Origin of the sequence: Prochlorococcus marinus (assembly GCF_001180245.1) — a bacterium.
Classification (GTDB): Bacteria; Cyanobacteriota; Cyanobacteriia; order PCC-6307; family Cyanobiaceae; genus Prochlorococcus_A; species Prochlorococcus_A marinus_F.
Genome location: NZ_CVSV01000116.1, coordinates 1 through 57671 on the forward strand (window position 1 = coordinate 1; position 57671 = coordinate 57671).

The window sequence follows — 57671 nt, forward strand, 5'->3', positions numbered from 1 at the left end:
TCAGGATTAATTTCTGTAACCATAAATCCCTCTTTTTTTAGTTGGTTTAAGGGCTCCAAAACAACTTTAACTTCAGCTCCTAGAAGTTTCATTCTGAAAACGTTAAGGGATTGCCTTTTTATGTCTTCCGCACCCATGTAGATAATACATTTCAAGCCAAATCTCGCACAAACAGTCGCAGTAGCAACTCCGTGTTGCCCTGCTCCAGTTTCTGCAATTATTCTTTTTTTGCCCATTCTTATTGCTAATAAAGCTTGTCCAAGAGCATTATTAATTTTGTGAGCACCAGTATGATTTAAATCTTCTCTTTTAAGCCATATTCTAGGAGTTGCTTGTTTAGTTTTGTAATGTTCAGTAAGTCTTTTGGCTTCATAAAGTGGTGTTTCTCTCCCTACATAAGTCTTAAGTAGATGATTTAATTCTTCTACAAAAAGTTTATCTTTCCATGCATTAGATGCAGCTGTCTCAAGCTCAAAAAGAGCAGGCATTAGCGTTTCAGGAACATATTGACCACCAAATTTCCCAAATCTTCCCTCTTTGGAGGGTTGAGTTAAATCGTCATTTTTATAGTTTTGATCTTTGCGAGAAAATGTACTTACCACTTTTTCTATAGAATAAGTATTAACTAACTATAGATTATATTCAAAATAATGGGAAAAAAGAATTGGATCGAATTTAATAATCAAGAAAAAAAATCTGAAGAAGCATTTAAGGTAGATACTGTTAATAAAAGATCAAAAATAAATATTTCAAAACAAAAAAAAGGTAAAAAGGGAAAGACTGTAACTTTAATTAGGGGTTTAGATACTGAGGATGAAATCTTATTAAAAGAATTACTAAAAAAAATTAAAGTTTTTTGTGGGACTGGAGGAACATTGATTGATAGAAATATCCAGTTACAGGGTGATATGGTATCGAAATCAGTTGAGTTTCTTCGTAAAGAGGGATTTCATAATTTATGAAGCAAGGGTTAGGATAGGTTTTAATTTTGATGATGCAAAAAATGAAAGAACAAGATCAAACAAAGTCAACCAATATAAAGTGGCACAACTTAACTATTGACAGAGAAAAGTTAGAGAAAATGAGAGGTCATAAAGGTATGGTTATCTGGTTTACAGGTTTATCTGGTTCTGGTAAGAGTACTTTGGCCAACGCTTTAAATGAAGTTTTACACTTAGATGGTTTTTCGACTTATGTGTTGGATGGAGATAATATTAGACACGGTTTATGTAAAGATCTTGGTTTTTCGGATGAAGATAGAGAAGAAAATATAAGAAGAATAGGTGAAGTTGCGAATTTATTTATGAATGCTGGGATAATAACTATTACAGCATTCGTTTCGCCATTTGTTAGTGATAGAGATAAGGTGAGAAAAATTATTGGATCTAAGGATTTTATTGAAGTTTATTGTTCTGCTGATATCAAAGTTTGCGAAAATAGGGATACTAAAGGTCTTTATAAGAAAGCTCGTTTGGGTGAAATTAAAGAATTTACTGGCATTTCTAGTCCATATGAAGCTCCTCATAATCCCGAAATTAATGTTGATACAGGTTCGTTAGATTTAAATGATTCCGTTGAAAAAGTTATTAACTACCTTAAAAAAGAAAACTTTCTTAACAAGGCCTAATAGGAAAATATTAGTTCATTTATTTTGAAGATAATTATCAGCTCCAATAGTTGATAACTTATTATTTTTATTTCTCACCTGTGTATGTAGGTTTTCTCTGAATTCTTTTAAATTTTTCTTTATGGATTCATCAAATAAACTGATCATCTCTATTGCCAATAATCCAGCATTCTGTCCTCCATTAATTGCAACTGTTGCAACTGGAACTCCAGCAGGCATTTGAACGATTGACAAAAGAGAGTCAATCCCCTTCAGTGTCTTACTCTCTACTGGTACTCCAATTACAGGAATGCAAGTTATGGATGCCAGCATTCCTGGAAGATGAGCAGCACCCCCAGCACCGGCAATTATTACTTTTATGTTTTCTGATTCTGCATTTTTTGCATATTCCATCATTTCAATAGGTGTTCGATGAGCAGAAAGTATACAAACTTCAGTTTTTATTCCAAATTCTCTTAAAATATCAACGGCTGGTTTTAATGTATTTAGATCTGAATCACTACCCATTACGACAGCAATTTTATAAATATCTTTAGAATTCAGTTCTGACAAAATAACAAATCAATTCTTTCCTATAATGGCGCGCAATTAATTTGGCGCCAGTTAGTTAGTATGAAAAGAATAAATTTTCATAAATATTATGACGTCAAATAAGATTATTGAAAAAAGTGAAGTCAGAGAGTATTTTAATGGTACTGGCTTTGAAAGATGGAATAAAATTTATAGCAAATCTGATGAAATTAATACAGTTCAGAAAAATATTAGGAAAGGACATCAAAAAACTGTGGATGATGTAGTCACATACATCAAAAATTATCCTGAACTAACAAAAAAAAGTTATTGTGATGCAGGCTGTGGTGTAGGAAGTCTTTCCATACCTTTACTAAGACTCGGTATAAAAGATCTGCAGGTGAGCGATATTTCTTCTGAAATGATTAAAGAAACAAAAAAACGTATTCATGAATTAGGTTTGAATCAAGGTAAAATAAAATATGAGGTTTGTGATCTGGAAAAATTAAAAGGATTATTTGATGTTGTAGTTTGTTTGGATGTATTTATTCATTATCCGCAACCGGTCGCAGAAGAAATGGTTCAACATCTTTGCGATTTAAGCAAAGAAAAACTAATCGTTAGCTTTGCTCCCTATACTCCAGTTCTTGCTGTTCTAAAAAATATTGGAAAATTATTTCCTGGGCCAAGTAAAACTACAAGAGCCTATACATTGAAAGAAAAGGGTATTATTAATGCTGCTAAAGAAAGAGGATTTAAAGTTGTTAAAAAGAAATTAAATCAAGCTCCTTTTTATTTTTCAAAACTTATTGAATTCGAAAAAATTAAATAATTTATTTTACTAAATGATTTTCAAGCGCATAACGAACTAATTCTGTTCTGCTAGATGTACCTGTCTTTATAAAAAGTCTACTTACATATTTCTCAACATTTCTAATAGATGTTTCTAGCTGTCTTGCAATTTCTTTATTCATAAGTCCCTCTGCTACTAGTTGAAGCACACTTGCTTCTCTAGGAGTAAAAGTAGGTAGATTTATTTTATTTTCTGGATTAGCATGGTTTTGGTCTGTGAGCATAGATTTTATTTCAGTAATTTGTTTTGCCATTTTGCTTACGTCAATATCTGCGAATCGTGCCGCTTCTTTTAATAATCGTTCTTGTCTGTTGATTACATTTTTAACTCTTGCAGTTAATTCATCAGGATCGAAAGGTTTGGAAATATAATCATCAACTCCTGCAAGATAACCTTCTGTTCTGTCTAGAGTCATTCCTTTTGCAGTTAGAAAAATAACTGGAGTTCCTCCTAATTTTTCATCCTCTCTAATTTTTTCTAATAACGCATAACCGTTTGCTCGTGGCATCATAATATCGCTAATTATCAAATCGGGAAAAATTGTTTGAGCTTTTTCCCAACCATCCTCTCCATCAACTGCAATAAATATTTCAAAGCCTTCATCTTCTAGAAATGTTTTAACAGCTGTTCTTAAACCAGGCTCATCATCAACTAACAAAATTCTTGATTTTCTTACCTGTTCTTTATCTATTTGATTAATTTCATTCATTTTTTAATTCTTTAATTTGATTTTCTAGTAATAAACAGAATTTTATATACTAAACATAATGCTATCAACTCCCATACTACTAGACTATCAATCTTCGACTCCTTGCTCTAAAGATGTCGTTGATTCTATGAAACCTTTTTGGAGTGAGATATTTTCTAACCCTACAAGCAAATCTAATTTGGCGGGGATTAACGCAAGCGCTATATTGGAAGCCTCAAGAGAAAAAATAGAACAAAGTTTATTTCTTAAGAATAAAAAAGTTATTTTTACAAGTGGAGCAACTGAATCTAATAACTTAGCCTTATTAGGTTTTGCTAGAAATTTCTATAAAAAAACAGGAAATTATGGACATATTATTACCTTAAAAACGGAGCATAAAGCTGTTTTGGAGCCCTTAAACCAACTAAAAAAAGAGGGATTTATGGTTACAGAAATTAATCCTGAGAAAGATGGCTTAATTACAGAAGAACAATTCAAAAAAAATATAAGAGAAGATACATTTCTGGCTAGTGTCATGTTGGCAAATAACGAAATAGGAGTTATTCAGCCCATTGAAAATATTTCAAAAATATGTAAAACGAGAGGAATAATATTTCACTCTGATTTTGCACAATGTTTAGGTTATATGGCTTTAGACAATCTTTTATCAGATGTAAACATGATAACGATGAGTTCTCACAAAATATATGGTCCTAAAGGGATAGGACTACTTTTGATTGATGAAGAAATTAATCTTGAGCCTTTAATTGTTGGAGGAGGTCAGGAATATGGTCTTAGGTCTGGCACATTACCTCTTCCTTTAGTAGTTGGCTTTGCTAAAGCAATAGAGATAGCAGTTTTTAATCAAAAAAATAATTCTGAGAAATTACTTTTTTTTAGAAATAACCTTTTAGAAGGGTTGTTAAAAAATAATTCTGGTTTATTAATTAATGGCTCCATGGAAAAAAGATTACCTCACAATTTAAATTTGACTGTATTGGATTTAAACGGAGCAAAGTTTCATAAACTTTTAAAATCTAAAATAATTTGTTCTACTGGATCTGCATGCAGTAATGGTGAACCATCTCATGTTTTACTAGCCTTAGGTAGATCTATTAAAGAAGCAGAATCTTCAATAAGGTTAAGTATTGGATTAAGTACTAATTCAAAAGATATAAAACAAGCAATTCATATTCTTACAGATACGATCAGATCATTACGATAGAAATTATTGGGTTTAATTTAATTGAGCAATTCTTAATTTTCCACTTCTAGCTCTTTTATTTAGTTCGACTTCTTGTTCGGAAGGAGTTATTGGCTTTTTTGTCAGGTTTTTTAGTCTTTGATCATTCTTAAAACAACTTTTAACTAACCTATCCTCAAGGGAATGAAAACTAATAATAGAAATAATACCGCCTGGCAAAAGCCATTCTGGTACAACTTGCAAAAATTTTTCTAATACTTCAATTTCTTTATTAACAGCAATTCTTAGTGCTTGAAATGTTCTTGTTGCTGGATGTATTTTTTTATATCTTAGTTTTGGTGGGAAGCAGCCTGCAATAGAATAAGCTAACTCTTTTGTCCCAGAATATTTCCCATTTTCCTTCAAATCCAATTTTATTTTTCTAGCAATCTTTCTTGATAATCTCTCATCTCCATATCTATAGATTAGGTTAGCTAGATCTTTTTCATTTAAAGCTTCAATTAATTTCTCTGCATCAACATCAAGAAAAGGATTCATGCGCATATCAAGGGGACCATCTTTTTGGAAACTAAATCCTCTTTTAGGGTTATCAAGTTGGTTACTATTAACTCCAAGATCTGCAATCACAAAAGAAACTTTTTCTTTTGGTACAAAATCCGCAAAATTTGTAGCCCTTATATCAATCCTACTTTTAAACTCATCAAGTTTTTTTGATGCTGATTTTCTTGCGAATGGATCTTGATCAAGTCCAATTATATTTAAATCCGAATATTTTCTCAATAAATGATAAGAGTGCCCTCCTCCGCCTAAAGTTGCGTCTATTCCCTTAAGTTGATTGTTATGTATAAGTGGGTAATGCTCTAGTGAGGCCATAATCTCATCTGTCATAACTGATTGATGATTGAAAAAAGATGAATCAGATAGGTCAGTTTGCATAACTTTCGACTAAGATTTATTTAGAAGTTAAATTTCGAATGGCTCAGCTAGAGACTAGAACAGAACCAATGGTGGTCAATTTTGGCCCTCACCATCCCTCAATGCATGGGGTTTTAAGGTTAGTTGTAACTCTTGATGGTGAGAATGTCATTGATTGTGAGCCAGTAATTGGATATTTACATAGAGGAATGGAAAAGATAGCTGAAAATAGGACAAATGTAATGTATGTCCCTTATGTAAGCAGAATGGATTATGCAGCAGGAATGTTTTATGAAGCTATTGTAGTAAATGCTCCTGAAAGATTAGCTAATATTCCAGTTCCTAAAAGAGCTAGTTACATCAGAGTTTTAATGCTGGAACTTAATCGTATTGCTAATCATCTTTTGTGGCTTGGTCCCTTTTTAGCAGATGTAGGAGCGCAAACTCCATTTTTCTATATTTTTAGAGAAAGAGAAATGATTTATGATCTTTGGGAAGCTGCTACTGGACAAAGACTAATAAATAATAATTTTTTTAGGATAGGTGGTGTCGCATGTGATCTTCCATACGGATGGTTAGAAAAATGTATAGACTTCTGCGATTGGTTCGGTCCTAAAATAGATGAATATGAAAAATTAATCACTAATAATCCAATTTTTAGAAAAAGAATTGAAGGTCTCGGAACAATACAAAGAGATCAGGCAATTAATTGGTCTTTGTCTGGACCAATGCTTAGAGCTTCTGGAGTTTCCTGGGATTTAAGGAAAGATGATAGTTATGAATGTTACGACGATTTTGAATGGCAAATTGCTTCAGAAAAAGAAGGAGATTGTTATGCGAGATATCGAGTAAGAGTTGAAGAGATGAGACAATCACTAAGCATCATTCGGCAAGCCTGCAAAATGATTCCAGGAGGTCCAACAGAAAATTTAGAAGCTCAAAGAATGGCGACTGAAGATAAGAAAAGTGAAATATTTGGTATCGACTATCAATATGTAGCTAAGAAGGTTGCTCCAACTTTTAAAATTCCTAACGGAGAATTATATACAAGATTAGAGTCCGGCAAAGGAGAAATAGGTGTATTTATTCAAGGAAATAATGAAGTTACCCCATGGAGATTTAAAATCAGAGCAGCTGATTTAAATAATCTTCAAATATTACCTCATATTCTTAAAGGTGCCAAAATCGCGGATATCATGGCAATCCTTGGTTCAATAGATGTCATTATGGGATCTGTTGATAGATAATTTCTTTAAATGAAACCCTCTGACTGGTTAATTTTGCAGAAGAAGGTAAGGTTTGGTGATTGTGATTCTGCAGGTGTAATTCATTTTCATAACTTATTAAAATGGTCGCATGAAGCTTGGGAAGAAAGTATTGAAATCTATGGGATCCCTTGTCATGATATTTTTCCAGATTTTTCTATACGTAAAAGTCAAATTATTTTTCCAATAGTAAATTGTGAAGCAAACTTTCATGCGCCTATAAAAATTGGAGATTTATTAAAAGTAAAAATTGCCCCTCATAAAATTAATACTCATTTGTTCCAAGTAAATAGCTTTTTTATAAAAAATGGAAATAAAGTAGCCGAAGGAAAAATTGTACACTGTTCTTTAAATGTTGATTCAAGAAATAAAATAGAAATTCCCGATCAGCTAGAAAGATGGATAGAGGCTTCTAATGTGAGTACAAATTTAAAAGAATGCTGATTATTATTTTTTAAATTTGTAGTTTATTTTTTCTGTAATGCTATTTTTGTTTTTAACAATCCACTTTTCAGGCTTTTCATGTTTAGGCCAACTTTGAGAAAAATTTTTTAATAAATTTAAAGAAATTTCAATATTTTTATCATTTGTAAGTTCTCTAAATTCAACTATTACTTTAATTTTATTTCCCCATAATTTGTTTGATACTTTCGAAATATTGAATTTATTAATTGGGATATTTTCTTTCATAATGAAATCATTTAATCTAGATTCAATTACTTCAGGGAAAACAACTTCTCCACCTGAATTAAAGGCATTATCACTTCTTCCAACAAATTTTAAATAGTAAGAATTATTGATTTGCTTAATTTCACCTAAATCCCCGGTTTGCCACCACCCATTTTTATTTTTGAAATTTTCAGTTTTTAAAGAATCTATTATTTCGATTCCAATTCTGGCTGATTTTATTTCGATTAATCCTTGTGCGTTAATTCTTATTTTTGTATCTGGTAGTATTTCTCCAACATTTTTAAAACCCATTAAGAATTCTTTTGGTTTTAAACTCGTAACCATTGCTGCTGTTTCAGTTGAGCCGTAACAAGGTGCTAATTTTATTTTTTCTTTTATACATTGTTCTGCAGTTTCGTCTGAAATTGAAGCTCCACCTACCCAAATTAGATCAAAAATTTTTAGCCAATTAATTCCATCTTTTTGAGCTAAAAGTCTTTGTAATTGGGTAGGTACTAATGACGTAATCAAGTGTTTTTTGTTTTTTTTAAATTTAATTGTGAAAAGTAAAAGTTCTCGAGTTTTTTTTATCAAATTCGGAGAAATATTAATACAATCACATCCCCAAGTTTGACTTCTAAAAATTGGCATTAATCCACTTATATGGTTCAGGGGTAAAGTATTTAAAATTAAGCAGTTTTGTAATTCAAATCCTTGCTCTATTAGCCATTGACCTGATGTAGTTGCAGATAATTTAAGATTATTTAAATGGTGAAAACATTGTCTCGGTTTTCCAGAACTCCCACTACTGTTTAAGATAATTGCTGGCCCATTTTCAGTAATTGAATCTAATACATCTTTGTCTTCATAAAATTTGTTTTTTACATAAATAATTTTATTCTCTCTAATTTTTTCAATAATTTTTTCTACAGATTGAGTTTCATTATTTTCAACTTCGATAGTATAAATTTTATTTTTCATAGTTGATCCCATATCTTTTTTGCTTCATTTAAAAATAGAAACGAATTAGGGAATTTATTCATTGCTAAACCTGGAACTTTTGGCGTTGGTCCTTGTAATTGTAGAGAAGATAAATGATGGAGCCATCTCTTTCCTATTCCAGTTTCAAATGAGGTACTTATAGATATTAAAGCTTTTTTATTTTCTAATTCTCTTAAAAGCTTAACTGGATTATTTTCTTGAGAAGGCCTTCTAATTTGCCAACCCTTCCACTCATCAATCAAAGTTGGAAATTTTAAAAGTGATTCGTCTAAAGCTATTGGAATTTTTTTGTTTAGTTCTGTCAGTCCATCAATATCATCAACACAGAGAGGTTGTTCTAACCAATCTATATTTTTATTATCTTTCAAAATATCAGCCCATCTATTAGCTATCTCTCTTCCCCAAGAACCATTAGCATCTATTCTTAACTTAATATTATTACCTATTTTGCTTAAAATTTCTTCTAATTTTGCTTCTTCCTCATGGTTATTTTTTAGTGCTACTTTCCATTTTAAGGTTAATGATTTTTCAATGTCACAATGTCTTTTTTTAATATCATTTAGATCTGAAACTACATTTTCATGATTTAACAATATGGCTGTTTTACCAATTTCATCAAAGTAGTAGTTTTCTTTAAAAATTATTTTTCCATTTATCTCAGCTAATGCAGAATTTATTGCAGATTGAATGCACGGGTGAAAAATATTTATTTGCTCAGATAAATTAAATTCCTCTATATACTCAGGGATCATATCTAGTTGTTTCGCACACTTTTTTAAGTCTTTTTTATGTAGCGGTGAAACTTCTCCAAACCCTATTTTTTTATCATTACTTATTAATTTAATTATCCAACCCGATTTTGTATGGTAATTGGTTTTAGAATTTTCTACTTTGGCCGATAACTTAAAGCTATAAGATTTTTTTTGAAATATTAAGTTCATTTTTTTAGATAATAATTAAATATTAATCCTGTGATTAAACCAATTCCATTAAGAGTTTGAAATTTTATTGCGACGAATTTGCAATTTTTTATTGCAGAAGGTTTTGCATACGAAGACTTTAATAAATTTATAAGTCTTATTGCTTGAGGGAAACTAAGCAAATAAAGGATGCAAAACACTGGAATAAATCCATAAACTATTGTGAAAAGTTGAAAAATATATATTGTAAAAATTATCCAAGGCACAAATTGAGAACCTTTTTTTGCCCCTAAGCGAACTAAAGGTGAATTTTTCCCATGCTTTTTATCTTCAGAAATTTGATGAAAATGAGAACAAAATAATACAAGAGTTGTTGCCAAGGAAGGTCCTGAACCAAGTAATAAAGAAACTTTCCATGGAATATCTTCGAAGTAAATATTAGACGGATTTAACGCAATTAAGACTGCAGAGTACGCAAAAGGTCCAAATGCAAGCCAGCATAATGGTTCTCCTAAACCTTGATAGCCCAATCTAAAAGGAGGACCTTGATATAAATATCCTAAGAAGCAGCAAGCTGCCACCAAAATAAAAATGTTTATACTTGTTGATACTGAAATAATTAAAATTATTAATAAACCAATAACTAAAGATGTATATGCAATAAATGAAATTATTTTTTTATTTTTTACAAGATTTAGTATTGAATGGAATTTAAATTCATCGATTCCTGTTTCTGCGTCGTATAAATCATTAGTTAGATTTTCCCAAAGTAATATCAAAATTGCAGCCAAAGTAAATGAAATCAAATTATAAATTTTTACCTCTTCATATTGATTGAGTAAGTAAGCCCCTGTTATTAAAACTGGAAGTATGGCAACAGAATAAAGAGGCCATTTTATTGCTTTTTTCCATAATTTTTTTTTATCTTCGTCCATTTTTAATTAACACGCAAAATTAGATAATTATTGAATGTAGTTTATAAATTGAGTTACATTTTTTACTTTATTGCATCATTTTTAGTTATTTTCAATAAGTAATGAAAAATGATTTAAACTTAACAGATTTTTTAAAAGATGTATTTTCCTCTTTCGATAAGAAAGTTGAAAATTCTGGTTTAGTAAGTATTTGTTTTGAGATTCCTTGTATTGATTTATTTCAAGTTTATGAATTGTTAATAAATCAATATCCGTTTTCTTCTTTTTGGGAGGAATCTGATGGCATTTCATATATAGCTTTCGAGAAGTGTAAATATGTTACTCTGGATGGCCCAAAAAGATTTGAGGTAGCAAAAGAGTTTAATTCTGAGAATTTTAAAAATTTAATTAACTTAACTAATGAATCGCATAATTCTGCACTTTCAAAAATTATTTATTTATTTTCTTTCTCTGAAAATTTGAATAATAAGAATTTACCTTCAGATATCCCTAGTTTGGAAGCCATTTTGCCAAAAATATTAATTACTAAAAGTGGCAAGAATTGCTGGTTAAGAATCAATGGTCATGTTGAAGGTAAATCATCATTAAGAACATTAATTGAAGAAATATGGACAATTAGAAATCAAGTTATTAATTCTGGCTCAGAATTAATAAAATCATCTGGCTTAAAAACTAGTTTTGATTCCCCTTTTATTGATGATTTCTCACGCTCCTTAGAAACTTCTAAAACAAACATGAAAAAAGTAGTAAATAGAGGAATTCAATTAGTAGAGAAAGATATCCTCGAAAAGATAGTTTTAGCTAATAGGATTAAAATAAAACTTAAAAATAAATTAAATTTAGTAGAAATTTTAAAAAGATTTAAAAAGAAGCAACCAAATACATGTAGATACGTTTGGAAAAGGAATAGTAAGGATATTTTGTTTGGAGCATCTCCAGAAAAATTATTTTCTTTCTCTAAACCTAATTTAACTTTAGAGGCTCTTGCTGGAACTATCTCTACTAATTCAAATTTTAAGAAACTCTTAAAAAGTACTAAAGACTTAAAGGAACATAATTATGTAATACAACATTTGATTAAATCTTTAGAAGTTTCAAAAATAACAAACTTTAAAAAAAGTGATATCAAGGTAAATTCATTTGGAGATATTTCTCATTTGCAAACACTCATTTTCTCTAAAGTTGAAAATATTTGTCCTTTTGAATTGCTTAAAAACTTACATCCATCTCCAGCTGTTTGTGGATACCCAAAAAATGAAGCATTGGATTGGATAAACACTCTTGAGTCTTTCCCTAGAGGAAATTATGCTTCTCCAATGGGTTGGGTGGATTCATCAGGCAATGCTTCATTTCTTTTGGCAATAAGAGGCGCAAGATGTATTGAAGAAAATATTGAATTTACTGCAGGTTCAGGTATAGTTTCTGGCTCCGTTTTAGAGAAAGAAATAGATGAGATTAAATTAAAATTTGAATCTATAGTAAAACAGATATTTTGCGCTAAAAATCCTAGATAATTTCTACTAATTTTTCAATAACTTCCTCTGAAACATTTTTATTGGATAAATTTTCTATTTCTCTTAAACCTGTTGGACTGGTTACATTAATTTCGCTAAGCATTCCATTTATTACATCAATACCTACAAAAAATAAACCCTCATCTTTGAAGTGTTGAGATAATTCTGAGCAGATACTTTTTTCTTTTTCTGTTAATAATGTGGGTTCAGCCTTGCCTCCCATCGCTAAATTACTCCTAAAATCGCCTCCTTGAGGAATCCTATTTATTGATCCAATTGCTTCTCCGTTTACGATAATTATTCTTTTATCACCCTCTATGACTTCAGGAATAAATTTTTGCATCATAACGGGTAATTCTTCTTGAGAAGTGATTAATTCAATGATTGATTTGATTCCTGGAGAATTTTTATTTATCCTTATAACACCTTGACCACCTTTTCCTCCAAGAGGTTTTATGACTACTTCATTATTTATTTTTGCAAAATTAATAAGATCTTTTACCTTACTCGCAACTATTGTAGGTGCCATTAAGTGGCTGTATCTTAAAGCACCTAGCTTTTCATTCCACGCTCTTAATGATGAGGGTTTGTTAATTACTTTTACTCCTTTTCTTTCGGCAACTTCTAAAAGATGGGTTGCATATAAATAAGCCTCATTTACAGGAGGATCTTTTCTCATCCAAATGCAATTAAATTCGGCGAGAGGTATGCAATCATTCTCTTTGAAAGAAATCCACGGAATTACTTCAACTTTTACGGAAGATGCCCATACTTCATCACCTCTAGCTTCCAGGTCTTGAGGAGTACAACTCCAGATTTCAATATTTTTTTTTGATGATGCTTGCATTAAAGCAGCAGTTGAATCTTTTAAGGGATTTATATTTTTAATTGGATCTATTACGAATAGAAATTTCATAAGATCTAGTTTAATAATGCTTCTAATTTATTTTCATTTTCTAATGCGTAGAGATCATCGCAGCCTCCGATACCCTCATTATCTATAAATATTTGTGGTAATGTTCTTCTACCATCAGCTCTTTCAATCATCAATGCTCTGGCATCTTCGTCGCCATCTATTTTATATTCTGTAAAATTTACATTTTTTTTCTTGAGTAGTGATTTTGCTCGAATACAGAATGGGCAATATTGCCAAGTATAAATTTCAACTTTGGACATTTTTTTAAAATAATACTTAGTTTATACTATTAAACAAAAGTGCTTGTTAGATTATAAATAACGATTAAATTCTATTTTGATAGATATTACAGACTTCAAAAAAGATCTTTCGGAACTAACAGAGCGCCTGGGTAATGCTCAGGATTGTCTTTGACGTTCCAAGATTAAAAGCGAAAAGGAAAGAGTTAGAGCAAATTTCTGCTCAGCCTGAATTTTGGGAAAATCAAGAAGAAGCTAAAAAGCAAATGTTAATTCTTGATGATGTCAAAGCACAACTCGAATTGTTAGATAAATGGAAAACTTTTATTTCTGATGCTAATGCCTCTCTTGAGCTTTATTCTCTAGAACCCGAAGAGGAAATGATTTTAGAATCGCAGCTGGGATTAAAGAAATTAAGAGAGAATTTGGATAAATGGGAATTTGAAAGATTGTTATGTGGTGAATACGATAAGGAAGGAGCAGTAGTTTCTATTAACGCAGGTGCGGGTGGAACAGATGCGCAGGATTGGGTAGAGATATTATTAAGAATGTACTCAAGATGGGCCGATAATAATCAAATGAGCCTTGTCATTAATGAATTATCTCAAGGAGAAGAAGCAGGTATTAAAAGTGTAACGTTCGAAATTGATGGAAAATATGCATATGGCTATCTGCAACATGAAAAAGGAACTCATAGATTAGTAAGAATTTCTCCTTTCAATGCCAATGGCAAAAGACAAACCAGCTTTGCTGGGGTAGAGGTTATGCCAAAATTAGATGATAATATTTCACTTGATATACCTGAAAAAGATTTAGAAATCACAACAAGTAGATCCGGTGGAGCTGGAGGACAAAATGTTAATAAAGTAGAAACAGCAGTGAGAATTGTTCATTTGCCTTCAGGGATTTCAGTAAGATGTACTCAAGAAAGATCTCAATTACAAAATAAAGAAAAAGCTATGTTACTTTTAAAGTCTAAACTATTAGTGATTGCTAAAGAACAACGAGCTGCTGAAGTCGCTGATATTAAAGGTGATATTGTGGAAGCTGCATGGGGCAATCAAATAAGAAATTATGTTTTCCATCCCTATCAAATGGTAAAAGATCTTAGGACTATGCAGGAGACTAACGAGTTAGATAGTGTTTTAGATGGTGGACTTGAGCCATTTATTCATGAATTATTACGTATGAATATTTCTTCTAATGAATCTTTTGAATAACTAATGGAAAATAAAAACGAAATTTTAGAAAAAAAAGTTTCTCCTCCAAGCTTTATAAAGCTTGCTATGAGAAATATGGTAAGGAAAGGCTCAAAAAGTATTTCTCATTTTTCAATAACCTTTCTAGTTTTAATTGGGATATTAATACTTGTGGCCACAATAGGTAAGCCCAATATTCCAGTTTAAGAATGTATGAAAGAAAAAATTATTTCTGAAATAAATTTAGATTTGGTTTTTCAATGTAATGATTTCTCTCAATTTTCAAATAAGTTAAAAGATACTAAAACTTATCTTATTTTTGAATCTATTTTTTGGGAGAAAGTTTTTTTATCTTGGATAAATACTATATTTAAAAAAGAGGATTATGAATTACCAAATTATATTTTTGAAAAAAAATCTTTTTCATTAGGCTTACAGATAATATCTAATCAAGAAATTGCTTCTTTGAATAAGAAATGGATGCAAAAAAATGGTCCAACTGATGTTCTATCTTTTCCAATTATTTCTGATGAATCTCTAAATAATTTAGATCATATAGAGTTGGGAGATATTTTTATATCATTAGAGATGGCACTTGAGCAATCTTATGAATATAAACATTCAATCTATAGAGAGATGATCTGGTTGGCTAGTCATGGATTTTTACATCTTTTGGGATGGGAACATAATAATGAGCATGATTTAGAAAATATGTTAAATTTCCAAGAATATTTAATTACTCGATTAGATTAAAACTCAATGGAAAAAAAAATAAACTATTTAGAAAATAGAAAAGAATCATACAAAACTTCTAGTAATGTATTTATAAGTTTTAAGTATGCTTTCAGTGGTATTAGTTATGTATTAAAAACTTCAAGAAATTTTAAAATTCAATTAATTTTTGCAGTTATAAGTTTAATAATTGGTTTTTTACTCAAAATTAGTCTAAGTAATTATGTTATTTTGATTGCAACAATAATGTCTGTTTTAATATTAGAAATATTGAACACATCTATTGAATCAATCGTTGATTTAGTAGTTAAAAAAGAATTTAGTATTTTGGCTAAAATTTCAAAAGATACTTCTGCAGGAGCAGTATTATTAGCTTCCATTAATTCTGTTATTATTGCTGTATATATCTTTGTTCCTAAAATAAAGTTGTTATTTTAAATCCATATAAATATGTTTCTTGTTATTGATAATTACGATAGTTTTACTTATAACCTTGTTCAATATTTAGGAGAACTTTCAGTTGATCATGAAATAACTAAGGAATTAATAGTTAAAAGAAATGATGAAATTACTCTAGAAGAAATTATCAAACTAAATCCTGGTGGAATTCTCTTATCTCCAGGTCCAGGTAATCCAGATCAATCTGGAATTTGTCTGCCAATTCTAAAAAAATTATCTAAAAATATTCCGACCTTGGGAGTTTGTTTAGGTCATCAAGCTTTGGCCCAAGCTTTTGGAGGTAAGGTTATAGTTGGGAAAGAACTTATGCATGGTAAGACATCCAAAATATTTCATAATCAAAAAGGATTGTTTAAAGATATCGAGACTCCATTTGTGGCTACTAGATATCATAGTCTTATAGTTGATTCAAGTTCTTTACCATCTTGTTTCGACATAACTGCGACTTTAGAAGACTCAACAATTATGGCTATCTCTCATAAAGAATATAAACATTTACATGGGGTACAGTTCCATCCTGAAAGTGTGTTGACGCAATTTGGTCATAAATTAATTAGTAATTTTCTAAAAATGGCTGAACAAAAGTAAAATAAAAAAAAATTAATATTATGATTTCTCAAATTAAAAACTTTTTATTTTTGATATTAGTTAGCTCTTTTTTACCTACCTCATTATTGGCAAGGAACTTAGGAATAAAAAGTTTGGGACATAGTAGTTTTGTAATTACTAGTGCAGATAAATCTATTCTTATAAATCCCTTTAAAGCAATAGGTTGTGCAAGTAATTTAAAGGAGCCAAAAGAAGTCAACGTAGATTTTATTTTGGCTAGTTCTAGGCTTCCAGATGAAGGATATAACCCTAATAATCAATTAATGTTCGTTGACCCAGGAATCTATCAATTTGAGGATATTTTATTAAATGGAATTTCTGTACCACATGACAGAGTATATGGAAGAAGATTTGGGATGGCAACTGTTTGGAGTTGGGAGCAGAATGATCTTAAAATTGTTCATATGGGAGGAGCTGCTGGTGATATTGATATAAACAGTCAAATTATTTTGTCTAGTCCAGATATATTGTTTATTTCAATTGGAGGAGGAATAAAATCTTACAATGGTAAAGAAGCATCAAAAATAGTTAAGCTTCTAAAACCTAATGTAGTTATTCCTGTTCACTTTGAACGCGGCAAAAAAATTAATAAAGAATGTGATTTATCAAATGCTGATTTATTTATCGAAAATATGAAAGATTTTAAAGTAAAATATGTTGGAAAAGATTTTCAAATAAAACCTAAAAGAATCGATCAAAATACAATTTATATTTTCAGTAATTAATTTTTTAAATCTAATATCTTGTAATTGTCCCAGAAAAAAATCATTTGTTCTTTAGTTCCAATACTAACCCTTATAGAGTTACCGATATCTTTTTTGTTTTCCATACTTCTAATAAGAATACCTTTTTCTCTCATCTGTTGTATTAAGATTTTAGGATCTTTTTTTGGCCAAATTAAGAAATAATTACCTCCACTAAAGTGAGTTCTGATTTTTGTTGATTTAAATTTATTTAAAATCCATTCCCTCGCCTTTTTTACTTCTAAAACATAATTATCAATATATGATTTGTCTTTAAGTGCTGCTAATGCAGCTGTTATAGCAAAGCTGTTGACATCATATGGTCCTGTAACTTTATTAATGTACTGAATTAAACTTTTATTGCCAAAAGTAAAACCTATTCTTAAACCTGCTAGACCTGCAGTTTTTGAAAGAGATTGGATTATTAGTATATTTTTATTCTTTTCAAAATCTATCGATTCAAGAAGACTATCTCCATTAAATTTTTCATATAGTTCATCAACAACTATTAATGAATCATCATTGATATTGGCTAAATTAATTATTTCATGAGAGCTTAGAACAGTTCCTGTTGGATTATTTGGATTACAAATAAATATTAGCTTTGGATTATGCTTTATTATTTTTCCCCTAAATTCTTCAATGGGGAATAGAAAATTTTCTCCAATGTAAGAACAACTTATTTTTTTCATTCCTCGGATTTCTGCACAAGGAGAATAGTAACCAAAAGTTGGATTTGTGGTTAGAAATATCTGATCTTTTTCTCCAAAGCAATTGAAAATTGCATTTATTGCTGCATCTGCTCCATTGAAAATTCCGATTTCATCATTACCAAATTTTCTTGAATCAAGATATTTATCACATAAAAAATTTTTTAAAAAATTATATTCTGGATAAATTGATATCTCATCTAATTTTATCGCTTGTAATGCCTCTAAAACCTTAGGACTTGGGCCTAAAGTATTTTCATTAAAGTCTAAGCGGAGTAAATTTCTTCTATTTTCTAAAGGTGCAGAGTAAGACTGCATATTTATTATTTCTTCTCTTGGTTTTGGGAAAAGATTATTTAATGGATCAAAATCATTCATTACATTCTTTCTAAAGTTTCAATTCCTAAAAGCTCTAAGCTTAATTTTAGTGTTTTTGCAGTTAGGTCACATAAATTAAGCCTAGAGATTTTTATATTTTTTTCTTCTTTGAGGATTGGAACTTGATCATAGAATCTATTAAAAGTCTGACATAGCTCGAACAGATAATTGCATAATCTATTTGGCATTAAGTCTTTTTCAATAGAAATTATGACTTCATCGAACCTAAGTAATTTTCTAATAAGTTTCCACTCAGATTTATGTTCATAATTTACATACTGAAAATCTTTAGATTCATAAACAAAATCATTTTTTCTTTTAATTCCTAAAATTCTTACAAGTGTATATAACAAATAAGGCGCAGTATTACCATTAAGGGAAAGCATTTTATCAAAACTAAATTGATAATTAGTAATCCTATTTTGACTTAAATCTGCATACTTAACAGCTCCTAATCCAATAATTCTTGAAGTATTTGCTATAAACTCTTCGGTCTCATAACGATCTTCATCTTCTAATCTTTTTAATAAATCTTCTTTTGCTCTTCTAACTGCTTCATTTAATAAATCTTTTAGGCGTATTGTTTCACCTTCTCTTGTCTTTAGTTTTTTGCCATCAATTCCTTGAACTAACCCAAAAGGGACATGGTCTACTTGACAATTTTCTGGGATCCATTTTGCTTTTTTTGCAACTTGAAAAACTCCAGCAAAATGATTTGCTTGCCCATGATCAGTTACATAAATAATTCTTGAAGCATCATCGCCATTAGGAGGTTTATTGAATCTGTATCTTATAGCAGCAAGATCTGTGGTGGCATAATTAAAACCTCCATCTTTTTTTTGAATAATTAGTGGTAAAGGTTTGCCTTCTTTATTAGTCATCCCATCTAAAAATACACATTTTGCTCCTTGATCTTCTACTAATATTTTTTCTAAATTCAAATCATCAATAACTGATTTTAAGAAGGGATTATAAAAAGATTCACCTCTTTCTTCTATTTTTATTTTTAAATTTTTATAGATTTCATCAAATTCTTTCCTTGATTGATCACATAATAATTTCCAAGCTTTAATCGATTTAATATTTCCACTTTGTAACTTAACTACTTCCTCTCTAGATCTTTTTTGGAATTCAGATTCGTTATCAAATCTTTTTTTTGATTCTTTATAAAATTCAACTAAATCACTTATCTTGATCTTTCCTATTTCTTCTAGATCATTTGAATATAAATCTTTTAGCTGAGTAATAAGCATCCCAAATTGTGTTCCCCAATCACCAACATGATTGAGTCTTAATACTTCATAACCTCTTAACTCGAAAATTCTAGATATTGAGTCACCTATTATTGTTGATCTTAAATGCCCTACATGCATTTCTTTAGCAATATTAGGGCTAGAAAAATCTACAATAACCTTATTGGACAAACCACTATCTAAATCTTTTCTGATTAGAGGTATGCCAGCCCTATTGCATTGAATATTTGACTTAATTTCATTTATTAGAACCTCATCTTTTAATTTTATATTTATAAATCCAGGTCCAGCTATTTCTAGACTCTTACATAATTTTACTATGCTTTTATTTTTATTTAAAAGGTTAATAAAATCATTAGAAATATCTCTTGGGTTCTTTTTATATATTTTAGATAAACTTAAACAAACATTACATTGATAATCACCAAATTCCTCTTTTGATGATTGTGTAATTAAATTCTTGCTAAGAATTGCGAATTCTCCTTTTTTATCATTTTTTTCAAGACTATCTAAAAGAGATTGTTCAAATTGTTTTGTTAATTCTTTAAAAATGATTAGCATTAATTATTCAATTATTTATCTATATGATTAATTAATATAACGCATACTCAAATCAATCCAATTACTTTTGGTGATTGAAGAACTTGTTGAAATCAAATCAACACCTTTTATTAGATATTTACTAATTTCTTGAGGGTTTATTCCAGAAACTTCTATTATCAAATTTTTATTGACTTCTTTTTTTAGACTATTAATTGATAACTCTCTTAATTCTTGAACGTTTTTTTTGATTATTTCAGGACTAAGTTCATCTAATAAGACACTATCCGCTCCTGCTAATACTGCTTCTTTTGCCTGGTCGATATTCTCAGCTTCAATTATGATATGAGTTGTAAAAGGCGAATTTAGGCGAATATTTTGTACTGCATTCTTAAGATTATCTGACCATGCAATATGATTTTCTTTGATCATAGCAGCATCGTATAATCCCATTCTATGATTCACCCCACCTCCACATTTGAATGCATATTTTTCAAATATTCTTAAGCCGGGAGTAGTTTTCCTAGTATCTGCTAATTTTATATTTGTGCCTTCTAATTTATCTGTAAGGTTCTTTGTATATGTTGATATTCCAGATAAATGCATTGCTATATTTAAGCTGATCCTTTCGCTAGCGAGTAAACTTTTTGAAGGCCCATATATTTCTAAGAGTTTTTGATCTTTAACAAATTTATCTCCATCAGAGATATTAAATTTTGGACTGATTTTTAAATCAATTTTTCTAAAAATTTCTTTTATAATTTCAACCCCGCAGAATATACCCTCTTCTTTTGCAATCCAATATGCATTACCATTCTCTTCTGTAATAGAGGAACTTGTAAGATCTCCCCTACCTATATCTTCATCGATCCAATTATCAATGATTTTACTTATTATTGGAGTATTTAAATCCACTAAACTAAGAAATAATTAATTAATAAAAATTAAACTGAAGCTAGAGAATCAACTATATATCACTATGTAATTTAACTCAAATTTATTTACCAATACAAAACTTAGAAAAAATATTATCTAGAAGTTCCTCTGTTAATTCTTGACCAGTTATTTTAGATAAGTTTTGAATTCCATCTCTCAGCTCAATTGATAACAAATCAAATGGCAATTTATTTTCAATTATTTCATCAGTATCATTTAAATTAGATAAGCAAGCAGACAAATTTATTAGATGTCTTTCGTTTAAAAATATATTGATATTTTCTACTTGTTTTAACCCGCATTTTTTTATAATTGTGTCTATTAATAATCTTTCACCATCATTATTCTTAATACTCATAAGAATTGTGTTTTTTAACTCATTTGAATTAATATTTTTGCAATCAATTAAATCTTTTTTATTGCCCAAAATAGTAATTAATTTTTCTTTGGGAATTTCTTGTATTATTTTTTTGTCTTCTTCATTAAATCCTTCTTCAAGACTATAAATATAAATTATAAAATCTGACTCTTTTATTTTCCCAAAACTTTTTTTAATTCCAATACTTTCAATTTGTTCATGAGTTTCTCTTATACCAGCAGTATCAATTATTTTCATTGGAATATCATTAATAGTTAAATTAACTTCAATAACATCTCTAGTAGTTCCAGGAATATTAGTTACGATTGCTTTCTCTTTTTTTGCAAGCAAATTTAATAAAGAGCTTTTACCAACATTTGTTTTACCTATAAGCGCAATGGATATTCCATTGTGAATATATGAATTTCTTTTTGCGTTTTCTATTAGTAATTCTATTTTTTCTTTGACTTTTTTAATGTTTTTTAGATATTTGGTGTAATCAAAATCTGTGAAGTCTTCTTCAAAATCAACTCTCGCTTCTATTTCGCAAAGTTGATTTATAAGGTCATTTTTAATATCATCAATTTTTTTCTTTATTTCTCCTTGAACCCCGCTAAAGGCTAACTCTGCTGATCTGGTATTGCTTGCATTAATTAATTGATTAATCGACTCGGCTTGAGTAAGGTCTATTTTCCCATTAAGAAAAGCTCTTTGACTAAATTCTCCTGGGTTTGCAAGTCTAACTCTAGAATTACTAGATAATAATATCTTTAAAACTTTATTTACTATGATAATTCCGCCATGGCAATGAAGTTCAACTACATCCTCTCCTGTGAAGCTATTTGGGGATTTCATCACTAAAATTAAAACCTCATCTATAAATTTATTTTGTTTATTTTCCTGAATAAAACCATGAAAAACCCTATGTGATTCCCATGCATATTTAGATTTAGTTTGAACAATCTTTTTGCAAGAATTTATTGCCTCTTTCCCTGATACTCTTATTATCGCAACTCCTCCCTTCCCAATACTTATAGCTGAAGCAATTGCGGCTATTGTATCTTCTGTAGTAACTATCGAATCCATCTCTCGCTTTGTTATGGATAATTAAGTAAGATTATCAAGAATTTAATTTTGAAATTTTCTTTCTGAATGAGATTTAAAAGAGATATTACCTATAAGAAAATTCTATCATTATTTAGGAGTCAGAATGGAAGTCCTCTCTTTAATGCTAAAGGTTTAGCTATAGGGGTATTTAGTGGTTGCTTTCCATTTTTTGGTTTTCAGACTTTAATGGGTGTATTTTTTGCGAAAATAGCTAAGGGAAATATTGTTCTAGCTGCAATTGGTACCTGGATCAGCAACCCTTTTACTTATATTCCACTTTATTATTTTAACTATAAAGTTGGTTCGATTTTTTTAAATAATCCTTCTAATAAAATTCTTGAAAAAAGTTTAGTTATTGATGACTTATGGAAACAAGGTAGAATTTTTTCTTTAAAATTACTCTTAGGTTCATCTTGTGTAGGTATTTTATTAGCTTTGATTTGCGGCAGTATTGTTTTCTTTATCTACAAGATAAAAAGTAAAAGATAGATTGATCTGATTTTAAAATTAACTTTGTCCAACTCTGGCAATATCTAAAACATCAGCCATTGATTTAATTTGTTCAATTGTTTTGTGAAGTTGATTATAACTTTCAAGACCTACACAAAGATTTATAATAGCTGGTTTACCATAAGCAGTTTTAACATTGGCATCACTAACGTTAATACCTTTATCAGATAACCGCATAAGAATATCTTTAAGAACTCCAACTCGATCAATTACTTCTATTCGTAGCTGAATTGGAAACTTATTATCGCCAGTTTTATTATCTTGATTCCAACCGACAGGTAATCTTCTCTCTATTGGAATTGGTATTACATTTTCACAATCTTCCCTATGTATAGTTATCCCATGGTTGCCGAGCGACACAGTTCCGATAATATCCTCGCCTGGGAGTGGGGAACAGCATTTACCTATTCTGTAATCAAGACCTTCTATCCCGGAAATTGGTGATTTAGCTGCTGTATTAGATTGATTAGTGGATAAATTATTATTACTTTTAAGAGATTTTGCTATTTCAGAGTCAGAATCATTTTTTACATCTTCTGTTTGTAATTTTATTTCTTCTCTTAGTCTGTTTAATACTTGATGCAAAGTTAAACCACCAAAACCAAGAGATGCAAGAAGGTCTTCAGTAGTTTTTAAATTGCATCGATTCGCAACTTTTTTCATGGCTTCACTAGAAAGTAATGCTTCAAAACCGTTTCTACCTACCTCTTTTTCAAGTAAATCTCTACCTCTTTTAATCGTTTCATCACGATGGCTTTTCTTATACCATTGGCGAATTCTATTTTTAGCAGTTGGCGTAACTACAAAGTTCAGCCAATCCAAGCTTGGAGTAGCATTATTACTTGTCAAAATTTCTATGAAGTCACCATTTTGAAGTGCTGTAGATAATGGAGAAAGCTTTTCATTAATTCTTATTCCATTACAGTGATTTCCAACTTCAGAATGGATTCTGTAGGCGAAATCTATCGCGGTAGATCCTTTCCTTAAACCAACAACATCTCCTTTTGGAGTGATTACAAATACTTCTTCATCAAATAAGTCTTCTTTAATTGAAGCTAAATAATCATTATGATCCCTTTCATTACCTTCTTGTTGCCATTCTACTAATTGTCTTAGCCAATTAAATCTCTCGGCATTACTTTTAGCAGGAGAACCCCCCTCTTTATATTGCCAATGAGCGGCAATACCATATTCAGCAATTTGATGCATCGAAGTAGTTCTAATTTGAACTTCAATAGGTCGATGTCTTCCAATCACAGAAGTGTGTAAGGACTGATATCCATTGGGTTTTGGTAATCCTATATAGTCTTTAAATCTACCTGGAATTGGTTTGAAAGTATCATGAACAACTGCTAAAGCTCTATAACAACTATCTGAATTGTCCACGATAATTCTTAGGGCAGCAACATCATAAATCTCGTGAAAATGCTTTTGTTGTCTTTCCATTTTGCTCCAGATGCCATAAAGATGTTTTGGCCTTCCTGTTATTTCAAAATTTTTCAAACCCGCTGAAATCAAGTTTTCCTTCATAAGATTTAAAGTTACTTTTAATCTTTTTTCTCTATCACTTCTTTTAACGGCGATTTGATCTTTAAGATCTAGATATTCTTTAGGCTCTAGGAATTTAAAAGCTAAATCTTCTAATTCCCATTTAAATCTGTTTATTCCTAGTCGATTAGCTAATGGTGCATAAATCTCTCTTGTTTCTCTCGCTATTCTTAGTTTTTTCTCATCATTTAGCCATTCAATTGTTCTCATGTTATGAAGTCGATCTGCAAGTTTAACTAAGACAACTCTGATATCGCTGGCCATAGCCAAAAACATTTTCCTAAGATTTTCAGCTTGTGCTTCAGTCCTGTTGTTAAAGTGAATGCCGCCTAATTTTGTTACACCCTCTACAAGTATTTTTACTTCTAATCCAAAATTTGTTTCTATTTCGGATAAATCAATGCCAGTATCTTCAACTACATCATGTAAAAGGCCTGCAGCAATAACAGATGAACTAGCACCTATTTCTTTAAGGAGATTTGCAACAGCGACCGGGTGGATAATGTATGGCTCGCCGCTCGCACGGAATTGTCCATCATGAGCTTTATAAGCAAGTTTAAAAGCCTTTACTATAAGGTTTTGATTCTCATCATTTTCTTTATTTGATTTTTCAAAATTATGAATATCTTTTAGAAGCCAATCGGGAATGTTTATTTGATAATTCAAAGATTCACTTTCATATTTTTTGTTTTCAGGCAAAATAGTTTTGGAAACTTCAATTTCTTTTTTTTCTTTTGAATTTGCAGCTGCCTCGGACATTTTATATTGCTTTAGATGTATTTTATTTATGTCTAGAAAAATTTGCTATAAATCATGGAAAAAAATAAAGAAAAAATTATTGTAGTTAAAAATCTTACTGTTAAATATGGTTTAAAACAGCAACCTATTATCAAAAATTTTAATTTGGAAATAGATAGTGGAGATCATTTGGCCATAATAGGACCTTCTGGATGTGGAAAGACCACTTTTGCAAAAACATTAGCAAATATATTGCCTGCAAAGGCCACTTCTAAAGGGTATCTATCGATTTCTAATGTAGATCCTAGGAAAATAAACAATAAAGATGCACAATTATTTAGAAGAAAGAATTTTGGATTTATTTATCAAGACTCTATAAAAAAACTTAATCCGCTAATGAGAGTTGGGGATCATTTATATGAATTATTTAAAACACATGATCAAACTAAATCATCTTTAGCTATTAAAAAATTAGTAAGAGAAGTTTTTCAAAAAGTCGGAATTGAAGAAAGTAGACTTGATTCTTTCCCACATCAATTTAGCGGCGGAATGAGACAGAGAGTTTCTATAGCAATGGCACTTGCTTTGAAACCTAAATTATTAATAGCTGATGAACCTACAACAAGCTTAGATACCAAAACAAGTTTTGAAATTATGCAAGAAATAATTCATCTATGTAATGAATTTGATACAACTTTAATTTTAATTAGTCATGATATTAATCTTGCAGCAAAGTGGTGTAAAAAAGTTGCAATAATTGAAAAGGGATTGATTGTTGAAAAAGGGAATATATTAGATATTTTTCAATCACCAAAATCAGATATCGGGAAAAAGTTAGTAAATGCTTCAAAAATAGTATTAGAACCAAATACTAAAAATAATGCTAGAGATGAGGTCGTTCTAGAGGTAAATAACCTAAGACATTGGTATAAATTAAATTCTTCAATTTTCAAGAATAAATGGAATAAGGCTTTAAATGAAGTTAGTTTCAAGTTATATGAGAATGAGACTCTTGGAATAGTTGGTTCTTCAGGGAGTGGTAAAAGTACATTATGTAGGGCTTTAATTGGACTTCTTAAAGTAAGAGGTGGTGAAATCAAAATTTATGATAAAAATCATGCATCGAAAAAAAATAAATCTTTTAAAAAGAACAATAAAGTGCAAATTATTTTTCAAGATCCTTTTTCAAGTTTGAATCCGAAAATGACGATTAAAAATATTTTGGAAGATATATTTTTTATTCAAAAAATTTCAGATAAAAGAAAAATCAAAAAAGAAATAAGATTAATGTTAAGAAATTTAAATCTTCCCTTAAATAATGATTTTTTTAATTCTTATCCTAACCAATTATCTGGTGGTCAATTGCAAAGAATTTCATTGGCCAGGGCGCTATTGTTGAAGCCAAAAATTTTAATTTGTGATGAGAGTGTGAATATGTTGGATGCTTCAGTAAAAATAGAGATTCTTGAATTACTAAGAGTCTTTCAAGAAAAAATGAATTTAACGATTATTTTTATTACCCATGATTTAGGCATCGCTAAAAGATTTTGTAATAGGTTGCTAGTTATGAATAATGGAAAGATAGTTGACGAAGGAGAAAGTTCTACAATATTCACTAAAACTCAAAACCCGTATACAAAATCGCTTCTAAATTCCTCTTTAAATCTTATTTAACTTTAAGAACACTTAGTAATTTTTGAAAATCTAATGGTAATTCTGATTCAAATATCATTTCTTCACCATTTATTGGATGAATAAGTCCAAGCTTGATGGCGTGTAAAGCTTGGCCATCTAATTTACAGGGTAATTTTTTACATCTTCCATATAATGGATCACCCACAATTGGATGATTAATGTGAGCGCAATGAACTCTTATTTGATGTGTTCGCCCCGTATCTAGTTTGAAACTCATTAATGAGTAATTGCCAAATCTTTCTTCTAATTTCCAATAGGTACAGGCATACCTTCCTGAAGTTTCTTCAACTACTTTATATTTCAATCTATTTAATTTATCTCTGCCAATGTTTCCCACTATTTGGCCTTCTTCAGAATTCGGTGCTCCATGAATTACTGCAATATATTCGCGTGATGCTATTTTTTCTTTAATTTGTTTCTGGAGATTTACTAATGCCTCTTGGCTTTTTGCAACAACCATACATCCGGAGGTATCTTTATCTAATCTGTGAACAATCCCAGGTCTTAGTTTCCCATTAATTCCAGGTAGATCTTTACAGTGAAAAAGTAATCCATTCACTAAAGTTCCAGATTTGTGTCCAGGGGCTGGATGAACAATTAGTCCTGATTGTTTATTAATTACTATGATGTGCTCGTCTTCAAAAAGGATATTTAAATCCATTTTTTCAGGTTTCAAATAAACAAGAGGTTCTGGAGGAGGCATCCATATTTGAATATTGTCGCCATTTTTTAATGGGGTCTTTGCTTTCGCAGTCTTATAGTTTACAAGTACTAAACCTGAATTTATAAAATGTTGAATTCTTGCTCTACTTTGTTCTGGCCTTTTACTTACCAACCATCTGTCTAGCCTCATAGGAAGAGGTAGCTCATAAATAATTTCTATAAGCTCACCTTCTCCAATGCCGAAAGAGTTTTGATTATTTAATTCCATAGTGGGACTTCTAAAGCAATTTTACCCAGCATTTGATTTCTATAATCTTCCAATAACTTATGAGACATTCTCCTTTTATCACCTGAGGTATGTTTTGAAGCTGCTTCGTTGATCCAAGCAGAAGGACTCTTAAAGCCTTTGGTAATATCAACTCCATATCTGTTAGATATTTGTTTAACTGAGATATTCGCATTCTTATCTTTGTTGAGAGTGGATATAATTTTGATAAATCCAATTGCGACGCTCTCTATTTCATAAGCAGCTTCTCCAATATCGTCACACAGTGCAAGATTAAGTGCTGATTTTTGATCTTCTAAATTTGGAGGTATAACACCAGGAGCATCTAGCAGATCTATACCACTTTCTAATTTTATCCATCTTAAATTTCGAGTCACGCCTGCTTTCCTAGCGCTATCTACAACTCTTTTTTTTGCAATTCTATTAATTAATGCTGACTTTCCTACGTTTGGGAAACCAAGTGTAAGGGCTCTAATTGGCCTAATTCGCATTCCTCTAGAGAGTCTTCTATCGTCGATTGACGACCTAGAATCTTTGGCTGACTTACAAATTTCTTTAATCCCTATTCCTCTTTTAGCATCACACCAAAGAGGATATTGATCTTTTGAATTAAACCATTTATTCCAACTATTGATTGTATTCGGGGAGATCATATCTGATCTGTTAATGACAAGAATATGTTTTTTATTATTTATCCATTTATTTAAGTGAGGATGTCCTGTTGACAAAGGAATTCGTGCATCTCTAACTTCTATAACTAAATCTACTTTATTGATAACTTCAGATAATTTCTTTTCTGCTTTTGCGATATGGCCTGGGTACCATTGGATTTTGGGTATGTCCACTTCAATAAATCAAATAAAATTTTGTATTCCTTTTAGTTTTTATAACTTTCAAAAGTATTTACTTCTAAATTTTAGTATAAATTTAATAACTAAAAATTTTTATAATCGTTAATTCTTAAAATTTATTAAGGCATAGGTAACAGTAACTACTTTTTAACCCAATAAGCCCAAATTAACGTTAGGGTCTTTAGATTATAAATACAGCTTGTTTAATGTCAAAATTATCTCTTTCCAGTCTTGATAAGACACATTTAGAAGGAAAAAAAGTTCTTGTAAGAGTAGATTTTAATGTTCCATTAAATGAAGACGGTCAAATAACCGACGATACGCGTATTCGTGCAGCGATCCCAACTATTGAATATCTTATTAATCATTCTGCAAAAGTCATTTTAGCTGCTCATTTTGGTAGACCGAAGGGTCAGGTAAACGAAAAAATGAGATTAACTCCAGTAGCAGCAAGATTAAGTGAATTGTTGGGGCAAAATGTTGCTCTTACTAACAGTTGTATTGGTGATGAAGCAGTTGCACAATCAAATAGCTTATCTAATGGAGATGTTCTTTTACTTGAGAATGTTCGTTTTTTGGGTGAAGAGGAAAAGAACGACCTGGAGTTTGCTGAAAAATTAGCATCACATGCAGATATGTATGTAAATGATGCTTTCGGTGCTGCTCATAGAGCGCATGCTTCAACTCAGGGTGTTACAAATTATTTAAGTCCTTCAGTAGCTGGATTCCTTTTAGAAAAAGAATTGAAATACCTACAAGGAGCAGTAGATTCCCCAAATCGTCCATTGGCAGCAATAGTTGGAGGGTCAAAGGTTAGTAGCAAAATAGGAGTACTCGATTCTTTACTAGATAAGTGTGACAAAATCATGATTGGTGGAGGTATGATTTTCACTTTTTATAAAGCTAGAGGTTTAGATGTCGGAAAGAGCCTTGTAGAAGAAGATAAACTCGAGCTTGCTAAAGATTTAGAAGCAAAAGCAAAAGCAAAAGGAGTAGAGTTATTATTACCCACTGATGTTGTTTTGGCTGATGAATTTTCTCCTGACGCCAATAGTAAAATATCTCAAATTGATGCAATTAGTGGGAATTGGATGGGTCTAGATATTGGTCCAGATTCTATTAAAGTTTTTCAGAATGCTCTTGCAGAATGTAAGACAATTATTTGGAATGGTCCAATGGGAGTTTTTGAATTTGATAAATTTGCAGATGGTACAAATGCAATAGCTACGACTCTTGCGGACTTAAGTGCTTTTTCTGAAGTTTGTACAATAATTGGTGGTGGAGATTCAGTTGCAGCAGTTGAAAAAGCAGGTTTAGCAGAGAAAATGTCTCATATATCTACCGGAGGTGGGGCTAGTTTGGAACTTTTAGAAGGTAAAACTTTACCAGGTGTGGCTGCGTTAAACGATGCTTAGGCTATATCTCATCAACAATATCAATGCTCTTTGTGAAAGTAATCATTCCCTCAGGATGAGCTATGATTCCTGACCAAATTTGCATCCCTGGTTTTGAAGGGGCTCTTGTAATTTTAAAAATCCCTCCAGACGCCAATGGTTCCAATAATATTTCTTGTTCAAACAATGAATTAACTTGATGAGGTTTTATAGCTCCAGCAATAATGACTTCTTCAAGAGGCTTATTTAGAATTATATCGATATCGTATTTTGAACCAGTAAGAACTCTATCAGGAATTTTAAAACTAATATCTATTTTTTTATTATCGTTTCTTATTGTGGTGAATAAATTTTTGATAATCCCTTCACTTATTTTTCCATTTACTATTGAAAATAAATAATCAAATTTGGATTCGAGTATATATATTTCTCCGTTAACTATTTTTTCCCCAGAAACTTTTATTCGCAAAATATCTTCATCTGGAATATTAGATTTTAATCTTTTGATCTTCCATTTGCTGTTAGGGAAATCATTAATAATCTTTGAAAATTGTTTTGGAATATTTTGGTTTTCATCATTTCTAAAATTTTTTTTAATAAACTCTAAGTCTCGCTTATTTAATGAGGTTTCTAAATTTCTTATAAAATCAAGTTTTAAAGTTTGCGTTATTGCTGAATATGGGAGAATGAGATAAACAAATAAGTAGAGAGGGAATCCTATATTTCTGAATAAGTTTAAATTCAACATATTTATCATTTATTATTTTCATTCTACTAATTTAAGTTTTTATGTCTAAAAAAAATAATTTATTAGTTGCAGCTAGTGGAACAGGAGGCCATATTTTTCCAGCTTTAGCAGTTTCTAAAGAGGTGGAAGATGAGTGGAATATTCATTGGTTGGGTATTCAGCAAAGACTTGATGCTAATTTGATTCCCCAAAAATATAATTTGAAGACTTTGAATTTAAAGACACCAAGAAAAAATATTTTTTTGTTTTATCAATATATAAAAATTTTAATGTCAACTTTCCAAATAATTAAGATCTTAAAAGAAAAAAAAATTAACTTGGTTTTTACGACTGGAGGTTATATATCTGCCCCTACTATTGTTGCTTCAAAACTACTCAGTATACCTGTCATTATTCATGAATCAAATTTAATTCCAGGAATGGTCACGAAATATTTTGGTTTTTTGTGTAACTATGTTTTTCTAGGATTTAAGAAAACAAATTCTTATTTAAGAAATTGTAAAACTATTTTCACTGGGACTCCTTTAAGAGATCAATTCTATAAATCCCATCCCTTGCCAGAATGGGTCCCAAAAGGAAAAGGACCTCTTTTAATTGTTATGGGAGGTAGCCAAGGAGCAAAAGCTATAAATCAAATTCTTAACGAATCTCTTGAATTTTTAATGAAAAAACAGTTTCGGATAGTTCATATTATTGGCGAATGTAATCAACAATCCTTTAATGTAAAAAATTCCAATAATTATGTTCAAAAGAAATTTACTAATGAAATCGCAGCTTTGATTCAAAACTGTGATCTTGTAATATCGAGATCTGGTGCAGGAACAATAAATGAACTTATAGAAACTGAAAAACCTTCAATTTTAATTCCATTTCCTTATTCTAAAAATAATCACCAGGAAAAAAATGCAATGATTCTTGCTGAAAGTGGAGGATCAGTTTTAATGAATCAAAGTAAAATTTCTAAAGAAGTTTTTGAAGAAACTATAGAAAGAATTTTTAAGAGAAAATCAAAAAATGGAAAATATTACTATGAAATTTTAGATATTATGAAGAAGAATATGGAAAATAATAATAAAATCAAATCTAAAATTGAGATTAGGAAATTTTTTAATTATTTTTTAAAGGAATTCTGAATTTCTTTACATAAAAGAGTGTTATTTTTCCTACTCTGCAAACTTATTCTTGCCCACTTTTCATCCAGAAATCTAAATGAAGTACATTCTCTAAGCAATATTCCCTTATTTTCTAAGTATTTTATATTAGGCGACAAGGATTTTTTACTTTCTATTAAAAAAAAGTTGGTTGAAGAGTTATGAACTTTAAGGTTCTCTATTTTTGATAATTTTTCAAATACTCTTTTTTTTTCAATATTTATCCAGCTGTGAATCTGTTTTGTCCACTGTTCATAGAATTTCTTATTACTTAGTAGATCAATTCCGGCTTTAATAGAAAATGAATTTAAAGGCCAAGGATCTCTATTTATTTCCCATTCTTTTAGTATTTGCGATGAGCCAATAACGTAACCTAATCTAAGACCAGGAATATTGAAGATTTTGGTTAAACTTCTCAAGACTAATAAATTGTCAAATCTTTGGGTTAATGGTATTAAAGATTCTTTCTCTCCATTAGGTGTTATAGATAAGAAAGCTTCATCACAGATAACTAATTTATACTTTTTGACAACTTCCTTCAATGAATTCTTTTCCCATAATTGGCCAGTAGGGTTATGTGGATTTGTTATCCAAATAACATCACCTTTTGGATGCAGAGGAAATGGTTGAGGAAAAATATCATTCCAGTTTTTTGGTAATTCGCAATGTATAAAATTGCTATTCCAACAATTTAAAGATCTTTCATAATCAACAAATGAGGGAGAAGGAATACAACTTATTCCAAATTTGGATGCTTCATAACCTGCCCAGGTTATTAGTTCAGAAGCTCCATTTCCAGGAAGTATATTGTCTGGATTTATCCCATGAAATTTACCGATTATTTCTTTCAGATCATTCAAGTTTCTCTCTGGGTAATATCTAAATCCAAGATTCTTAATTCCAGCATTTAATGAATCTATTAGTATTTGAGGTGGATCAAACGGTACTAAAGAGGCACTTGCGTCAATAATTTCAGAGGGTAATAAATTTAATTTTTTTGCATTTGCATATACATTCCCTCCATGCTTTAAGTTTGATATTTGCATGGCTAATGTTGAGTAATCATTAGTTTTCGGATTGTTCATTATTTATTTTCTAATTTTTATTTAACCCATTTTAAATCTGATCCAATGGCCTCTTTTATATTAGATAATTGATGTTTATTGAGTTGCTTTAAAATACCTGCCAGTATATTGGGGACTAATTGTGGCCCCTTATATATCCATCCCGTATAAAGTTGAATTAATGATGCTCCAGAACAAATTCTTTCCCAAGCCGACTCTGGACTATCTATTCCTCCAACGCCAATTAAAATAATTTTTTTATCAATATTATGAATATGTTTTATTATTTGATTTGCTTTTTTTTGTAGAGGCTTTCCACTTAATCCTCCATTTTCTTCAGAAAGTAATAATCCTGTTTGAATGATCTTCCTATTTTCAAGACCTAATCTATCTATGCTGGTGTTAGTAGCAATTATCCCATCGATATTTTCCTCAATTATTAACTGGCAAATATCTTCAATATCTTTAAGGCTTAAATCTGGCGCAATTTTTACAAATAATGGTGGACAATTAGCTAAGTTTTTAATTTCTCTAAGAAGTTCTTTTAGAAGAATCGGATCTTGCAACTTTCTTAGTCCTTCAGTATTTGGAGAACTTACGTTTATTGCTGCATAATCACAATATGGAATTAATAATTTTAGAGAAGTTAAATAATCATCTTTTGCTTGAGATAAATCTGTAATTTTAGACTTGCCAAAATTTATCCCTAAACAAATATTCTTTCTATTTTTTTTAAACTCAATTCCTTGTTCTACAAAGTTTTTAACTAGATTTTCAGCACCATTGTTATTAAAACCCATTCTATTTAATGCTGCTTCTTCCTCCGCCAATCTAAACAACCTTGGTTTGGGATTTCCATTCTGAGCAAATTTGGTTACTGTACCAAGTTCGGCAAATCCAAAACCAAAATCTTTCCATACATTTGCAGCATTTCCATTTTTGTCGAAACCCGCAGCTAAACCAATTGGATTACAAAAATTTATTCCACATATGTTCTGATTTAACCTTTTATCAACTACAGAAAATTCTTCATTTAGATTTTTTAAGATAGAAGATACTATAGGCCAATTATATTTTCTTGAACTGAATGATAGGAGACTAAGAGATAAATTTGTTAAGTATTCTGCATCAATTCCAGAGTCTTTTTTTAATACAGGGGTAATCAAGTTTTTATAAAGATTTTTAAATCCCCCCTTCTGATCATTCATAAAAAATTAGGCTTCTTTTTTTTCTATTATCCAATATTTTTTATCTTTAGGAATCAATCTCCAATTACGCCATTCAAAAAGTGAATATTGTTTTATCTTTAAGTGGTTTTCATTACCTAATAAGATTTCTAGTTCAGGTGAACTTAACAGGTACTTTTTTTCTGCAAATTTTTGAATTAATTCATTGCGGGAAAATAATTCCTGAATTTCTGCGGGTGCATTTTTTTCAAAAAAATCAACTGAGGATTCTACTTTTTTTAAGTTACTTTCTATAGATATACCTTTGCTGTAATTAGTTGCAATTTTATCAACCCTATCATTTTGTTTATCTCCGCTATGACCTTTAACATATTCCATTATTAGGCCATTAATTCTTAATTGATCAATTTTTTGCCATAGATCAAGATTTTGAACTGGTTTCCCTGAACTTGTTTTCCATCCATTTTTCTTCCAATTAATAATCCATTTTGTATAACCCTCTATGACATATTTACTATCAGTTCTTAGTTTAAAGTTCTCTTTTAATTTGTAGGTTTTTAATTTCTCAAGAGTTTTTATAGCCGCAGTGAGTTCCATTCTATTATTAGTAGTATTTTGCTCGGAACCACCTATTTCTAATTCGCTGTTATCTTCAAAAATTATTAAACCGCCCCAACCACCTGGGCCTGGATTACCACTGCAAGCTCCATCTGTTGCGGCTTCAATCGCAATACTATCACCATTCATAATTTTTGAAGCCGATATTAAGGTTATCGGCTTGAAAAAATGTACTCTTATTTAAGTGTAACTTTACCGCCAGCTTCTTCAATCTCTTTTTTTAAAGATTCAGCATCTGCTTTGGCAATTCCTTCTTTTACTGTTTTTGGTGCAGATTCAACAAGTGCTTTTGCATCGCCAAGACCTAGACCAGTTGCATTTCTTACAACTTTAAGTACTTTGATTTTTGCAGCTGCATCAAAGCTTTCGAGAACTACATCAAATTCAGTTTTTTCTTCAGCAGCGCCACCATCTGCGTCACCGCCAGCTGCTCCTGGAGCTGCCATTACTACACCTGCAGAAGCTGCAGCAGATACACCAAAAGCCTCTTCAATTTGCTTTACAAGCTCAGATGCTTCTAAAAGTGATAAAGATTTTAATGATTCAAGAATTTCTTCAGTTTTTGCGGACATTTTCTTAAAAGTTAATTAGGGTTTTGATTTAAGATTCTGATTTTTCAGAATGTTGTTTAAGTGATCTAGCAATTCCAGAAGGCACTTCATTGATAGAGATCGCAATTTTTGTTGCTACGCCATTTAGAGCGCCAGCAATTTTTGCCATCAATACTTCTTTAGATGGAAGACTTGCAATTTCTTTTATTTCAGAATCGCTAAGAAGTCTGCCTTCAAATAAAGCTCCTTTGGTCTCGGATTTTTTGGTGTCTTTTTGAAAAGATTGGATTGCTTTTACAGCACCACCAACATCTTCTTTAATTAACACAAAAGCATTGGTTCCGGACAGTAAAGATTCAAGATCATTCCAATTACTATCTCCATCAATAGCTTTGCGCATTAATGAATTTTTAGTAACTTTGCAGATGCCGTTAGTCGTTTGCAATCTAGATCGCAAATCTGACATCTCTTTGATAGTTAAACCTTTATAGTCAAGAACTACAGCCATTTCCGAGTCGTCTAAAAGAGATTTAATCTCAGTAACGATTTTTTGCTTATTCTCTAGTGTTCGGCCCATTGATGTTTTTTGGATCGTAATTTAGGGAGAGCAGGAAATGCGGCAAAGTTCTTTTAAAGAGGCCGCTTTTATTAGATCCAAAAAGAAATAATTTAAGACGAGTCCTCGGTAGGAATTAAAAATTTAGAATAACTAAATCAACCTACTTTCTTTGGCCGTATTATTGCAATTTAAATTATACTACAAAGCGTTAACCTTCAGGTTGGTAATCTTGTACAGCATTTATGTCTAATTGAACTGAAGGCCCCATTGTTGAAGTTACATAAAAAGTTTTCCAATACTTTCCTTTAGCTCCACTTGGTTTATTTTTATCAATTGATTCTTGTAAGGTTTTTAAGTTGTCAAAAAGAGCCTCTTTTGTGAAACTTGCTTTTCCAAAGCGGACATGAACGATTCCAGCCTTATCTGCTCTAAATTCGAGCTTACCAGCTTTGAATTCTTTTATTGCATTAGCAATGTCATTAGTTACTGTCCCAGCTTTAGGATTAGGCATTAAACCTCTAGGTCCCAAAACTCTTCCTAATTTTGCAACCTTTGGCATCATATCTGGAGTTGCAATGAGTAGATCAAACTCCATATTTCCTTTGTTGATGCTTTCTACAAGATCTTCTTCTCCAAATAAATCTGCACCAGCAGCCTTAGCTTTCGATACATTCTCACCGCTTGTAATTACTGCAATTTTGATGCTTTGGCCAGTACCATGCGGTAATGCAACAGTGGTCCTTAATTGTTGATCAGTATATTTTGGATCAATACCTAGACGTATATGTGCTTCAATAGTTTCATCAAATTTTGCATTAGCATTTTCCTTGATAATACTAAGAGCTTCAAGTGGTGCGTAAATGCGATCTTCTATCTTTGTTGATAGAGCCGCCATTCTTTTAGATAGTTTTTTCATAATAATATTGGGTGCAAACGGTTATTGACTAACCTCCCCTAAATAGTGTGAAATTGTGTATTGAACTTATTCAGTGATAGAGACGCCCATATTACGAGCAGTACCCTCAATTACTTTCATTGCTGATTCAACACTAGAACAGTTTAGATCAGGAAGCTTAGTTTTGGCTATTTCCTCTAATTGAGCTTTACTTATATTCCCAACAGAGCCTTTTGCAGATTCACCTGAACCTTTCTCTATACCAGCTGCTTTTGTTATTAAGACGGAAGCAGGAGGTGTTTTTGTGATAAAAGTAAAGCTTCTATCTTCAAAAACAGAAATCTCGACTGGAATTACAAAACCTGCTTTATCTTGTGTCCTTGCGTTGTATTCTTTGCAAAATGCCATGATATTGACACCATGTTGTCCTAAAGCTGGCCCTACAGGAGGAGCAGGATTTGCTTTGCCTGCTTGTAGAGCAAGCTTGATAACTGCAACAATTTTTTTTGCCATTAGATTAGAGAATTTAAGCTGGAGTAGAAAATCATAATTTTACTCGATAAACAAGAACAATTAGAAATTAATTTTGTTTATTGATTTGGGAGAATTCTAATTCTACAGGAGTCTCGCGCCCAAATATTGAAAGTAATGCTTTTAATTTATTTCTTTCTCCGGAAACTTCTATAACTTCTCCCTGGAAATCCTTGAATGGACCGCTAGTTACAATGATTCTATCTTTTTCTTCAATATCTAATTTGATTACAGCTTTTTTCTCTGATGCGCGCTTAAAGATTCTATTAACTTCTTGTCTTGATAATGGTCGAGGTTTGATATGACCTCGCGATCTTCCGCTGCCTCTACCGTCTTCAGCACCAACAAAGTTAATTACATTTGGAGTACTTTTAACAGCCATCATTGTATCTTCATCCAAAATCATTCTTACGAGGACATAACCTGGGAAAACTTTTTCTTCAGTAGTTTGTCTGCTTCCATCTTTTTTTAATTTAATTCCTGGAGTTTGAGGGATTTCAATTTCAATGATTCTATTATTAACACCTAAAGTTACCGATCTCTGCTCAAGAGTCGCTTTTACTTTTTTTTCACAGCTTGATGCTACTTGAACTGCATACCATCTTGCGATGTTTGTATTTGCTTTTGAAGAAGCAAGGTTTGTAGTTAATTCATTACTCATTTTTTCTGGAAGCTTAATTAAAATGTTTATCAATGGATATTCGGGAGATAATTCAACCAAAAATTTGCGAAGCTGCCCATCCATAGAATCTGCTAACAGAAGCAATGGCTGCAGCAGAAAAAGATACCATAATTATAACTGCTACTGATTCGCTAAAAAGTTGTTGTTTGTTAGGCCACACGACAAGTTTAAGTTCATCGTAGGTAGATCTAAAAAAATTATTCTTTTTTTTAGGCTCTTCAACTTCAGGAGAATCCTTTTTAAGAGGTTCTTTATTAGTAGTAGGACTTGTCACAAAATTTTTTTGAAATTAAGCTTTATGCTTTATTTTTTATTTTAGCTTATTGATTTACTCCTCAGCTAGGTTTGAAAACGATCTCATCTTTTTTAGCAGGGTTTAGTTTAATTGTTATATTTTTTTTATTTTTGAAGTTATCCTCTAAAAGTTTTGCAGCCAAGGGATTTTCTATTTGTCTTCTAAGTTCCCTGCTAAGTGGCCTAGCACCATATTCAGGTTCGTAAGAATCGTTTGCAATTTTATCGATAACTTTTTTGTCTATAGCGATATTTATTTTCTGCTCAAGTAGCAGGTTCTTTAAATCTTCTGTTTGTAGAATGATTATTTTTCGAAGTTCATCAATAGACAATGGATCAAACTTTACCACTTCGTCAATTCTATTTAAAAATTCAGGTCTAAAAATTGAAGACAATGCATTACTAATGGAATCATCTAGAGTTTGTTGATCTTTTTCTAACTTTCCCTCACTTTTAGAAATCTTTTGTGAATACTCCAGTATAGATTTACCAGCTAGGTTACTTGTCATAATGATTACCGTATTTTTGAAATCTACGGTCCTTCCTTGAGAGTCCGTTAATCTTCCCTCATCTAAGACTTGCAGAAGGACATTAAATACTTCTGCATGTGCTTTTTCTATCTCATCAAGAAGTATTACTGAATAGGGTTTACGTCTTACAGCTTCAGTTAATTGACCTCCCTCTTCATAACCAACATAACCTGGGGGAGCTCCTAAAAGTCTTGCTACGGCATTTTTCTCCATATATTCACTCATGTCTAATCTTAAAAGTGCGTCTTCTTCATCAAATAAAACTCTTGCAAGAGATTTTGCTAATTCTGTTTTACCAACACCAGTAGGACCCATAAATAAAAAAGATCCAATAGGTCTTTTGGGACTTTTCATACCAACTCGAGCTCTTCTAATTGCAGCAGAAACAGCTTCTATGGCTTTTTCTTGTCCAATAACTTTTTCACTTAGTTCTGTTTCTAGATTGACTAATTTCTTACGTTCATTTGAAACTACTTTAGAAATTGGAATACCTGTGATTTTTGATATAACATCTGCAATATCATCAGGTTCAACTTGATATTTAAAAGGGAAATTTCTATTTTTTTTTATTTTATTAAAGTTCTCTTCAAGTTTTTGTATGTCATTCTCTATTTCATTTAACTCCTCTTCAAGCTTTTCTAAATAATCTAGATCATTTTCAATTTTGCGATTTGATTTATCTTTAATTTGTTTGGTTAGCTTATCTTCTTCTTTCATTAAAATAGATAATTCTTCCATTTCTTCACGTAAATTGTTCCAATTTCCCAAAAGAACGTTCAATTTTGCCTCTGTTTGTTGTCTATTATTCAATAGTTTTTCTTGAGCTTCGATATTTTCTCCTTGCAAATTATTCAATTTTTCATCAATAGTATTAAGTTTGTTTTCTTGTTGGAGAATGATTTGTGGCATATTATTAGACTCGATTTTCAACTGTGCAGCTGCTTCATCAATTAAATCTATTGCACTATCAGGGAGACATTTATCGCTGATGTATCTGTCGGCTAATTTTGCAGAATAGTTTACAGCCTCTTCAGAAATTTTTATGCCATGATGTGATTCATATTTCTTTTTGATCCCTTGTATTATTTTTGCGCTTAATTCTACTGAAGGTTCATTAACAGCTATCTTTTGAAAGCAATTATTTAATGCCTGATCTTTTTCAATAGTTTCACGAAATTTCTCAGGTGTTGTTGTACCTATACATCTAAGTTCTCCTTCAGCTAGTAAAGGTTTTAAGATATTACTGATGTCGGTAGAAGATCTGTCAGAACTTAATATTGAGTGAATTTCATCAATAAATAGAATCATTCCTTGGTTTGGATTATTTAGTTCCTGCATTATTAAGCTTAGTCTTTCCTCTAGTTGACCTCTAAATTTGGTCCCAGAAACTAATGCACCTAAATCAAGTGAAATAATTTTTAAGTCCTTTAAAGTATCAGGAACTTTTTTGTCTACGATTAATTGAGCAAGTAATTTTGCAATTGAGGTTTTACCAACTCCAGGATTGCCAATAAGTATAGGGTTATTTTTGTTTCTTCTGCAGAGTATTCTCATTAAATTATTGATCTCATTTTCTCTTCCTAAAACAGGATCCAGTAAGCCTTTTTTAGCTGATTCTGTTAAATCTTTTCCATAAATTGAAAGAGCATTTTCATCTTTTCCAACTTGTTTTTTGGTTTCAATTTGAAGTTCACTTTTCGGTAATGGAACAATAGCTTTTTTTAATTTTTCTTCTTTTACAAAAGTCTCGTTAGTAGCGATGTTTGATTCAAAATTAGATTGATTATTTATTTCAATTACATTCCCATAATTAAAAGAATCTTTTGTTTGATTAATATTTGGGAAAAACTTTAATTCTTCTTCTAATTTTTCCATCGAAAGGTTTCCTTCTTCAAAAACATAATTTCCAATTCTTAAATCTCTTCCAAGAGCAATTAGTAAATGAGGGATTTCTATTAATCTCGATCCCCATTGAGTCTTAATCTGATTCGCGTTATCTAATAAAATTTCTAAATCTTCTCCGATAGTAAAAATATCTGACTCATTTGTTGGTGTCTCTTCTAAAAAATCTTCCGTTATGTCTAAAACTGTATCTTGGTCGATTGATAATTTTTCAACGAAGGCAAAGAATTCACTTGATGAGAACAATGTATGAATTATGTGTTCAATATTAAATTCGCTATGATCCCATTTTTTTGCGGTTGCTTCCCCTAATAAAAGAAGATTCCAACTAATATCACTAAATAGTTCAGGACTGGATGTAAGTGTTTCTCTCATAAACTATAAAACTATAGTTGATTATTAATTAATATTCTAAATAGGATCTGCATTAATAATCATCCAAAAATTTTCAAATTGTAAGATGAATTTGAAAATTATTTTGATGAGAGGATTTGCGGTAACTTTAGAATGAAAAAAACGTTAAATAATATCTAAGCTCTTATAAAATTTCAAATTATAGTTGGTTAACAAATATATTTCAGATATTAGCCAAATAGTTCAGCTATTAATAGGATTTAAATAGTAATAATTAAATTGTGAAAGAAACTATTGATTTTCTTATTGATACTGTTGAAGCAAGGCAAGTCCTTGATTCAAGAGGTAATCCAACTGTGGAGGCAGAAGTATTTTTGGAATGTGGTGCAAGTGGTAGAGCAATTGTTCCCAGCGGAGCTAGCACTGGTGCTCATGAGGCACATGAATTAAGAGATGGTGGTTCGAAATATATGGGGAAAGGCGTTTTGAATGCTGTTAATAAAATTCATGAAACAATATCGCCTGCTTTATGTGGTTTGTCATCTTTAGATCAAACTACAGTAGATAAATTAATGATTGAAATTGATGGAACTCCTAATAAGTCTAACCTTGGAGCAAATTCAATCCTTGCAGTAAGTCTTGCAACTGCTAGAGCGTCAGCAAATGCTTTAGACATTCCCCTATATAGATATCTTGGAGATCCATTATCCAATCTTCTTCCAGTCCCATTGATGAATGTAATAAATGGTGGTGCTCATGCACCAAATAGTCTTGATTTTCAGGAATTTATGCTTGTTCCACATGGAGTTAATAATTTCAGTGAATCATTAAGAATGGGGACTGAAATTTTTCACTCATTAAAATCATTACTTGATCAAAAAGGTCTATCTACTGCTGTAGGCGATGAGGGTGGATTTGCCCCGAATTTGTCATCAAGCGAAGAAGCAGGGGACTTATTATTAGAAGCAATTCAAAAAGCCGGATTTAAGCCTGGTGAACAGGTATCTTTAGCTTTAGATGCTGCTAGTACTGAATTTTATAGTGATGGTATTTATAAATATGAAGGTAAAAATTTAAATAGTTCTGAAATGATTTCATATCTTTCAAGATTAGTGTCTAATTATCCCATAGTTTCAATAGAGGATGGTTTAGCTGAGGATGATTGGGAGGGTTGGTCAGAATTAAACAAAGAATTAGGGAATAAAGTTCAGCTTGTAGGTGATGATTTATTCGTTACTAATACAGAAAGATTACGGAAAGGGATTATAGAAAAATCTGCCAATTCAATCCTAATAAAGGTAAATCAAATTGGAACATTAACTGAAACTTTGGAAGCTATTGAGTTAGCTAAAATGTCTGGTTTCACAAGTGTTATTAGTCATAGAAGTGGTGAGACTGAAGATACAACAATTGCAGATTTATCTGTCGCCACAAGATCGGGTCAGATCAAGACTGGTTCTTTGAGCAGAAGTGAAAGGATTGCAAAATATAATAGGCTTTTAAAAATTGAGGAGGAATTAGGAAATCAAGCAAGATTCGCTGGAGCTCTAGGTTTAGGTCCCAAAAATATATAGTTTTTTAGCGCTTAAGTTTTTCTAAACGTGAGCCTTTTCTCATACTTAATTGGCACTTTATCCAATCAATACTAATTGGTAGTGCAAAAAAAAGTGGCAACAATGCAAAATTATTTTGTTTGTTGGTTACAAGTAAAGCAGATGCAATTGATAAGCTTCCTATGAGAATTGAATGGCCTAAAGTTTTTTGAGCAGTAAACATTTTTTTGAATTGCCTATCAGACTCTCCCATTCTTATTTGTAATTGTAAATCGCCCTGTTCTAATCTTTCTAAACTTTCATCTATTCTTTTGGGAATCCCAACCGCTTTTGATCCTAGTTCACCTACTTGCCTTCCAAATTGGTTAATTAAATCGTTGGGAGTTTGATTATTTGAGGTCATAAGTTCTATTAAATAAGGCTTGGTAACTGATACAAGGTTAAACCCTGGATCAAGCATTCTACCAACTCCTTCAAAAGTTGATAAAGCTCTCATAACAAAGATTAAATCTACTGGTAGTTGAAATGGCGTTTCATAAACAAGTTCGTATAAATCTCCAGATAATTTTTCAATAATATTTGGACTAAATGGGGGGGTTAAGGCTTCCTTCAGCATCAATCTGACTAATCTTCTGACTGGTCCTACATCAATATCTTTTGAAATTAGTCCAGCTTGTTGTAATTGACTAACAAGTGATGAGGAGTCTCTTAAAGCAGCAGCCTTAACCATTCCCCCTAATCTTGTTTGAAGATTATTTGAGATATTGCCCATCATTCCAAAATCATAAAAAATCAATTTACCCTCATTTGAAACTGCTAGATTCCCTGGATGAGGGTCTGCATGAAAAAAACCGTAATTTACTAATTGTTTTAAATAGCTGATTGCACCTATTTCTGCAATTTTAGATAAATCAATTTCTTGAGATCGTAATTTTTCTAAATCGCTTATTTTTGTTCCTTCTACATAACTTAAGCAAAGGACTTTTTCACTGCTCATATCCCAAATTACTTCAGGAACTTCAACATTGTCATCGTCAAGAAATTGCTGTCTAAATCTTGCTGCATATTGTGCTTCACAATTAAAATCAAGCTCTTTCATGAGAACTTTTCTACACTCTTTAGCAATCTCAACCCAGTTTCTACCTCGACTCCAATTCTTATTTTTCTGCAACAATCCTGCTATTTGCTGCATTATGCCCAAATCGATAATAAATAATTCTTTTAAATTGGGTCTTTGAACTTTAAATACTACTTTCTTACCATCTTTTAAAGTCGCCCTATGAACCTGAGCTAATGATGCTGATCCAACCGGATCAAATATTATTTGATCTATTTCATGAAACTTCGATCCTAGTTCATCTCTTATAGTTTCTTCAACTTGCGCAAATGAAAAATTAGGAACTTGATCCTGCAATTTAGATAATTCCTGTATCCAGGTATTAGGAATTAAATCAGGCCTCGCTGATAATAATTGTCCAATTTTAATAAATGCTGATCCAAGCTTTATTAATTGATTAGTAAACCACCTAGCTCTTTTATTTTGGACCCTACTTTTTTCATCACTCTTAGTTTGGAAAATTGTAAATCTAATATTATCTATCCACAAATTTATTAAAAGCGAAATCAGAGTTATCCAAATGACAAAGGCCCTCTTCAATTTTTTTAAGCGATAATGAAAAATGTGATAACTCATTTAATTTTGATTATTTATAGTTTTATTAAGGAGATCAATTTGCTTATTGATACCCTCAATTTCATTTAAAACTTTTTTTATTTTGGAATCTTGATAAGTATTTGAGGACTCATTATCTTGAATATTTTCCGCTTTTTCCATCCTTGAGGCTTCTTCGATTATGGATTCTTTCAAACTATCAAATTCTTTTTTGAGAATTTCTGGAGCATCCTGAGCAATATTTGTTGCTTCTTCAATTTTTTCAACTAATATCTCGTTTAATTTTTCAGTTACTTTCTTAATGGCAGCTTTTAAAAGGTAGTCAGAGTTGGTCATAAACAATATATTGTTTCTACGGCAATTGTTTTTTCGATATGAACTAATAATAGATCAATACAGAACATTTCAGGTAACAGAATATTTTGATAATAAATTTTTTATGTTTTTCCTATGTAAGTTTGTTTCTATATTATGCTTTTTTCTCTTTTTTCTTTTAACTTATATTTATAAACATGGTTAGGTATTTACATTTAAGATTTCTTCTAACCAAGAGCGCATCTAATTAACTACTAAAAAGGAGTTTTATTAAATTGGAAATCATTGAGTCAGATGTAGTTATTATCGGAGGAGGCCCGGCCGGATGTACTTGCGCACTCTATACATCTCGTTCAAACTTAAAGACAGTAATTTTAGATAAAAATCCATCTGTTGGAGCCTTAGCAATAACCCATCAAATAGCTAATTATCCAGGTGTTCCGGTTGATATAAGTGGGGAGAAATTACTTACTCTAATGAGAGAACAAGCTGTGCAATATGGTACAGACTATAGAAGAGCACAAGTGTTTGGAATAGACGTTAGTGGAGAATGGAAAATGGTTTATACACCCGAAGGCACTTTCAAAGCTAAAGCACTTGTACTGGCAAGTGGTGCAATGGGTAGGCCTGCATCATTTAAGGGCGAAGCGGATTTTCTTGGTAAAGGAGTAAGTTATTGTGCTACATGTGATGGGGCTTTTTATAAAAATAGAGAAGTTGCCGTTGTTGGAGTGAATAAGGAGGCAATTGAAGAGGCAACTGTTCTAACTAAATTTGCATCAACTGTGCATTGGATTACATCAAGTGACCCTAAATCAGATAATGAAGAAGCTATGGAATTGATGGATAATTCAAATATAAAACATTGGAGTAGAACAAGATTATTGGAAATATTGGGTGATGAAATGGGTGTAAATGGGGTTGTTGTAAAAAATAAGCAAGAAGAAAATCCTATCAATTTAAATTTAGATGGAGTCTTTGTCTATATGAGTGGTTCAAAGCCGATTACTGATTTTTTAGGTGATCAAATTGCTTTAAAAGAAGACGGAGGAGTAATCGTGGATGACTTTATGTCTACAAACTCTGATGGAGTATGGGCTATTGGAGATATAAGAAATACACCATTTAAGCAAGCAGTCGTTGCAGCTTCTGATGGATGTATTGCCGCGATGTCAATTGATAGATACTTAAATAGTAGAAAAAATATAAGAGTAGATTGGATTCATTCTTAAAAAAATTTCTGCTTAAATTTAAAGAGGTGTTGCTTCAGAAATATAAGCTACTCCTCCGTAGTAGCTTAAATCGTCCCTGATGTTATCTCTCATTTTATCTATTAATTCTTGCTCACAAAAAACAATTACATGAGCATTTGCTCCTAATCCTGTAAATTCCATATCTTCAGTAACAACTCTTTCAGGACCTCTGCCTGTGGCGTGTTTCATAACGGTATATCCAGGAACATTAGCTTTTTCTAATGTTTTAATGATTGCATCTAGTTCTCTTTCACTAAATATCAAGTCTAATCTTTTCATTTTTTATAGAGGGGAAAGTGGGATAATGGTATTTACTAAACTCATATATATGGGAATGCCAAGAACTATATTGAATGGGAAAGTTAGACCTAGCGTAGTTGAAATATAATAACTAGATTTAGCCTCTGGAACTGTCATCCTCATCGCTGCAGGAACTGCTAAATAAGAGGCGCTTGCACATAAAACCACAAATAAAAGTGCGTTGCCAGGTCCTAAAGATAAAAATCTTGCAACGAAAACACCAATAAATGCATTAAATAGAGGCATGAAAATAGCAAACCCAATCAAAAAAGAACCCGCATTCTTCAATCTTGGTAATCTTTGAGCAGCGACTATTCCCATATCTAATAAGAAGAAGCATTCTGCTCCATAGAATAATTGTCCAGTAAAAGGCTCCATTTTTGCAATTCCTGAGGGATTACTGGAAGCAGTCAGAAATCCCACAATTAAGCTTGAAAGCAATAAATAAACTGATCCATTCAAAAGTGATTCGTGTAATATTGCGCTTAGATGCATTTTTCTTGATTTTGGTCTATTTTTTGGAGCTGCAAATTTCACAAGTAATAATCCAACAATGATTGCAGGAGATTCCATTAAAGCTAAGGCGCCAACCATAAACCCATCAAAAGCTATTTTTTGACTTTCTAAAAAACTTTCTGCGGAAATAAATGTAACAGCACTAATTGAACCGTATGCTGCTGCTATTGCGGCTGAATTAAAGACATCAAACTTAAATCTTAAAATTAAAAATCCAATCAAAGGGATTACTAGTGACATCAGTATTGCAGCGCTTAAAGTAGGCAATACTTGATTTGTAAACCCGCTTTTCTGTATCTCTATACCTCCTTTGAACCCAATAGCTAGGAGCAGATATAAGGAGAAAAGTTTAGGTAATGGAGCTGGTATTTCTAAATCAGATTTAAAAAGTACTGATGTTGCTCCAATCAAAAAGAAAAGAACTGGCGGGGCTAATACATTTTGCAGAATTGGATTTATTTCCATACATTACGAAGCTATTTCATTTAGAGCAGTTTCTAAGGCTTCTTTTCTTGTTTCAATAATGCCTTCAACTCCAAACTTAGCTAATCTATCCTTCACTTTTTCATTTGCACCAGCAACAAATGCTTTTCTGGAATTATTTTTTGCTTCTTGCATCATATCCTCTATTGCGAGAGTCGCCGTGACTCCAAGTCTTGGTACATCAGTGATATCTAATATCAAAACCTTGTAGTTTCTTACGAGCATCATTCTTTCAGATATTCCTTTAGCTGCTCCAAAACTAAGTGGTCCTTTTAGTCTAAACAACATTACTTCTCCTGAACATCTATCCAGAAGTGCTTTTTCATCAGCAGGCAATGCATTTTTTGCTTGATCATCTTTTGATAAAGGATTATCCTCATCCATACCCTCTAGTTGAGTTTCGGTTATTGAATCAATAGTGAGCATATTTGCTATAAATACACCGACTAAAACTGCCCAAATTAAATCCCAAAAAACAGTCATTAAAAGTACGCCGTACATTACTACTGATGTTTTTAAAGATAATTTGTGAGCCCTCCTCAAGAATCCCCAATCAATAATATCTAGGCCTACTTTTATAAGAATTCCTGCTAGCAATGCAGTTGGTATTTGCTCAGCTAAAGGTCCAGCCCCAACTAAAACTATCAACAATACAACTGAGTGAACCATACCAGAAATGGGAGTTGATCCTCCAGATTTAACATTTATAACTGTTCTCATGGTTGCTCCTGCTCCAGGTAAACCTGAAAACAGACCTGCTACAGCATTTCCTATTCCTTGACCAATAAGTTCCCTATCAGAATTATGTTTTGTTTGAGAGATATTGTCTGCTACTAGAGATGTCAGTAAGGAGTCAATAGCGCCAAGCACTGCTAGGACTAACCCTGCCTTGAAAATAATTGGGAAATATTGATTAAAACTTGGAAAATTTAAAGATGGAACTCCTCTCGGAATTTCTCCAATTCTATCAATAGCTCCGTCTCCAAAAATTAAAATTGATATTGGAGTTACTATCAATAAGGCTAATAGAGGAGAAGGAACCCATTGACTTATCTTTCTAGGAGTTAGAAATACTATACCTAGAGTCATTACTGCCACTCCAATAGCAGCGCCATTTGGCTGGAAATTTGAAAATACAGTAGATAAAGATTCGACTACCCCACCACGAGTGCTAATACCTAGTAATGGTCCAATCTGAAGTGCGATGATTATAACTCCAATACCAGACATAAATCCTGACACAACAGAATATGGAACTAGAGTAATATATTTTCCTAGTTTTAGAATCCCAAATAATATTTGCAGTAAGCCACCAATGACTACCGCTGCCATCACTAAAGGTAAAATTTGTCCTGCTGAGAGATCTCTTGGAACCCCCACTGCTGCTAAGCCTGCTACTACGCCAGCAACAGTTACGCTCATAGGACCGGTAGGTCCACTAACTTGAGCAGGTGTTCCACCGAACAATGCTGCTAAAAAACCAACTACTACTGCCCCATATAGTCCATAAATTGCTCCGCCAGGTCCTAACGCAGCATTTCCAAAAGCGAGAGCGAGAGGTAAAGCCACCACTGCGGCTGTAATCCCTCCTAGAATATCTCCTCTTACATTCTTTAGATGAAATCCATTAATTATTTTCAAAGATACTCTCCTTAAAATAAATACTTAACTAAAAGATATTATCTCTTTATGACGTAAATTTGTGAAAAATGAAGTTTGTGCAAAATATTTTTGTAACTTTTTTCGCTTTTTTTAAATAAATTTTAGTTACTTTTCCTGAACAAAAGTAGTCTCTGATTGATTTATGTGCGAGGCAAGCGATTAATGTATTAGATAAATATTTTTCAATTTAATAATATTCAAATGAATTCGATTATTCGTCCAAGAAGATTAAGAAGAACTGAGGCAATTAGAAAAATGGTTAGAGAAAACCATTTGGCGGCATCGGACTTTATCTATCCATTATTTATTCATGAAAAAGATTTTAAAGAGGAAATTTCCGCAATGCCCGGAACTTATAGATGGGATATTAATGGCTTATTAAAGGAGGTTACTAGGGCATGGGAATTGGGAATTAGATGTGTGGTTCTTTTCCCAAAAATTAACGATAGCTTGAAGACTGAAGATGGAGCAGAATGTTTTAATGAGGACGGTTTAATACCTAAAGCTATTCGAATATTAAAAAAAGAGATTCCTGAAATGGCAATAATGACAGATGTTGCCTTAGACCCTTACTCGTGTGATGGACATGATGGCTTAGTTGATGAAACTGGAAAAATATTGAATGATGAAACGATTGAAATTTTAAAAAAACAAGCTTTAACTCAAGCTAGAGCTGGAGCAGATTTTATTGGCCCTAGTGACATGATGGATGGGAGAGTTGGAGCAATTAGGACTGCTCTTGATAGTGAAGGATTTAGTGATGTAGGTATTATTAGTTATACAGCTAAATATTCATCTGCTTATTATGGTCCGTTTAGAACTGCTTTAGATTCGGCTCCTAGAGAAAATAGTAAGAAAGTAATTCCAGACAATAAGTCTTCATATCAAATGGACCCTGCCAATTCAAAAGAAGCTTTAATTGAATCTGCATTGGATCAGTATGAAGGCGCTGATATTTTGATGGTAAAACCAGGAATTTCATATTTGGATATTGTTTATAGACTAAGCACATTTTCAAATAAGCCCATAGCTGCATATAACGTTAGTGGGGAGTATTCCATGGTAAAGTCTGCTGCTATGAAGAACTGGATTAACGAAAAAGATATTGTTTTAGAGACATTGCTTAGTTTTAAAAGAGCAGGAGCAAAATTAATACTCACTTATCATGCTTGTGATGCATCTCAATGGTTGCAGGATACTTAAAAACTCATTATTAACAAAAATTTGGTTTATTCTTATATAAGAAATAAATTAATTGCTTTGTTTTGAAGTTTTCACAAGGAGTAAATAGAATTGGTCACATTGCACTTAGAGTAGAGAATCTCGAAAGGGCTAAATCTTTTTATATTAAGCTGGGTATGAATTTGGTTTGGGATGATAAAGATTGGTCTTATTTAGAGGCAGGTAAAGGGAAAGATGGACTTGCGTTGTTAGGCCCTAGCTACAAAGCTGCGGGACCTCATTTTGCTTTTCATTTTGAAAATAAAAAAGAAGTGGAAAATATGCAAAATGATTTAAAAAATTCTGGTGTAAAAGTTGGTCCTTTACATGAGCACAGAGATGGAACAGCATCTTTTTATATGAAGGATACTGAAGGAAACTGGCTTGAGATGCTTTATGTTCCTTCTGAAGGGATTCAATCGAATGTTTGATTCTTTTTTTTTGTATGCAAGAGAAAAGTTATCCTAAAAAATCATATTCAGATAACACCTTAGAAGAAGAATCTATAAAACTTTTAGAGTGGGATTCATTAAAAACACATTTATCTTCATTCGCCTCAACGGAAATGGGTAAACGATCAATTTTAAGTTTTGTTATACCTTCAGAATACGAGGCATCTAAAAGACTTTTGAATGAAACTGTTGAAATTAATGAGCTAGAAAAAAATTTAGATAAATCAATTAGTTTTTCTGGTGTTTTTGATATTAGTAAAAATATTGAAATTTGTTCGAAGGGAGGTGTAATTTCATCTTCTGAATTGTTAGAAATAGCGAAAACAATTGCTGCAGCAAGAAATTTAAAAAAAATCTTTTTAGATTTTGAACAAAGGCCTTATATTTCATCATTCACAAAAAATTTAATTGACCATCAGAATATCGAAACGATTTTTAAAAAAGGTATTGAATCGAATGGTAGGATTTCAGAAAATGCTAGTAATGAACTATCTATTCTTAGAAAAGAATTTTTATCTAAGAAACTTGAAAGAAAAATATTAGTTGAGAAATTTATTCAAAAGAATTTAGCTTATTTGCAAGATACTACTATTGGAGATCGATATGGAAGGCCTGTCTTGGCAGTGAAAGTTAATTATGTCGGCAAATTTAAAGGAATAATTCATGACTCTTCATCTTCAGGGAATACAGTATATTTTGAGCCTGAAAGTGTAGTAACTAAAGGTAATAAGATTGCTTCTTTAGAGGCTAGGATCACAGCAGAAGAATTTAAATTACTTAAGAAATGGTCTCAGGTTGTTAGTGATAATTCAAAAAATCTTATTGAAATGGCATCCATTTTATTAAGATTAGAAAATGCCCTAACTCGTTCAAGATATTCGAAATGGATTGGAGGTAAAACTCCTACATTTGAGAAAAATCCTATTATTTCTTTAATTGGTTTTTCTCATCCATTATTGATTTGGGAACATAAGAAAAAAGGAGTCCCTCCACCAGTAGCTGTCGATTTTTATATAAATAGAACTATTAAGGTTGTAGCTATTACAGGTCCAAATACTGGAGGTAAAACAGCAGCTTTAAAAGGTTTGGGCTTGTCTTTACTTATGGCTAGAGCAGGATTATTGATACCTTCAACTAATAATCCTATTATCCCTTTTTGTCCTAATATATATGTTGATATAGGAGATAATCAATCATTAGAAGAAAATTTATCTACCTTCAGTGGGCACATGTCCCGCATTAAGGAGATATTAGCTTCACTTGATTATAAGAAAGGATTATCAGTTGTTTTGTTAGATGAGATTGGATCTGGCACAGATCCTCTTGAAGGAAGTGCTCTTGCGATGGCTTTATTAAAAGAATTTGCAAATAAATCTGACATCACTTTGGCAACTACACATTATGGAGATATTAAGGCTTTAAAATATAACGACTCAAGATTTGAAAACGTATCAGTTGCCTTTGATGAGGAATCTTTGAAGCCAAAATATATACTTAACTGGGGTATTCCTGGGAGAAGTAATGCTTTGTCAATTTCAAAGAGAATTGGTCTCGATGAAAACATACTCAATGAAGCTGCAAATTATCTAAAGCCAAAAGCAGTTGACAATATTAACACTATTATTAAAGGACTTGAGGAAGAGAGGATTAAACAACAAAATTCCGCAGAAGCTGCTGCAGAATTGATTGCAAGGACTGAAATATTACATGATGAACTGAAGAGAAATTATGAATATCAAAAAATAAATGCTCAAAAAATCCAGGAAATTGAAAGGTCTAAATTATCAAAACATATTATATCCGCTAAAAAAGAGGTAATAGATTTGATTAAAAAATTAAGAGATAAAAATGTTAATGGAGAGGATACGAGAATTATTGGAAAAAGATTAAAGGAAATTGAGAGGGAACATTTAACCCAAAAAAAATCTGAAAAGTCAATATCATGGAACCCTCAGGTAGGCGATTTTGTAAAGATTAAAAGTTTAAATAGTACTGGACAAATTGTAGATTTAGATAAAAAAGGTGGTTTTTATGAAATTAAATGTGGTTCATTTAGAAGCACATTATCTGTAAATGACTTTGAAGGGATTAATGGAGAAAAGCCTAATTTCAAAAGGTCAAAAATTGAGATCACGTCTTCAAGAGAAGATGTTTCTTTTTCTAAAATCAGAACTAGTAAAAATACAATTGACGTAAGAGGGTTAAGAGTTCATGAGGCCGAAATAATTATTGAGGAGAAAATTAGAAAATTTCATGGGCCGCTATGGATTGTTCATGGAATTGGCACAGGGAAATTAAAGAAAGGACTAAGAAATTGGTTATCAGGTTTAAATTATGTTGATAAGATTGAAGATGCAGCCAACAACGAGGGTGGCCCAGGTTGCAGTATTGCGTGGATAAAATAAAATTTAAAATACCTAGAAAACAATTTAATAAACTTATTAAGTGCAATTTATTGATCAAGCCAACATTATTCTTAAAGCTGGAAAAGGTGGAAATGGAATAGTTTCATTTAGAAGAGAAAAATTCGTTCCAGCTGGAGGACCTTCGGGGGGAAATGGTGGTAGAGGGGGTTCAGTTATTTTGATGGCTGATAATAATCTTCAAACATTATTAGATTTCAAATTCAAACGTGAAATAATTGCTGAAGATGGATGCAAAGGAGGTCCTAATAAGAGATCAGGTGCTTCAGGTGAGGATACAATCCTTAAAGTACCCTGCGGTACAGAAATAAGGGATATTAAAACCGGCATTATTTTAGGAGACTTAACTAAACATAAACAGAGTTTAACTATTGCCATTGGAGGAAGAGGTGGACATGGTAATGCTTACTATTTAAGTAATCAAAATAGAGCCCCAGAATCATTCACTGAAGGAAAAGATGGTGAGATATGGGAGGTTCAATTAGAACTAAAACTTCTTGCAGAGGTTGGGATTATAGGTCTTCCAAATGCTGGTAAAAGTACCTTAATTTCTGTTGTATCATCTGCCCGTCCAAAAATCGCAAATTATCCTTTCACAACCTTAATACCTAACTTAGGTGTAGTAAGAAAAATTGATGGGAATGGTTGCCTTTTCGCGGATATTCCTGGATTAATATCAGGGGCAGCTGATGGAGTAGGTTTAGGCCATGATTTTTTAAGGCATATCCAAAGAACGAAGATACTTGTTCACTTAATTGATGTAATTGCAGAAAATCCTTTACATGATTTTGAGATAATTGAGCAGGAATTAAAAAAATATGGAAAAGGTCTTTTAGATAAAGAGAGGATAATAGTTTTGAATAAAATGGAGCTGGTGGATGATGATTATTTGAAAATAATTTCAAAAAAGTTAGAAGATTTATCTAAAAAGAAAGTTTTAGTTATTTCTTCATCTTTAAAAAAAGGTTTATCTTCACTGCTTTCTGAAGTATGGAAAAGGATCTAACTTAAATTTAAAATTTTTTTGTAAAAAAAAACACTTGATTTAATAATGAAAATTAGTCATAAATAAGATACCACTTTAAATACAATATGAATTTCTATACTTGCTTTGATCAACAAGGAAAAATAATAGCTAGATGTCAAACCATGCAAGATATTGAGGTTTTGAAGAAAATGGGAAGACCAATTGTAGAAGTCAAGGAAATGAAAAATGAAGAGTCGGTTGTATGTTCACTTACAGGAAGTCCATCCGATTTTAATAGAGATTACTAATAGAATTAATAAATAAAAAAAAGGGCTTTTAGAGCCCTTTTTTATTTTGCATATCTATCAAAAGAAAACTTAATCATCATAAACAAGACATTCTGGTTCATCAGGGTTGGCATCGCAGAATAGTTCCAAAGCGTTAGGGTCATGTTTATCATCAGGATGATGATCCTTATACTCTTCGAGTTCTTTTAGCTCTTCAGTTAAATGTCTGACCTTTGGAAGATTGCCCTCTGCTTTTGCAGATTCGATTTCCGATTGATCTTTTTGGATGTGTTCGTCAATGGATTTCATTTTAAGCTTTTCGTACTTTAGTAGACATACATAACATAGTTAATTTCTAATGAAATTGCATTATCTATGAACTAAATAAGTGTTCATTACAACATCATTTTTTTTTGAAATTGATTTATTTATTTTTTTAAGGTCTCTACTTTCATTATTTCCTTTAGCGATGGTAAAACTGGGATTATTTGATTTGGGTTTAAAGGGAATAAAGCTTTGTAGTAATCTTTTTTCCATTCATTGTCGAAACATGTACTAGTTACGTTAGATAATTTAAAGAATTTTAATCTCCATTCAATAATCTTTTCAAAACTTGATAGTTCTTTTTCAGTACATTTGAAAAGTTTGCTGTATATCAATTCCCATCTTATAAGAGTTGGAAAAAGGTAAATATCTGCGTAGGTTAACTCTTCTCCAAATATCCAGTCCCCTTTATTATTCCGAAGTAAATTTTCAATTTCATTTATAGCTGCGAAAAGATTTTTACTTGCTTTTTCGTAAGCTGACTGGTTTCTGGCGAAACCACATTTATATACTCCATCATTAATACTGTTATTGATTAAATCTAAAAATTTTTGATTACCATCTTTAATACTTAATGCCTGATATTTCGATTCACTTTTTATTGAATTGAGTAGTCTTATAATCTTTGAACTTTCATTAGAAAGAATATTTACTTCATCTTTTAAAACGGTAATTAAAAGAGGTAATGTCGCTCTAAAAATAATCTTTTTATTAGCTTTTTTGTAAAGGTCTGAAAGTCTTATACATCCCTTAATCTTTGTATTGAAAATCCATTCGCCATGCTCAACATCTGCCTTTAAAAAAATTACTTTAACTTTTTTAGATAAATCTTTTATTTCATGCACGAGTAAAGTTCTTTGACACCATGGACAAGAATGACCTACTAATAAATAAATTTGTCCATTCTCATTATTAATGTCGTATTCACTATTAATGGTTATACCTTTAGGCCTTTTATAATTACCATGTAAATCTGATGGCGCGAAGCCATTCATTAATTGGGTCCAAAACCAAAACCAAAATTTTCTGGAGGCCTTTATAAGGTATTTATTTTGCATAAAATTTTATTTTTAAAGAAAAAATGACTGTTCAAAGAATACTTATCGTTTCAGGCACTCATGGGAATGAAATTAATCCTGTTTGGGCTGTTAAACAATTTAATAGAAAGGAAAATAGTTTAAATAATGGTATTGAGTATGAGTACATCATAGGTAATCCTGCTGCCTATGAAAAAGGTTGCAGATATATAGATGTAGATTTAAATAGATCTTTTAAAGGAAGTGAGAATTTTGATCAAAACAAGAATAGCCTTTATGAAACTAATAGAGCCAATTTTTTAGTTGATGAATTTGGAATTGACGGATCTAAACCCTGTCAAATTGCAATCGATTTGCACACTACTACTGCAAATATGGGAACAAGCATTGTTATGTATGGGAGGAGATCCAAAGATTTTTGTTTAGCTGCATTACTACAGAACAAATTTGGATTGCCTATTTACTTACACGAAAAAGATAAAGCCCAAACAGGCTTTCTTGTAGAAGCTTGGCCATGTGGTTTAGTTATTGAAATAGGAGCTGTCGCACAAAATTTTTATGATCAAAATATCATAAACAGGTTCTCTCTGATAATTAGCTCCCTAAGAGAAGAGATAGATAAATTAAAAAATAAACTTATAGAACTTCCAGAGGAATTAGTGGTTCACGTTCATCAAGGGAGCATAGATTATCCAAGAGATGAAAAGGGAGATATTGATGGCATTATTCATCCTGAGAGAATAAACCAAGATTGGAAAATAATTAAAAGAGGAGATCCATTATTTCTGGATAGCCAAGGAATAATCCACAAATATGAACGGGACCAAATGATTTGGCCTGTTTTTATTGGAGAAGTTGCTTATAAGGAAAAAAAAATTGCCATGAGCTACACAAAAAAAGAAGTGATTTGTTCAAAAAAACAATGGGTTCAAGAGTTTGAAAGTTTTTAAATTAAGAAACCGGAACAATAAATCGCTGAAAACAAATAAGGATTTTTTATTTTATAGATAAGTTTATTTAATATCTAATACTTTTATTTTTTTTTCTAATTTTTAAACCTTAAAAACCTAAATTCTTTCACTCCAATAAATAACAGCTCCAAAAGCCTCTAATTGCAGTCTTCTATGCTTAGCCTCTCTTAAGGAAACTACCTCTCTAGATCTTTTTCCATTAAGAAGCCATTCGATTATTACCAAGTTGAATCCTCAATAACAAAGAAAATCTTAAGACATGGAAGTTCTTTTCTCCTGTTTTACCAAAAATAAGTTTACTTAAAGAAAAAATATTTACACATTTTTTGCGATTTTGGTCTAAAATCTTCGAAGCGGAAATTTTTTTCCGTTTTTATTTACACGTCTCACTTTAGAGACATACTTTACGAACTCATGACAACTATTCAGCAGCAGCGTTCTTCGCTGTTAAAAGGTTGGCCACAGTTTTGTGAGTGGGTAACATCAACTAACAACAGAATTTATGTTGGTTGGTTCGGCGTCTTAATGATCCCATGCCTACTTACAGCAGCGGCTTGCTTCATCGTTGCATTCATCGCAGCACCACCAGTAGACATCGACGGAATTAGAGAGCCAGTTGCTGGTTCATTCCTATATGGAAACAACATCATCTCAGGTGCAGTTGTTCCTTCATCTAACGCTATTGGTCTACACTTCTACCCAATTTGGGAAGCAGCTACTGTAGATGAGTGGTTATACAACGGTGGTCCTTACCAGCTTGTAATTTTCCACTTCCTAATCGGTATCTCAGCATACATGGGAAGACAGTGGGAGCTTTCATACCGTTTAGGTATGCGTCCTTGGATCTGTGTTGCATACTCTGCACCAGTTTCAGCAGCTTTCGCAGTATTTCTTGTATATCCATTCGGTCAAGGTTCATTCTCTGACGGAATGCCTCTAGGTATCTCTGGAACATTCAACTTCATGTTTGTTTTCCAGGCAGAGCACAACATCCTAATGCACCCATTCCATATGGCTGGTGTTGCTGGTATGTTCGGAGGATCTTTATTCTCAGCTATGCATGGTTCACTTGTTACTTCATCTCTTATCAGAGAAACAACTGAGACAGAGTCTCAGAACTATGGTTACAAGTTCGGACAAGAAGAAGAAACATACAACATCGTTGCAGCTCATGGCTACTTCGGTCGTTTGATCTTCCAATAT

General features: G+C 31.6%; 61 protein-coding genes (1 of these 61 running past the window's edge). 26 read left to right on the forward strand and 35 right to left on the reverse strand.

The features are described 5' to 3' along the window. The coding region (locus AMO19_RS04210; RefSeq protein ID WP_146255929.1) for a pyridoxal-phosphate dependent enzyme at window positions 1–602 on the reverse strand (602 nt) is incomplete at its 3' end. A gap of 48 nt (window positions 603–650) precedes the next feature. Between AMO19_RS04210 and AMO19_RS04215 the strand changes: the two genes are divergently transcribed. Together AMO19_RS04215 and cysC are read left to right on the forward strand one after the other, a co-directional pair. Beyond that, a complete protein-coding gene (locus AMO19_RS04215; protein ID WP_075507455.1) occupies window positions 651–962 on the forward strand; it encodes a translation initiation factor SUI1 in 312 nt (103 codons plus the stop codon). 29 nt (window positions 963–991) lie between these two features. Continuing rightward, window positions 992–1627, forward strand: a complete 636-nt coding sequence (cysC, locus tag AMO19_RS04220) for an adenylyl-sulfate kinase (protein ID WP_257008956.1) — start codon at window positions 992–994, stop codon at window positions 1625–1627. A 15-nt stretch (window positions 1628–1642) separates the two neighbouring features. Here the strand turns inward: cysC and purE are convergent, their stop codons facing one another. Then, the gene (purE, locus tag AMO19_RS04225) at window positions 1643–2179 is read right to left on the reverse strand and encodes a 5-(carboxyamino)imidazole ribonucleotide mutase (RefSeq protein ID WP_257008957.1); all 537 of its coding nucleotides are present in this window, start codon (window positions 2177–2179) and stop codon (window positions 1643–1645) included. A gap of 88 nt (window positions 2180–2267) precedes the next feature. Here purE and bchM point away from each other — a divergent pair, with 88 nt between their 5' ends. Then, window positions 2268–2969 carry a magnesium protoporphyrin IX methyltransferase gene (bchM, locus tag AMO19_RS04230; RefSeq protein WP_075507457.1) on the forward strand — a complete coding sequence of 234 codons (702 nt, stop codon included), beginning with the start codon at window positions 2268–2270 and terminating at the stop codon, window positions 2967–2969. Window position 2970: 1 nt separating this feature from the next. On the opposite strand, the gene AMO19_RS04235 is transcribed toward bchM, so the two are convergent. Beyond that, on the reverse strand, window positions 2971–3699 hold the full coding sequence (locus tag AMO19_RS04235) for a response regulator transcription factor (RefSeq protein WP_075507458.1): 729 nt from the start codon (window positions 3697–3699) through the stop codon (window positions 2971–2973). Window positions 3700–3757: 58 nt separating this feature from the next. On the opposite strand from AMO19_RS04235, the gene AMO19_RS04240 reads away from it, so the two are divergent. Continuing rightward, the gene (locus AMO19_RS04240) at window positions 3758–4903 is read left to right on the forward strand and encodes a cysteine desulfurase family protein (RefSeq protein ID WP_075507459.1); all 1146 of its coding nucleotides are present in this window, start codon (window positions 3758–3760) and stop codon (window positions 4901–4903) included. 12 nt (window positions 4904–4915) lie between these two features. On the opposite strand, the gene rsmH is transcribed toward AMO19_RS04240, so the two are convergent. Further along, window positions 4916–5818, reverse strand: coding sequence for a 16S rRNA (cytosine(1402)-N(4))-methyltransferase RsmH (rsmH, locus tag AMO19_RS04245; RefSeq protein WP_075507460.1), 903 nt, complete (start codon window positions 5816–5818; stop codon window positions 4916–4918). Between the two features lie 38 nt (window positions 5819–5856). On the opposite strand from rsmH, the gene AMO19_RS04250 reads away from it, so the two are divergent. Together AMO19_RS04250 and AMO19_RS04255 are read left to right on the forward strand one after the other, a co-directional pair. Further along, window positions 5857–7044 carry an NAD(P)H-quinone oxidoreductase subunit H gene (locus tag AMO19_RS04250; protein ID WP_075507461.1) on the forward strand — a complete coding sequence of 396 codons (1188 nt, stop codon included), beginning with the start codon at window positions 5857–5859 and terminating at the stop codon, window positions 7042–7044. A gap of 9 nt (window positions 7045–7053) precedes the next feature. Next, window positions 7054–7506 (forward strand): acyl-CoA thioesterase, encoded by a 453-nt coding sequence (locus tag AMO19_RS04255; protein WP_075507462.1) that lies wholly within the window; start codon window positions 7054–7056, stop codon window positions 7504–7506. A 3-nt stretch (window positions 7507–7509) separates the two neighbouring features. On the opposite strand, the gene AMO19_RS04260 is transcribed toward AMO19_RS04255, so the two are convergent. From AMO19_RS04260 to menA, 3 genes are read right to left on the reverse strand one after another with little or no spacing between them, the layout of a single operon-like run. Next, window positions 7510–8712, reverse strand: coding sequence for an AMP-binding protein (locus tag AMO19_RS04260; protein ID WP_075507463.1), 1203 nt, complete (start codon window positions 8710–8712; stop codon window positions 7510–7512). After that, window positions 8709–9674, reverse strand: coding sequence for an o-succinylbenzoate synthase (locus AMO19_RS04265; protein ID WP_075507464.1), 966 nt, complete (start codon window positions 9672–9674; stop codon window positions 8709–8711). The genes AMO19_RS04260 and AMO19_RS04265 overlap by 4 nt, the downstream gene beginning before the upstream one ends. Then, window positions 9671–10588 carry a 2-carboxy-1,4-naphthoquinone phytyltransferase gene (menA, locus tag AMO19_RS04270; RefSeq protein WP_075507465.1) on the reverse strand — a complete coding sequence of 306 codons (918 nt, stop codon included), beginning with the start codon at window positions 10586–10588 and terminating at the stop codon, window positions 9671–9673. The genes AMO19_RS04265 and menA overlap by 4 nt, the downstream gene beginning before the upstream one ends. A gap of 101 nt (window positions 10589–10689) precedes the next feature. Between menA and AMO19_RS04275 the strand changes: the two genes are divergently transcribed. Continuing rightward, window positions 10690–12102 carry a chorismate-binding protein gene (locus AMO19_RS04275; protein WP_075507466.1) on the forward strand — a complete coding sequence of 471 codons (1413 nt, stop codon included), beginning with the start codon at window positions 10690–10692 and terminating at the stop codon, window positions 12100–12102. Here AMO19_RS04275 and gshB read toward each other — a convergent pair. Continuing rightward, entirely contained in the window at window positions 12095–13018 is a 924-nt protein-coding gene (gene gshB, locus AMO19_RS04280; protein ID WP_075507467.1) for a glutathione synthase, read from the reverse strand. The two genes, AMO19_RS04275 and gshB, sit on opposite strands and share 8 nt — an antisense overlap. Window positions 13019–13023: 5 nt before the next feature. Continuing rightward, window positions 13024–13278, reverse strand: coding sequence for a glutaredoxin 3 (gene grxC / locus AMO19_RS04285; protein WP_011817672.1), 255 nt, complete (start codon window positions 13276–13278; stop codon window positions 13024–13026). 76 nt (window positions 13279–13354) lie between these two features. On the opposite strand from grxC, the gene prfB reads away from it, so the two are divergent. The 6 genes from prfB to AMO19_RS04315 all read left to right on the forward strand — a co-directional run bounded on the left by prfB (window position 13355) and on the right by AMO19_RS04315 (window position 16981). Beyond that, a protein-coding gene (gene prfB, locus AMO19_RS04290) for a peptide chain release factor 2 (protein WP_146255930.1) occupies window positions 13355–14477 on the forward strand; the annotation gives its coding sequence in 2 pieces (ribosomal slippage) (window positions 13355–13429 and window positions 13431–14477; 1122 coding nt in all). Window positions 14478–14480: 3 nt separating this feature from the next. After that, window positions 14481–14663 (forward strand): DUF3285 domain-containing protein, encoded by a 183-nt coding sequence (locus AMO19_RS04295; protein ID WP_011817674.1) that lies wholly within the window; start codon window positions 14481–14483, stop codon window positions 14661–14663. Between the two features lie 6 nt (window positions 14664–14669). Further along, window positions 14670–15209 carry an rRNA maturation RNase YbeY gene (ybeY, locus tag AMO19_RS04300; RefSeq protein WP_075507469.1) on the forward strand — a complete coding sequence of 180 codons (540 nt, stop codon included), beginning with the start codon at window positions 14670–14672 and terminating at the stop codon, window positions 15207–15209. Between the two features lie 6 nt (window positions 15210–15215). Next, a complete protein-coding gene (locus AMO19_RS04305; protein WP_032519706.1) occupies window positions 15216–15626 on the forward strand; it encodes a diacylglycerol kinase family protein in 411 nt (136 codons plus the stop codon). A 12-nt stretch (window positions 15627–15638) separates the two neighbouring features. Further along, window positions 15639–16235: an anthranilate synthase component II gene (locus tag AMO19_RS04310; RefSeq protein ID WP_075507470.1), complete on the forward strand. Its 597-nt coding sequence runs from the start codon at window positions 15639–15641 to the stop codon at window positions 16233–16235. Between the two features lie 20 nt (window positions 16236–16255). Beyond that, window positions 16256–16981 carry an MBL fold metallo-hydrolase gene (locus AMO19_RS04315; protein WP_075507471.1) on the forward strand — a complete coding sequence of 242 codons (726 nt, stop codon included), beginning with the start codon at window positions 16256–16258 and terminating at the stop codon, window positions 16979–16981. Here the strand turns inward: AMO19_RS04315 and AMO19_RS04320 are convergent. The 4 genes from AMO19_RS04320 to mnmE all read right to left on the reverse strand — a co-directional run bounded on the left by AMO19_RS04320 (window position 16978) and on the right by mnmE (window position 22260). After that, entirely contained in the window at window positions 16978–18087 is a 1110-nt protein-coding gene (locus tag AMO19_RS04320; RefSeq protein ID WP_075507472.1) for a pyridoxal phosphate-dependent aminotransferase, read from the reverse strand. The genes AMO19_RS04315 and AMO19_RS04320 overlap by 4 nt on opposite strands. Then, window positions 18087–19901 carry an arginine--tRNA ligase gene (argS, locus tag AMO19_RS04325; RefSeq protein ID WP_075507473.1) on the reverse strand — a complete coding sequence of 605 codons (1815 nt, stop codon included), beginning with the start codon at window positions 19899–19901 and terminating at the stop codon, window positions 18087–18089. Before argS ends, AMO19_RS04320 begins: the two co-directional genes overlap by 1 nt. A 27-nt stretch (window positions 19902–19928) precedes the next feature. Then, a complete protein-coding gene (nadC, locus tag AMO19_RS04330) occupies window positions 19929–20795 on the reverse strand; it encodes a carboxylating nicotinate-nucleotide diphosphorylase (protein WP_075507474.1) in 867 nt (288 codons plus the stop codon). A gap of 82 nt (window positions 20796–20877) precedes the next feature. Continuing rightward, window positions 20878–22260: a tRNA uridine-5-carboxymethylaminomethyl(34) synthesis GTPase MnmE gene (mnmE, locus tag AMO19_RS04335; protein WP_075507475.1), complete on the reverse strand. Its 1383-nt coding sequence runs from the start codon at window positions 22258–22260 to the stop codon at window positions 20878–20880. A gap of 66 nt (window positions 22261–22326) precedes the next feature. Here mnmE and AMO19_RS04340 point away from each other — a divergent pair, with 66 nt between their 5' ends. Then, window positions 22327–22770: a DUF2062 domain-containing protein gene (locus AMO19_RS04340; RefSeq protein ID WP_075507476.1), complete on the forward strand. Its 444-nt coding sequence runs from the start codon at window positions 22327–22329 to the stop codon at window positions 22768–22770. Between the two features lie 18 nt (window positions 22771–22788). Here the strand turns inward: AMO19_RS04340 and AMO19_RS04345 are convergent, their stop codons facing one another. Then, window positions 22789–25098, reverse strand: coding sequence for a RelA/SpoT family protein (locus tag AMO19_RS04345; protein ID WP_075507477.1), 2310 nt, complete (start codon window positions 25096–25098; stop codon window positions 22789–22791). Window positions 25099–25152: 54 nt separating this feature from the next. Here AMO19_RS04345 and AMO19_RS04350 point away from each other — a divergent pair, with 54 nt between their 5' ends. Next, window positions 25153–26751, forward strand: coding sequence for an ABC transporter ATP-binding protein (locus AMO19_RS04350; protein ID WP_075507478.1), 1599 nt, complete (start codon window positions 25153–25155; stop codon window positions 26749–26751). Here the strand turns inward: AMO19_RS04350 and AMO19_RS04355 are convergent. Then, complete coding sequence (locus AMO19_RS04355) at window positions 26744–27703, reverse strand: RluA family pseudouridine synthase (RefSeq protein WP_075507479.1); 960 nt, start codon at window positions 27701–27703, stop codon at window positions 26744–26746. The two genes, AMO19_RS04350 and AMO19_RS04355, sit on opposite strands and share 8 nt — an antisense overlap. Further along, window positions 27694–28566, reverse strand: a complete 873-nt coding sequence (ylqF, locus tag AMO19_RS04360; RefSeq protein ID WP_075507480.1) for a ribosome biogenesis GTPase YlqF — start codon at window positions 28564–28566, stop codon at window positions 27694–27696. The genes AMO19_RS04355 and ylqF overlap by 10 nt, the downstream gene beginning before the upstream one ends. A gap of 212 nt (window positions 28567–28778) precedes the next feature. On the opposite strand from ylqF, the gene AMO19_RS04365 reads away from it, so the two are divergent. Next, entirely contained in the window at window positions 28779–29987 is a 1209-nt protein-coding gene (locus tag AMO19_RS04365; protein WP_075507481.1) for a phosphoglycerate kinase, read from the forward strand. A 1-nt stretch (window position 29988) separates the two neighbouring features. Here the strand turns inward: AMO19_RS04365 and AMO19_RS04370 are convergent, their stop codons facing one another. Then, window positions 29989–30714 (reverse strand): hypothetical protein, encoded by a 726-nt coding sequence (locus AMO19_RS04370; protein WP_075507482.1) that lies wholly within the window; start codon window positions 30712–30714, stop codon window positions 29989–29991. Window positions 30715–30755: 41 nt separating this feature from the next. On the opposite strand from AMO19_RS04370, the gene AMO19_RS04375 reads away from it, so the two are divergent. Next, window positions 30756–31847: a UDP-N-acetylglucosamine--N-acetylmuramyl-(pentapeptide) pyrophosphoryl-undecaprenol N-acetylglucosamine transferase gene (locus AMO19_RS04375; protein ID WP_075507483.1), complete on the forward strand. Its 1092-nt coding sequence runs from the start codon at window positions 30756–30758 to the stop codon at window positions 31845–31847. Here AMO19_RS04375 and AMO19_RS04380 read toward each other — a convergent pair. From AMO19_RS04380 to AMO19_RS04425, 10 genes are all read right to left on the reverse strand, one after another. After that, on the reverse strand, window positions 31826–32950 hold the full coding sequence (locus AMO19_RS04380; protein WP_075507484.1) for a pyridoxal phosphate-dependent aminotransferase: 1125 nt from the start codon (window positions 32948–32950) through the stop codon (window positions 31826–31828). The genes AMO19_RS04375 and AMO19_RS04380 overlap by 22 nt on opposite strands. Before the next feature lie 17 nt (window positions 32951–32967). Further along, the gene (locus AMO19_RS04385; RefSeq protein WP_075507485.1) at window positions 32968–34137 is read right to left on the reverse strand and encodes a quinone-dependent dihydroorotate dehydrogenase; all 1170 of its coding nucleotides are present in this window, start codon (window positions 34135–34137) and stop codon (window positions 32968–32970) included. A gap of 6 nt (window positions 34138–34143) precedes the next feature. Continuing rightward, entirely contained in the window at window positions 34144–34863 is a 720-nt protein-coding gene (gene rnhA / locus AMO19_RS04390) for a ribonuclease HI (protein ID WP_075507486.1), read from the reverse strand. A 47-nt stretch (window positions 34864–34910) separates the two neighbouring features. After that, on the reverse strand, window positions 34911–35306 hold the full coding sequence (rplL, locus tag AMO19_RS04395) for a 50S ribosomal protein L7/L12 (RefSeq protein ID WP_011817694.1): 396 nt from the start codon (window positions 35304–35306) through the stop codon (window positions 34911–34913). A gap of 28 nt (window positions 35307–35334) precedes the next feature. Next, window positions 35335–35862: a 50S ribosomal protein L10 gene (gene rplJ, locus AMO19_RS04400; protein WP_075507487.1), complete on the reverse strand. Its 528-nt coding sequence runs from the start codon at window positions 35860–35862 to the stop codon at window positions 35335–35337. 190 nt (window positions 35863–36052) lie between these two features. Further along, on the reverse strand, window positions 36053–36760 hold the full coding sequence (gene rplA / locus AMO19_RS04405; RefSeq protein ID WP_029968747.1) for a 50S ribosomal protein L1: 708 nt from the start codon (window positions 36758–36760) through the stop codon (window positions 36053–36055). A gap of 66 nt (window positions 36761–36826) precedes the next feature. Further along, on the reverse strand, window positions 36827–37252 hold the full coding sequence (gene rplK, locus AMO19_RS04410; protein ID WP_075507488.1) for a 50S ribosomal protein L11: 426 nt from the start codon (window positions 37250–37252) through the stop codon (window positions 36827–36829). A gap of 67 nt (window positions 37253–37319) precedes the next feature. Next, the gene (gene nusG, locus AMO19_RS04415) at window positions 37320–37931 is read right to left on the reverse strand and encodes a transcription termination/antitermination protein NusG (protein ID WP_075507580.1); all 612 of its coding nucleotides are present in this window, start codon (window positions 37929–37931) and stop codon (window positions 37320–37322) included. A gap of 52 nt (window positions 37932–37983) precedes the next feature. Continuing rightward, a complete protein-coding gene (gene secE / locus AMO19_RS04420) occupies window positions 37984–38226 on the reverse strand; it encodes a preprotein translocase subunit SecE (protein WP_011817698.1) in 243 nt (80 codons plus the stop codon). Between the two features lie 61 nt (window positions 38227–38287). After that, the gene (locus AMO19_RS04425) at window positions 38288–41053 is read right to left on the reverse strand and encodes an ATP-dependent Clp protease ATP-binding subunit (RefSeq protein ID WP_075507489.1); all 2766 of its coding nucleotides are present in this window, start codon (window positions 41051–41053) and stop codon (window positions 38288–38290) included. A 260-nt stretch (window positions 41054–41313) separates the two neighbouring features. On the opposite strand from AMO19_RS04425, the gene eno reads away from it, so the two are divergent. Beyond that, on the forward strand, window positions 41314–42606 hold the full coding sequence (gene eno / locus AMO19_RS04430) for a phosphopyruvate hydratase (protein WP_075507490.1): 1293 nt from the start codon (window positions 41314–41316) through the stop codon (window positions 42604–42606). Window positions 42607–42610: 4 nt separating this feature from the next. Here eno and AMO19_RS04435 read toward each other — a convergent pair whose 3' ends face one another. Beyond that, on the reverse strand, window positions 42611–44278 hold the full coding sequence (locus tag AMO19_RS04435; RefSeq protein WP_075507491.1) for an ABC1 kinase family protein: 1668 nt from the start codon (window positions 44276–44278) through the stop codon (window positions 42611–42613). Next, on the reverse strand, window positions 44279–44593 hold the full coding sequence (locus AMO19_RS04440) for a hypothetical protein (protein ID WP_075507492.1): 315 nt from the start codon (window positions 44591–44593) through the stop codon (window positions 44279–44281). Between the two features lie 254 nt (window positions 44594–44847). Between AMO19_RS04440 and AMO19_RS04445 the strand changes: the two genes are divergently transcribed. Continuing rightward, window positions 44848–45804, forward strand: coding sequence for an NAD(P)/FAD-dependent oxidoreductase (locus AMO19_RS04445; protein ID WP_075507493.1), 957 nt, complete (start codon window positions 44848–44850; stop codon window positions 45802–45804). Window positions 45805–45822: 18 nt separating this feature from the next. Here the strand turns inward: AMO19_RS04445 and AMO19_RS04450 are convergent, their stop codons facing one another. From AMO19_RS04450 to AMO19_RS04460, 3 genes are read right to left on the reverse strand one after another with little or no spacing between them, the layout of a single operon-like run. Further along, complete coding sequence (locus AMO19_RS04450) at window positions 45823–46104, reverse strand: P-II family nitrogen regulator (protein WP_002805886.1); 282 nt, start codon at window positions 46102–46104, stop codon at window positions 45823–45825. A gap of 3 nt (window positions 46105–46107) precedes the next feature. Beyond that, window positions 46108–47106 (reverse strand): sodium-dependent bicarbonate transport family permease, encoded by a 999-nt coding sequence (locus tag AMO19_RS04455; protein ID WP_075507494.1) that lies wholly within the window; start codon window positions 47104–47106, stop codon window positions 46108–46110. 3 nt (window positions 47107–47109) lie between these two features. Continuing rightward, the gene (locus tag AMO19_RS04460) at window positions 47110–48765 is read right to left on the reverse strand and encodes a SulP family inorganic anion transporter (RefSeq protein WP_075507495.1); all 1656 of its coding nucleotides are present in this window, start codon (window positions 48763–48765) and stop codon (window positions 47110–47112) included. Between the two features lie 222 nt (window positions 48766–48987). Between AMO19_RS04460 and hemB the strand changes: the two genes are divergently transcribed. The 5 genes from hemB (at window position 48988) to AMO19_RS04485 (ending at window position 54157) form a co-directional block, all read left to right on the forward strand. After that, window positions 48988–49989: a porphobilinogen synthase gene (hemB, locus tag AMO19_RS04465; RefSeq protein ID WP_075507496.1), complete on the forward strand. Its 1002-nt coding sequence runs from the start codon at window positions 48988–48990 to the stop codon at window positions 49987–49989. A gap of 62 nt (window positions 49990–50051) precedes the next feature. Further along, window positions 50052–50438 carry a VOC family protein gene (locus tag AMO19_RS04470; protein WP_075507497.1) on the forward strand — a complete coding sequence of 129 codons (387 nt, stop codon included), beginning with the start codon at window positions 50052–50054 and terminating at the stop codon, window positions 50436–50438. Window positions 50439–50452: 14 nt separating this feature from the next. Further along, window positions 50453–52864, forward strand: coding sequence for an endonuclease MutS2 (locus AMO19_RS04475; protein WP_075507498.1), 2412 nt, complete (start codon window positions 50453–50455; stop codon window positions 52862–52864). 40 nt (window positions 52865–52904) lie between these two features. After that, window positions 52905–53888 (forward strand): Obg family GTPase CgtA, encoded by a 984-nt coding sequence (gene obgE, locus AMO19_RS04480; RefSeq protein WP_075507499.1) that lies wholly within the window; start codon window positions 52905–52907, stop codon window positions 53886–53888. A gap of 86 nt (window positions 53889–53974) precedes the next feature. Then, window positions 53975–54157, forward strand: a complete 183-nt coding sequence (locus tag AMO19_RS04485) for a hypothetical protein (protein WP_075507500.1) — start codon at window positions 53975–53977, stop codon at window positions 54155–54157. A 69-nt stretch (window positions 54158–54226) separates the two neighbouring features. On the opposite strand, the gene AMO19_RS04490 is transcribed toward AMO19_RS04485, so the two are convergent. Beyond that, window positions 54227–54445, reverse strand: coding sequence for a CP12 domain-containing protein (locus AMO19_RS04490; RefSeq protein WP_019480078.1), 219 nt, complete (start codon window positions 54443–54445; stop codon window positions 54227–54229). Window positions 54446–54564: 119 nt separating this feature from the next. Further along, window positions 54565–55518, reverse strand: a complete 954-nt coding sequence (locus AMO19_RS04495) for a glutathione S-transferase family protein (RefSeq protein WP_075507501.1) — start codon at window positions 55516–55518, stop codon at window positions 54565–54567. Window positions 55519–55541: 23 nt separating this feature from the next. On the opposite strand from AMO19_RS04495, the gene AMO19_RS04500 reads away from it, so the two are divergent. After that, window positions 55542–56447: an aspartoacylase gene (locus AMO19_RS04500; protein WP_075507502.1), complete on the forward strand. Its 906-nt coding sequence runs from the start codon at window positions 55542–55544 to the stop codon at window positions 56445–56447. 117 nt (window positions 56448–56564) lie between these two features. Here the strand turns inward: AMO19_RS04500 and AMO19_RS08765 are convergent, their stop codons facing one another. Then, window positions 56565–56693, reverse strand: coding sequence for a hypothetical protein (locus AMO19_RS08765; RefSeq protein ID WP_257008958.1), 129 nt, complete (start codon window positions 56691–56693; stop codon window positions 56565–56567). Between the two features lie 189 nt (window positions 56694–56882). On the opposite strand from AMO19_RS08765, the gene psbA reads away from it, so the two are divergent. Then, window positions 56883–57671 carry the 5' portion of a photosystem II q(b) protein gene (gene psbA / locus AMO19_RS04505; RefSeq protein WP_002805533.1) on the forward strand. The gene runs 294 nt beyond the window's last position, so only the first 789 of its 1083 coding nucleotides appear in the window; it begins with the start codon at window positions 56883–56885; the stop codon falls past the right edge of the window.

What these genes read in the sequence shown, in the direction of transcription:
- AMO19_RS04215 (WP_075507455.1), top strand. Translation starts at nt 651, where the DNA reads ATGGGAAAAAAGAATTGGATCGAATTTAATAATCAAGAAAAAAAATCT.
- cysC (WP_257008956.1), top strand. Translation starts at nt 992, where the DNA reads ATGATGCAAAAAATGAAAGAACAAGATCAAACAAAGTCAACCAATATA.
- bchM (WP_075507457.1), top strand. Translation starts at nt 2,268, where the DNA reads ATGACGTCAAATAAGATTATTGAAAAAAGTGAAGTCAGAGAGTATTTT.
- AMO19_RS04235 (WP_075507458.1), bottom strand. Translation starts at nt 3,699, where the DNA reads ATGAATGAAATTAATCAAATAGATAAAGAACAGGTAAGAAAATCAAGA.
- AMO19_RS04240 (WP_075507459.1), top strand. Translation starts at nt 3,758, where the DNA reads ATGCTATCAACTCCCATACTACTAGACTATCAATCTTCGACTCCTTGC.
- rsmH (WP_075507460.1), bottom strand. Translation starts at nt 5,818, where the DNA reads ATGCAAACTGACCTATCTGATTCATCTTTTTTCAATCATCAATCAGTT.
- AMO19_RS04250 (WP_075507461.1), top strand. Translation starts at nt 5,857, where the DNA reads ATGGCTCAGCTAGAGACTAGAACAGAACCAATGGTGGTCAATTTTGGC.
- AMO19_RS04255 (WP_075507462.1), top strand. Translation starts at nt 7,054, where the DNA reads ATGAAACCCTCTGACTGGTTAATTTTGCAGAAGAAGGTAAGGTTTGGT.
- AMO19_RS04260 (WP_075507463.1), bottom strand. Translation starts at nt 8,712, where the DNA reads ATGAAAAATAAAATTTATACTATCGAAGTTGAAAATAATGAAACTCAA.
- AMO19_RS04265 (WP_075507464.1), bottom strand. Translation starts at nt 9,674, where the DNA reads ATGAACTTAATATTTCAAAAAAAATCTTATAGCTTTAAGTTATCGGCC.
- menA (WP_075507465.1), bottom strand. Translation starts at nt 10,588, where the DNA reads ATGGACGAAGATAAAAAAAAATTATGGAAAAAAGCAATAAAATGGCCT.
- AMO19_RS04275 (WP_075507466.1), top strand. Translation starts at nt 10,690, where the DNA reads ATGAAAAATGATTTAAACTTAACAGATTTTTTAAAAGATGTATTTTCC.
- gshB (WP_075507467.1), bottom strand. Translation starts at nt 13,018, where the DNA reads ATGAAATTTCTATTCGTAATAGATCCAATTAAAAATATAAATCCCTTA.
- grxC (WP_011817672.1), bottom strand. Translation starts at nt 13,278, where the DNA reads ATGTCCAAAGTTGAAATTTATACTTGGCAATATTGCCCATTCTGTATT.
- AMO19_RS04295 (WP_011817674.1), top strand. Translation starts at nt 14,481, where the DNA reads ATGGAAAATAAAAACGAAATTTTAGAAAAAAAAGTTTCTCCTCCAAGC.
- ybeY (WP_075507469.1), top strand. Translation starts at nt 14,670, where the DNA reads ATGAAAGAAAAAATTATTTCTGAAATAAATTTAGATTTGGTTTTTCAA.
- AMO19_RS04305 (WP_032519706.1), top strand. Translation starts at nt 15,216, where the DNA reads ATGGAAAAAAAAATAAACTATTTAGAAAATAGAAAAGAATCATACAAA.
- AMO19_RS04310 (WP_075507470.1), top strand. Translation starts at nt 15,639, where the DNA reads ATGTTTCTTGTTATTGATAATTACGATAGTTTTACTTATAACCTTGTT.
- AMO19_RS04315 (WP_075507471.1), top strand. Translation starts at nt 16,256, where the DNA reads ATGATTTCTCAAATTAAAAACTTTTTATTTTTGATATTAGTTAGCTCT.
- AMO19_RS04320 (WP_075507472.1), bottom strand. Translation starts at nt 18,087, where the DNA reads ATGAATGATTTTGATCCATTAAATAATCTTTTCCCAAAACCAAGAGAA.
- argS (WP_075507473.1), bottom strand. Translation starts at nt 19,901, where the DNA reads ATGCTAATCATTTTTAAAGAATTAACAAAACAATTTGAACAATCTCTT.
- mnmE (WP_075507475.1), bottom strand. Translation starts at nt 22,260, where the DNA reads ATGGATTCGATAGTTACTACAGAAGATACAATAGCCGCAATTGCTTCA.
- AMO19_RS04340 (WP_075507476.1), top strand. Translation starts at nt 22,327, where the DNA reads ATGAGATTTAAAAGAGATATTACCTATAAGAAAATTCTATCATTATTT.
- AMO19_RS04345 (WP_075507477.1), bottom strand. Translation starts at nt 25,098, where the DNA reads ATGTCCGAGGCAGCTGCAAATTCAAAAGAAAAAAAAGAAATTGAAGTT.
- AMO19_RS04350 (WP_075507478.1), top strand. Translation starts at nt 25,153, where the DNA reads ATGGAAAAAAATAAAGAAAAAATTATTGTAGTTAAAAATCTTACTGTT.
- AMO19_RS04355 (WP_075507479.1), bottom strand. Translation starts at nt 27,703, where the DNA reads ATGGAATTAAATAATCAAAACTCTTTCGGCATTGGAGAAGGTGAGCTT.
- AMO19_RS04365 (WP_075507481.1), top strand. Translation starts at nt 28,779, where the DNA reads ATGTCAAAATTATCTCTTTCCAGTCTTGATAAGACACATTTAGAAGGA.
- AMO19_RS04370 (WP_075507482.1), bottom strand. Translation starts at nt 30,714, where the DNA reads ATGTTGAATTTAAACTTATTCAGAAATATAGGATTCCCTCTCTACTTA.
- AMO19_RS04375 (WP_075507483.1), top strand. Translation starts at nt 30,756, where the DNA reads ATGTCTAAAAAAAATAATTTATTAGTTGCAGCTAGTGGAACAGGAGGC.
- AMO19_RS04380 (WP_075507484.1), bottom strand. Translation starts at nt 32,950, where the DNA reads ATGAACAATCCGAAAACTAATGATTACTCAACATTAGCCATGCAAATA.
- AMO19_RS04385 (WP_075507485.1), bottom strand. Translation starts at nt 34,137, where the DNA reads ATGAATGATCAGAAGGGGGGATTTAAAAATCTTTATAAAAACTTGATT.
- rnhA (WP_075507486.1), bottom strand. Translation starts at nt 34,863, where the DNA reads ATGAATGGTGATAGTATTGCGATTGAAGCCGCAACAGATGGAGCTTGC.
- rplL (WP_011817694.1), bottom strand. Translation starts at nt 35,306, where the DNA reads ATGTCCGCAAAAACTGAAGAAATTCTTGAATCATTAAAATCTTTATCA.
- rplJ (WP_075507487.1), bottom strand. Translation starts at nt 35,862, where the DNA reads ATGGGCCGAACACTAGAGAATAAGCAAAAAATCGTTACTGAGATTAAA.
- rplA (WP_029968747.1), bottom strand. Translation starts at nt 36,760, where the DNA reads ATGAAAAAACTATCTAAAAGAATGGCGGCTCTATCAACAAAGATAGAA.
- rplK (WP_075507488.1), bottom strand. Translation starts at nt 37,252, where the DNA reads ATGGCAAAAAAAATTGTTGCAGTTATCAAGCTTGCTCTACAAGCAGGC.
- nusG (WP_075507580.1), bottom strand. Translation starts at nt 37,931, where the DNA reads ATGAGTAATGAATTAACTACAAACCTTGCTTCTTCAAAAGCAAATACA.
- AMO19_RS04425 (WP_075507489.1), bottom strand. Translation starts at nt 41,053, where the DNA reads ATGAGAGAAACACTTACATCCAGTCCTGAACTATTTAGTGATATTAGT.
- AMO19_RS04435 (WP_075507491.1), bottom strand. Translation starts at nt 44,278, where the DNA reads ATGAGTTATCACATTTTTCATTATCGCTTAAAAAAATTGAAGAGGGCC.
- AMO19_RS04440 (WP_075507492.1), bottom strand. Translation starts at nt 44,593, where the DNA reads ATGACCAACTCTGACTACCTTTTAAAAGCTGCCATTAAGAAAGTAACT.
- AMO19_RS04450 (WP_002805886.1), bottom strand. Translation starts at nt 46,104, where the DNA reads ATGAAAAGATTAGACTTGATATTTAGTGAAAGAGAACTAGATGCAATC.
- AMO19_RS04455 (WP_075507494.1), bottom strand. Translation starts at nt 47,106, where the DNA reads ATGGAAATAAATCCAATTCTGCAAAATGTATTAGCCCCGCCAGTTCTT.
- hemB (WP_075507496.1), top strand. Translation starts at nt 48,988, where the DNA reads ATGAATTCGATTATTCGTCCAAGAAGATTAAGAAGAACTGAGGCAATT.
- AMO19_RS04475 (WP_075507498.1), top strand. Translation starts at nt 50,453, where the DNA reads ATGCAAGAGAAAAGTTATCCTAAAAAATCATATTCAGATAACACCTTA.
- AMO19_RS04485 (WP_075507500.1), top strand. Translation starts at nt 53,975, where the DNA reads ATGAATTTCTATACTTGCTTTGATCAACAAGGAAAAATAATAGCTAGA.
- AMO19_RS04490 (WP_019480078.1), bottom strand. Translation starts at nt 54,445, where the DNA reads ATGAAATCCATTGACGAACACATCCAAAAAGATCAATCGGAAATCGAA.
- AMO19_RS04495 (WP_075507501.1), bottom strand. Translation starts at nt 55,518, where the DNA reads ATGCAAAATAAATACCTTATAAAGGCCTCCAGAAAATTTTGGTTTTGG.
- AMO19_RS04500 (WP_075507502.1), top strand. Translation starts at nt 55,542, where the DNA reads ATGACTGTTCAAAGAATACTTATCGTTTCAGGCACTCATGGGAATGAA.